The organism is Limnoraphis robusta CS-951, from assembly GCF_000972705.2.
The window spans coordinates 1-57,671 of the sequence record NZ_LATL02000101.1 but is presented as its reverse complement, the minus strand read 5'-3'; the positions used below and the strand labels follow the sequence as shown (position 1 = coordinate 57,671).

Sequence of the window (57,671 nt, the reverse complement as noted above, 5' to 3'; positions counted from 1 at the left end):
GCCCAACCAACAGCCTATTCTGCACTCCTTGAACCGCCCCAATTAGTTGTAGAAATTGTCTCAACAAATTGGGAAGATGACTATCTAGATAAACTAGAGGAGTATCAACGTTTGGGTATACCTGAATATTGGATAGTCGATTATTTAGCCGTTGCCAGTCGCAGTTATTTAGGAAACCCGAAACTCCTCACCGTTTTTGTCTGTGTACTCGATGAGAATAAAACCTATCAAATGAATCGCTATCAAGGAAGCGATACGCCTGACGGCACGCTGCGCGAACGCATTATTTCGCCAACGTTTCCAGAATTTGCTCTCACTGTTGAAGAACTGCTCACCCATTAGATTTTATAACGCGATTTTCCCTCAAACTTTACAACCAATTTCATCCAACATTTCCAAGTGTTTTTGAACCGACGTCAACGTATTTGCCGCAATCATCCCACTGGCCGCCACCGCAGGTAAACCAATCCCTGGAAACGTTGAATCTCCGCAGCATAACAGCCCCGCTAAGGGCGTTTGAGAGCCGGGAAACGTCCCCTGTCCGGCTGGAATTGCAGGGCCGTAGGAGCCTCTGTAACGGCGTAAAAAACGTTCATGGGTAAGCGGTGTCCCCACCAACGTTACCTCACAGCGCGATCGCACATCAGGAATAACCCGTTCTAAGGCTTGCCACATCGGTTCCGCCCGTTCAGCTTTCAGTTGGGCATATTCAGGGCTGCGACGATCTAAACCCTGCCAAAGATCATAAGGTTCATTCCCCGGCGTGTAAACATGAATTACGTGTTTTCCAGGCGGTGCGAGGGAGGGATCGAGAACCGTTGGAATAGACATGACAATCAAATTCAGAGGCGAAGTAATGCCTTTTTCCCAGTCATTGACGGTAATATAATGACAAGCGAGATCCTCTGGTAAACCCGTCCCGTCAATCCCCAGATGCAGGTGCATAAAACTCTCACAGTCTGGAGTTTGCGATCGCGCTTTCACAAACTCTTGCGGTAACGCCCCCAAGGGAATTAACTTCAGCGTATCCCAAACCGAAGCCGCAGAAACCACCGCTTTAGAAGCCCGAATTTCTTCACCGCCCCGCAAACCCACGCCCACCGCTCGATTATTTTCCACTAAAACCTGTTCCACATGAGCGCCCAGTTTGAGATCACCCCCATATTTTTTCAGTCCGCGTACCATTGCCTCAACTAATGCCGCACTGCCACCTACGGGATAATCTAACACCACTTCGGGTCTGTACCACTCGGCAAACATAAACGCCACTTCAGCCGCACTGGTGCCACTCGCAGGCAGTCCAGATAACAGAAAACACAACATATCCAACCAATTGCGGATAAAGGGATCTTTAATTACCTCATCCATAATAGGGCCGAATGCTCCCGTTAGTTTAGAAGCGTAGGGAAGACTTTGTAACAGAGGAAGGGCGAAGCGACCTAACGTCAACACTGCACCCAAATCATAGCGCATCGCCGCCATCGGTAAAGCGATCGCCGCATCTTTTAGCGGAGCCATCACCCGTTGAAGTTCACGCCATTCTCTTACTGCTTCTGGCCCTCGTAACCGCATCAACACGTCACAAAATTGATCCGCCCCCACAGATGTATCAAAATTACCTTCGGGTAAACGACAGCCCCAGACATCATAGGTTTTCCAAGAAATATCCTCGCCTATCGCATCAAGAACTTGTTTTAAGGGGTTCGTAGAGGGACTGGAGGACATCCCCGAATACAGCGATGGCCCAGAGTCGAAGATGTAGCCATTACGTTCAAAGCCATGCGCCGCCCCACCGGGAATAGTATGACTTTCACAAACCGTCACCGCGAAGCCATAGCGGGCAAGTATTGCTGCACAACTTAAACCGCCTATACCACTGCCGATAACGACGACTTCTGTTGCTTGAGTTGTAAGAGATGTTTGATCCGTCACGTTTCAAAAACAATTTTATATCAATTATTGATCATAAACATACATTGTGGAAGAACCCCCCCTACACAATTAACGTTCCATCGGCGTCCAATCTCCAACGGGAACAAACGCCGCCCAAAAATAGGGGTGCTGATACTGTTGAGAATTTAACATTTCCAACTGGGTTTGACGCCACGCATCCGAACGCCCTTGATTTTGCAACAACCGTTGATAATATTTAATCATTAATTCCTTCGTTCCTTCATCATTTACTTTCCATAAACTCATTAATTGACTTTCCGAACCCGCCAACGTAAACGCCCGACGTAAACCATAAACCCCTTCACCATTTTCAATCTCTCCTAACCCCGTTTCACAAGCCGATAACACCACCAATTTAGTCCCTCTTAGCTTTAAATTTGCCACTTCCAACGCAGTTAACACCCCATCATCCGAACCGCTTTCACGGGGATTAAAACCCGCCAACGCCAAGCCGGAACGAATTAACGGATTTTCTTGAATAGGGGTATTTTGTTGAGTGTTTTCTGAGATAAACCCAAAAGTATTATCCGGTTCAACTCGGGGAAGATTTGGCAGAAAAAAACCGTGAGTTGCAATATGTATAATTTTCGGTGCGTCTAACTGTTTTACCGCATTTTCTGTTGCTTGAGATTGAGTCAATAACGTCACATCAGACAATAAAGGTGCAATGATATTTGCTTCTTCCGCCGTTCCCGGTAACGCCCCAAAACTCATCTCAACCCCTCTGGAAAGTTGATTAATTCCGCGAGTATTTGAAACAGCAACCGTTGTCGGTTCGCCGGGTTTATCATAGTCCGGGTTAGCAACAATAACAGGCGGTTGTTTGTGAGAATGTTTAAGTTGTAAACGAATTAAATCTCGTCCAGTTGTTAGATAAGTAATTTTATAAGTTTCTATCAAATAGCGATTATTTTCATCAACCAACGCCGCAAAAGGGATTAAGTTTAACTGAGCATCCGGTGATATAATAATATGATTAACATCACCCAACTTTTTGCGAATTGATTGCATTAACCGTTCATCAACTTTTCGTCCGCTTTGTTTAACCTTATCCGAATTTCCAGTATCTTTTGAATCTTTCAGGTCTAAATTGAAGCGAAAGAAAGCCGCTCTGTGAATGGGTTCAGCTTCACCTAAATCAACCCATTGCGGTTCACCAGAAGATTTAAGAATATAAGCCGCATAATGAGGTTTTCCCTGTCTATTTCCGGGCGTAGCTTTAGCATCAAACGGTTGATAGAATACAAATTCAACTAACGCTGCATCTTCGGGAATTAACTGTTGTACCGCTTCAATGGTAACAGCTTGAGAAAAGGTTCTAAATTCTGCACTACGACGAGAAAGTTCAGCTTCGAGTTGTTCTGATTTCTCTCTTAAATTGGCAACCTGTTGACGGTATTGTTCATCGGGGATATTTTCAGGCTTATTATAAATCAAAGTCGCGAGTTGAGTTCTAACCGTTGCTAATTCATCTAAGAGTTGTTGATTTTCTGGAGTAATATTTTCTCGTAACAGTTGTAAGTCATTGGTCATTACATCTAGAATACGACCTTTGCGACGGAGAATAGTTGTTAAAGCTAAACGAGAGGCTTCTAAGTTATTTGGTACATCTTTAATATGCAGATAAACAGCAAAATTCGTTGCGTTATAAACTGTTTTCATCGAGTCTTGTTTCTGACGTTCCGAACCCGTTGCGAGGAGAACATTCAGGTTTTGTTCTTCTACATCTAGTCCTCGACTCAAGAAGTTAATGGCTTGGGTTGTATCGCCTTGAGATAAATAAAATGATGCCAAGTTATTGAGGCTGAGTGCGACATCGGGATGGTTTTCTCCCAAGACTTTTTCACGGATAGCTAAAGAACGTTGATAAAGAGGTTCAGCTTCATTGTAGCGTCCTTGGGAGGAGTAGAGTCCTGCCAAGTTGTTGAGGCTGGTAGCGACATCGGGATGTTCTGTCGATAGCGCTTTCTCAAGTATAGCTAAAGAACGTTGGTAGAGGGGTTCAGCTTCATTGAAGCGTCCTTGAGACTCGTAGAGTGATGCCAAGTTGTTGAGGCTGAGTGCGACATCGGGATGGTTTTCTCCCAAAGCTTTCTCACGGATAGATAAAGAACGTTTGTAAAGAGGTTCAGCATCATTGTAGCGTCCTTGGGAGTCGTAGAGTAATGCCAAGTTATTGAGGCTGGTAGCGACAAGGGGATGTTCAGTCGATAGCGCTTTTTCATAGATAGCTAAGGAACGTTGGTAGAGGGGTTCGGCATCATTGTAACGTCCTTGAGAACGGTAGAGTGATGCCAAGTTGTTGAGGCTATTGGCGACATCGGGATGTTCTTTTCCCAAGGCTTTCTCACGGATAGCTAAGGAACGTTGGTAGAGGGGTTCGGCTTGGTTGTAGCGTCCTTGAGACTCGTAGAGTGATGCCAAGTTGTTGAGGCTGGTAGCAACATTGGGGTGTTCAATTCCCAAGGCTTTCTCAAGTATAGCTAAGGAACGTTGGTAGAGGGGTTCGGCTTGGTCGTAGCGTCCTTGAGACTCGTAGAGTGATGCCAAGTTGTTGAGGCTATTGGCGACATCGGGATGTTCTAGTCCTAAGACTTTCTCACGGATAGCTAAGGAACGTTGATAAAGGGGTTCGGCTTCAGCGTAGCGTCCTTGAGAACGGTAGAGTCCTGCCAAGTTGTTGAGGCTGGTGGCGACAAGGGGATGTTCTGTCGATAGCGCTTTTTCATAGATAGCTAAGGAACGTTGATAAAGAGGTTCTGCTTCTGCGTAGCGTCCTTGGGAATGGTAAAGTTCTGCCAAGTTGTTGAGGCTGGTAGCAACATTGGGATGGTTTTCTTTCAAGGCTTTCTCAAGTATAGCTAAGGAACCTTGCAAGAGGGGTTCTGCTTCTGTGTAGCGTCCTTGGGAACGGTAAAGTTCTGCCAAGTTGTTGAGGCTGGTGGCGACATCGGGATGTTCAGTTCCCAAGACTTTCTCACGGATAGCTAAAGAACGTTGGTAGAGGGGTTCTGCTTGGTTGTAGAGTCCTTGGGAACGGTAGAGATCTGCCAAGTTGTTGAGGCTAAGTGCAACAGAGGGATGTTCGCTTCCCAAGGCTTTCTCCCAGATAGATAAAGAACGTTTGTAAAGAGGTTCCGCTTCAGCGTAGCGTCCTTGAGACTGGTAGAGTGATGCCAAGTTGTTGAGGCTGGTAGCAACAGAGGGATGTTCAGTTCCCAAGGCTTTTTCGTCGATAGCTAAGGAACGTTGGTAGAGGGGTTCGGCTTCATTGTAGCGTCCTTGGGACTCGTAGAGTAATGCCAAGTTGTTGAGGCTGGTAGCGACAAGGGGATGTTCTGTCGATAGCGCTTTTTCATAGATAGCTAAGGAACGTTGATAAAGGGGTTCGGCTTTATCGTAGCGTCCTTGAGAACGGTAGAGATATGCCAAGTTGTTGAGGCTGGTGGCGACATCGGGATGGTTTTCTCCCAAAGCTTTCTCACGGATAGCTAAGGAACGTTGGTAGAGGGGTTCAGCTTCATCGTAGCGTCCTTGGGAGGAGTAGAGTCCTGCCAAGTTGTTGAGGCTGGTAGCAACATTGGGATGGTTTTCTCCCAAGGCTTTCTCAAGTAAAGCTAAGGAACGTTGGTAGAGGGGTTCAGCTTCATCGTAGCGTCCTTGGGAACGGTAAAGTTCTGCCAAGTTGTTGAGGCTGGTGGCGACATCGGGGTTATTTTCTCCTAAAATTCTCTCTTGTATTTCTAGAACCCTTTCTGCTATGGGTATTGCTTCGTTATATTTGCCTTGTTGATAGAGTTGAATAACCTGTTGTTCGAGTCGTTTTGCTTCTTCGAGTTCATCAGACTGTTGAACGACAGCAGAATTTGTCTGTCCGATAACAGGAGGTATTGCCGTTAATAGTCCAGAACATCCAATAACAACAGTTAGCCAAAGAAAGGGTTTGAGGGGTGTTCGCTTCATCGGGTAGATAGTCACGCCAAGTTCATTATCACTTATGTCTGAGGGGTGTTGAGTTATGCAGTTTTGGGTTTGACCTCTCCCCCTAACCCCCTCTCAATGAAGGCGAGGGGGAATAATTATTCAGGGGAAAACTCACCTAAAAAAACACTAAAATTACCTCTTTGTGTCTTGGTGTCTTTGTGGTTTTTATAACTTCAACTCACCTAAAAAAACACTAAAATGACCTCTTTGTGTCTTTGTGGTTTTTATGGCTTCAACTCACCTAAAAAAACACTAAAATGACCTCTTTGTGTCTTTGTGCCTTTGTGGTTTTTATAACTTCAACTCACCTAAAAAACACTAAAATTACCTCTTTGTGTCGAGCGTCTCGAGCGTTGTTTTTATCACCTTTATTCTATTACTCCCCTCGCCAATCCCCCCTGCCCCCCTTAGAAAGGGGGGTGAGAAAGGGGTTAGGGAGAGGTCATCTTTTAAGGGGTTAAAAAAGGCAGATGTTCACCGGGTAAGGATTGTAATTTTGATAATTCTCCCTGAAGTTTGAGTTGACCTTCATCTAATAGAATAATCCAGTCTGCTTGATTAATAACTCGGGGTCTATGGCTAATTAAAATGGTTGTTTTTCCTTGTCGTTGTTGCAGGAGTCGATAGAGAATTTCGCTTTCACTCAGAGGGTCTAAACTAGCGGTTGATTCGTCTAAAATTAAGATAGAAGGATTTGTTACAATAGCCCTCGCTATGGCTAATCTTTGGCGTTGTCCGCCGGAAATACTCGCCCCAAATTCGCCTAAAACGGTTTGATATTTTTCGGGAAGTTGACTAATAAATTCATCAGCACCCGCAATTTGACAGGCTTGTACAATGGCTTCAAAAGGAATTCCGGGGTGTCCTAACTGGAAATTTTCGATAATCGAACGACTCCAAAAATGAGCATCTTGAGGAACTAAAACCACTTGTTGACGCAGACAGTCGAGGGATAAATCTTGTTGATTGTAGATGCCTAATCTAATATTACCCGATTGTAGGGGATATAAACCTGCAATCAGTTTGGCTAGGGTACTTTTTCCGCAACCTGAACGTCCTATTAAAGCAATGGTTTTACCGCCGGGAAAGACGACTGAAAATTTATCGAGTAAATTGACTTGTCCGCCGTAATGAAAGGTGATATTATGACAAGTAATGTCCGCATTTGGGGGAATATAAGCAGAGGGTTTTTTGTCGGTTTCCAGGCTTTCGGAAGGGGCATCAATCACATCCGCTAACCGTTGTGTAACCGTTTGCACCCGAGTCAGATCATCGGTAAACCGAACGATAGAGTTGACAAAAAGAGTGACGTTGCGTTGCAAGGTTAAAAAGGCTAAAAGTTGACCAATACTGAGGGTATTTGTCATCACAATACGACTTCCAAACCCCAGCAAAGCGACACCACCGACTCCACTGACGAACCCGGAAAACATCTCATTGAGAATGCCGATTTGAGTGGTGCGAAAGGCGAGGTTAGCTTGTCGTCCGAAACGAGTTTGTAACTCTTCCCAAAATTGCGCCGTGCTGTTTGTGGTTTTGAGGGTGAGAGATCCTTTAAAGGTTTCGACTAAAACGCCTTGAGTTTCGGCTTCTACTGCAAATAAATTGCGAGTTTTTTGTCGAAGCGTTGGCAGTAACACGAGAGTCGATAAAACCATTAATCCTCCGATGATCATCGCTAGAATTGTCAGAGGGACGCTATAAATTAGCATGACCATTAGAGAAATAATTGCCACTAAAAGCTGACTGGGTAAACTGACAATAAATTGGGAGATAAATTGATTGAGTTCTTGAATATCTTTGAGACGACTAACAATATCACCGCCACGATGGGTTTCGTAGTAACTGAGGGGAAGATGCAACATTTTTCGCCCAAATTCCATCACCAACCCCAGTTCTAAACGTTTAGCAAAGTGAACAATCAGGTTAGATTGTACTAAGCCCAAAGCGCTACTAAATAGGTTGATCATCACGACGGCAATTATAATAGATTGTAGAAGTTGCAGATCTTCCCTCACCAAAACTTCATCGGTAATAATTTGAATTAAAAAAGGAGAACCGAGAGAGAGTAAACCGAGAACAATATTAATCGCCAAAACTTCTGTTAAAATTTGACGATAAATCCAACTGCGTTTTATCCAGCGCCATAAATGGGTGACTTGATCGCTAGTTTGGAGAAAAAATCGTTCTTGATCCGGTTCAATTAATAAACAAACCCAGTCATTCCATCCTGCGGTTAATTCTTCTTTGGAAAGCTGAAGAATTCCCACAGCCGGATCAGCAATAATATATTTTTGGCGTTGGTAGCCGTACAAAACAACCCAATGATAGCCTTTCCAATGTATAATTAATGGCAGAGGAACTTGATCAATTTCGTCTAAAATATTAGCAGCAGCGCGGACAGGTCGAGCGTTAAACCCAACGGCAACGGCACCTTGTTGGAGTCCCAGTAGAGTGGTTCCTTGTTGGTTTGTGCCGGATGCTTCTCGTAAATGGGGAAGGGTGAATGTGCGTCCATAATATTGGGCGACAGAAGCCAGACAAGCGGCACCGCAATCTTCTTCACTGTGTTGTAAGACAACGGGATATTTCATTTTAATACTGATATCACGTAAAAAACACCCGCAACTGGACGGGTGTATTGGCAGGACTAAGTATCAAAACTAGAGTGCTACAGTATACAGCATCTCACAGGAAATTAGTAGCAATAACGGGCAGATCCGCTATGGTAAGCGGAGGCGTAGTGATAGTCGTAGGAGGCTTTTTTGTAATAGTAGCTTGATGGCTGGTAGGAATCGTAGTAACAATAGCGATTACCGCCATTGATGCTGGAAGATTCTTCTTTAGAGAGGTCAGTAAACAGTTGTTTAGTTTTGTTTTCAGCCATAATCAATGTCCTCGAAACAACGGATAGACTGTGCTTTTATTGAACTCGACTCAGACTGCAAACCCCCGGAGGTTGATCCCCAGATTGACGCAGGTCTGAGAAGTTGCGACTATGTTAACAGGTAAATTCCGAGATTTCTAGTAGGATTGCTCAAATTCGCGTTAAGATTTGTCAGAATAGTCAGCTTCTCCCGTTAAATCGAAGATTATAACGGGAGCTTGCGGAGAAACACTGGACTCCAAGCGGTAAGCAAGCTGAATAGCCCACCGAGTTCTTTGACGTTACACACTTCCTTGTACCACAGAGCGCAAGGACTCCCTGTTTGACCCAACCAGTTGTTGGGAATCGCGGCAAAGAATGGGCGAGGTGTAGTTGGGAATCCAACAAGTACAGTTAACTGGATTATCTCCAATGTTTAACAAACGTGTACCCGTTCTCAATCCCGATGGCTCACCAGTGATGCCTACCAAAGCATCTAGGGCAAGGCGTTGGGTTAGAGATGGCAAGGCAAAAGTAGTACAGAACGACTTACAGGTATTCTGCGTTCAGTTACTAGAAGAACCGACAGGGAGAGAAACCCAAGATATTAGTCTTGGTATTGACCCAGGTTCGTGTTTCACAGGTGTAGCCGTTCAGTCCAAACGAGACACATTGATTGGATTAAACTTGAACTTACCCAAAAAGCGGGTTCAAAAACGTCTAGAGGAAAGGAGAGTTTTACGAAGAACTCGACGTGGGCGACGGATTAAAAGAAGCCTGCTATTCAAAAAACGCAACCACAGACAAAAGCGGTTTGATAATCGTCGGCAATCTAAATTACCTCCCAGTATTCGAGCTAACAAGCAACTGGAACTGAGAGTTGTAGACGAATTGCGGCAATTGTATCCCATTGCCCACGCATACATAGAACGACTTAATAAGTCTGATAGTCCGGGCTTTACAGTCGCAGCACAAGGTCAAACATTCCTAATTAAAGAACTAGGAAAATATTTTCCAGTTGCATTAGTGAAGGGATGGGAGACATCAGGGACAAGGGAGTGGTTGAAACTTCCTAAGTCAAAAAACAAAGCCGAACAGACCCCCAATGCTCATGTATCGGATGCCATAGCTCTAGCATCTAGACACTTCATCCGATACACACCTAATACGACTGGTTTTCAGACCGGATACCAATGGAAGGGGGTAATTCAGGTGACGCCTTTTACCTTTGGCATCGTAGAACGTCTTCCTTCAAGACCCCGTAAAATGCACGACTTAACTGTTCAAAAAGGTGGAGTCCGTGATACTTATGGTGGGTTTGATGGAACGCATTCTTTCAAAAACGGGGACTACGTTGAATACAAAACTAAGCGTTCTACCCTCAAGGGTTATATCAGTGCCAACGATTTGTATCAGTTTTTTCCGAAGAAAAAGAGACTAAAACAAGGAGTAAGCGACAAAAATACTTGTTTACTTCGCTATTCAAGTCACCTAGTTGTAAACCTACATAAAGGACTGGCATTCCTCTCCCGTTAAATCGAAGATTATAACGGGGGTCTCCTGCCAGAGAAAAGATGAATTTTGAACAAAAGTTCACAGATGGGCAACCTCAATCTTAGGGATTGGATAAAACCCCCGCACTATGGCTTCCAACTAACACCCGATGGAACTTCAACCCTTTGATAGTGATGACTTCTTACCTCCGATTAGTCCCTGGACTCATTGGGGAGGGATAATACTATTAGGAACTTTTGGTGTTGTAGTTGTGTTGGCAGGTATTATTCGCTATACTCCCACTGTTAGAGTGCCTGTCATCGCCCAACCGGGAGGGGATATTGAACTGGTTCGATCAGCCACGAGCGGAATTGTAGAGCGCATTGTGGCGCAGGAAAATCAACCGATAGAACAGGGAGAAGTGATTGCTTATGTGGATCAGTCTCTGCTGTTAAAGCAAAAGCTGAATCTCCAAGATCGAGTCTCTCAATTTCAACGAGAACTCAATCAAGTCGAACAATATGTGAGCAACCTCGATGAACAAATTTTGACGACGTTAAAATCTAAAGTTTCTCGCGCCTCGCGTCAAAAGCTGGATGATGTGTCGGTAGAGTCGGCGGTGATTGAGTTAACCAAATCATCTCCAGAAGTCGCTCAAGGCTTCGCTCAAGAACGACGAACACTTCTCAAACAACGATGGGAGATCGAAAAACAGTTTGTTCAGTCTCAAAGACAGCTAGAACAGGTGACAAGTCTAATCGGACATGAGGCGATCCGCGCCCCGATAGCAGGGACGATTATTCAACTTGATCTCCCTAACCCTGGTCAAATTGTGGAGTCAGATGCAATTATTGCTCAGATGGTTCCGACTCGAGTTCCTCTAGTGTTTACAGCTTGGGTAGCGGAGCAGGATATTTCCCGCATCGAAATTAATCAACAGGTTAATTTGCAAATTGCTGTTTATCCTTTTCGAGAATATGGTATTCTAAAAGGAAGGGTAAAACGAATCTCCCTCAACGGCACTACCCCTCAAGCCTCTGCTCGTCAAACGTCCAAAGCGTATTACGAAGTTCTCATTCAACCCGAAGGAGCTGATTTGGTGAAAGGCGATCATCGATACAGGATCTATTCAGGAATGAAGGGAACGGCTGATATTCTGGTTACTCAAGAGACAGTCTTGAGTTGGATTTTGAAGAAAGCCCAATGGGTGAGTAACTATTAAAAACCGAGCAAGAATCCCCCCGAATCTAGAGGGGATTGGGATGAGAGCGAGGCAGAGAACTCTGTAAAGTATCGCCCGTTTTGGATGCTAGAAGTCTCAGAATTTCTAGAAAGATACGGCTCTGCCAACAGCAAAAATTCGATGCTGATGTTTTCGGAACCAGCCTTCCGAACCTGAAAGCACCGATCCAAAGGGCAAGCTAACATAGCATCCGTATAAATCTGCCTGAGACCACAGGCTGGCATTGGCGGATGAAACCAGAAGCTGAATCCCCTAAATGGGGGTTGAGTCTGTGAAAATCCTGAAGTCAAAGATAGAGTTTGATAACTTCATCTAATCCCTGACCTCAAGTGTTGAAATGATCACAGAGGAATTCTATGCTGAGATGGAATTGTTGCGGAGAAATTTAAGGAAATTTAATTTTTGTGCCGAAAATAACACAATTTGAAATGAAGTATGTTAAGGTATGAAATTAGTAGCCACCTTCCCCCAAAAATCCACGATTTATGCGTAGGTAAACTCTCAACCACTCACACTTAAGCATCGGGAAGAACAACAAAAAACCTAAGATTTAAACAACTAAAGAGGTATTATGAGCCAACAGGTTATACACCAGATGGAGAAACTACAACGTCAGGTGCATTCCCTCGTTAAGTCTGATCTAATTAAGCCCACAGATAGCCTTTGGAAGATTGCATTTCTCTATGGCGCAGAGTGGGAGTATTGGAAACGAGAACTTTTAGAGTTTGGTTTTTCCATGCAAGATCCGATTAGCGAACTCCTAGCCGTAGAAGGTTGGGACGAAGACTAAATCTAAAGCATCTCAACATCAATCAATCGCCAATTGTTAACAGGGTGTTGGGATGTCGTTAAGTCTTTTGAAATCGTCAATGATCACGAGCATTGAGACTGATTCATCCATTCAGGCAAGCTTGCAGGGCATCACAGAGGTGTTGAGCATTAGGATAGCGATCGCGAGGTCGATGTTCGGTGACTTTTTCAATCACCATCCGCAGTTGAGGGGTAATGGTGGGAACGCTTTCCAAATTAAAGCCATAGCTACTGCCTCGTTTGCCATAAAAATTTAGGGGACTTTCGGCGGTTAACAAAAAAATCAGGGTTGAACCCACTGCATAGAGATCAGAAAGCGTCAGAGGCTGTCCTCGGTCCTGTTCTGGGGCGCTATATCCCTCCGCACCGATGCGGGTTCCGGGAGGAGTTCCAATCTCTTTAACCGCCCCAAAATCAAGTACAACGATGCGCTGATCTCGACTTCGCAAAAGCAAATTCGCGGGTTTAATATCTCGGTGAATGATCGGCGGATCTTGAACATGAAGATAGCTTAACACCTCACAGGTTTGCATCATCCAATGGATCGCCTGTTGGGGTGTAACAGGCCCGCGCTGCTGTACGATCTTCTCTAAATCTTGACCATGAATCATTTCCATCGCCAAATATTTCTTCCCCCCTTCCACAAAAAAATCGTAAAACCGAGGAACTCCCCCATGATTTAACGCTTTCAGGGTTCGGGCTTCTCGTTCAAACAGTTCTTGGGCTTTGGCTATTTGTGCCATATCTGCGTTCATTTCCTTGAGAACAACCAAAGTTGGAATTTGGGTATTACTAGAACCTGTCAAGCCCAATTTCGGATTCCAAGCGATCGCCGTCGTTCCCATTCCGCCCTGTCCTAAAGTCCGCAGAACTTGGTAATTGCGGATGATTCGCTCAACATGAGTCGGTTGACCACAGTGAATACAAAATAAATTGTTCGGTGGATTTCCCGCATGAGTACAGCCGGAAGAATTGGCGATAGAAACCGGACGAATAACTTGCCAATTTAGTTGTAGCAGAGGCCCGCCCTTGGCTAACTCAATAAAAGTCCCCTCCGTGATCACAGCTTGAGAGGTTAAAACCCCATTGACAAAGGTGCCATTTGTTCCTTTATTGACTAACATCCATTTGATCGGATCATCACTCAGTTTGCGAAGTTGCAAATGATAACGAGACACCAACGGATCAACAATCACAACTTGATTGTCTGAAGCCCGTCCGATCTCAATCACAGATTGATCCTCAAATTTCCACTGCCTTTGAGGAGTTTTATACTGTGGATCAAGTAGCGTCAACGTCAGTACATCAGCCATTTTAGAAGACTCAGGCCGAACATCTGTTCACTATTGGACTCGAACTTTTGCCAAACTCGTATTGCGGTAATAGTGCATGAGAATTTGATAATAGGTGTATCCGGCTCTTGCCAAATTATAAGCCCCCCATTGACTCAAGCCTACACCATGCCCAAAACCCCTGCCAACTACGGTAAAATTTGTAGAATTGGGTTGGCGGTTGACCCGAAACCGAGTGCTTCTCAGTCCTAAAGCTTCGGCGATCGCTTCTCCCGTCATCGTTCGAGTCCCGCCCTCCCCGACGACTTTCATTGACAAAATACTTCCAAATGCCGTTGTGCGTTCCGGTGTCATTGAGACAATTTTACCCACTCCAGAAAGGCGCCCAGACAGTTCAGCTTGAGAAAACGTCTTCGTCCATTCAAACACGGGTGAACCCTTGTCATAGTCCGGTACGCCCCGCAAATAAGGCAAGGCATCATCCCAAACATCCTCCACATTTTCCGTATGTCCCCCCGAGGAGGAATGAAAGGCTGCTAAAATCATTTGACCGTTATAGGTTAAGACTTGTCCGGCTGTCGCCCTGACTGCGGCTTGAGTGCCGCCCGACTCGGTTGCTAACCCTTTATAAACCTGAGAACTTTGGTCATCCCCTAAATCATAAACCCCATTACTGCGTTCTCGCTGGTAAAGGGCGTAGGTTCGGGCGGCTACCGCTTGGGCTTTCAAGGCTTCGAGTGGCCAACCGCCATCCATTTCGGCCCCTAACACGCTGTAAAGGTATTGTTCGAGATCGACATAGTTAACTGCGGTGATCCCGCCATTTCGCGGAACTAATAACACCCGTCCCCGATACCAGCCTTCAGCGATCCAAACATGACCATTTCCGGTGGGTTCGATCCAGAGTTGACTTCCTTTCCATTGACCCAAAGAAATGTTTCCTGAGTTGGGTTTTGCAATTAACCCCCCTTGGGGAGAAATTTGTCCTAAAGTTTGACCATTGGCATTACGGACAACGGCTTGGGTTGAACTCCCGACTTTCACCTGATCGGCTTCTTGAGTGACAGCAACACGCAACAACACAGCCGCCTGGGCGGGTGCAACCATCAACAACCACAACAGCAGGGAAACCCAGCCATATTGTTTAATTCGTCGCAGGGGATAAATTACAAGACCCGTCAAAAATAATCCAGAGTTCATCATCTAAGATCTGAGAGTTGTATTCTGTGGGTACAGCAACCCCTATCTTACCGAACACTTCGCTGAAATATTCTAACCCCTTCGAGAAGAATCTCCACCTGTAGTCAAATGGTTAGAAATGACCATCTTTTTCAGTTTGAATTTTTTGCAGTCACCTTCAAGATTCTATGGCAAATCAGTCGGTTGTGAATAAAGTTCACGAAAACACTTGACAGGTTTGTGAATTCCGTTCACAATAGATTTGTGAATAAAGTTCACACCAAAATCTGCTATGAAAAATCATGCAAAATGATGATTTGATTGGACTCTATGAAATAGCTCAACTGGCAGGTGTTAGCTCTGCTGCTGTAGGAAATTGGAGAAAAAGGTATGCAGACTTTCCTGCTCCTGTGAAGCAGTTACAGTCTGGCCCAGTTTTCCAACGGACACAAATTCTGCATTGGCTTAGAAAAAAGGAAGGAAAAATGGTGAAAGTGATTGCATTATTCAATAACAAAGGTGGTGTTGGTAAAACAACCACAATTTGGAATTTAGCAACCTCGTTAGCAGAACAAGGTCAAAAGGTATTGGCAATTGATTTTGATCCTCAATGTAATCTGTCTATTGCTGCATTGGGCGATGAAGAATTCTCATCATATTTAGAAAGTTCAGAAGAACAACCCTATGGTCGAACAATTCGTGCTTTCGCTCTGCCATACATTACACAAAGCGCACCAGGAGATCCTTATATCACTCGACCTAAAAATGCTAGAAATGAAAATCTTGACATTGTACCTGGTGATTTCTGGCTTAATAGGTTTTCTGATGTTCTTAATGTAGGAACTGACGTAATTGGGGGATCAGGTTTATACCGCTTTCTCATGCCCTCAAGCTTAATTGATGCCGTGGAAAGAAAGTTTAATAAAAAATATGATTTTGCTCTGATAGATTTACCTCCATCATTTAATACTCTTGTTCGGGCTGCTCTTTATTCGTCAAACTACTTTCTTGTTCCATGTACACCTGATCTTTTCTCTGCATATTGTGTTGGCTTGATTGGTCAAGTATTGCCTAGTTTTATAGAGGATTGGGAACAAGGTAAATTACGCTATCTTCAAACCAATTCGTATGATAAAGTAATACCGACAAAAGGTCAACCAAAGTTTGGAGGTTGGATCTTTAATGGATTTGATACCCGGAAAAGGACTGGTACTGAAGAAATTGCGAAAACGGGAGCAGATCAAGCTCAATTTGAAAAAGTGAAAACCGCTATTAATGAAAAATTGATACCTATGCTTAAGAATATAGAGACATATTCTGCTGTTCCAAATTTTATAAATCAAGAACCTGTTGCAAGCATTGAAGACTTGAATGTGATGGCTCCTGATAGCATTGTTCAAAATGTTCCAATAAAATATTTACCAGAAAGAAAACCTACACGTGAGAGTGTTGGTCGTGGTACTTGGGCGCGAAACCAAACAGACTTAATGAAAAAAATGGATCATGAATATGATAGATTAGCTCAATTTATGATTGAGAAATTTTGAGCCTTGCTTGCTTCAGTGATTAAACACTACAATGAGGAAATTATAATCGTTAGTTCTAGTTTGGGGTAATAGTCAGTCAAGTAGATTAGCTGACAATAGCAGTCAGGCGATCGCTATTGAGACTAGAATAATGGAAAAGAGTAAAAAGCTGGATACTAATATTAGGATTAAAAATCATTGTCTAAAGTCATGGTTCAAACAGTTTCCGCTCAAGACATTAATCTCCGGTATTGAATCGATAATTTTCAGTTAGAACGGGTTCAAAATCAAGTTGAATTTTTTCCCGAGTGGCGATCGCAACCTCGACGAACTTAACTCAACCGAAAAACAACAGCAGAGACTAAAAAACCCGGTTTCTTCTACGGCTTTCTGAAATTGGCTTCGGTGTATTGTTAAAGAAACCGGGTTTTTGGCGGGGTACCCGATCAATCACCCATACCGCTATAAAATCTTTATATGGCGATCGCAGTTTGAGGTCTGGCATTAAAGATAAATCACTTTACGGTTACGATCGCCCGTTGTCAGTCACGGTAGAAGGTAAAATCTAAACAGGATCAACTTTCGATCTGTACTACAGTTGGCTTGATAGCGGGAGGCGCGAATTTTGCAGATTACTTTTTTAGGAACGAGTTCAGGTGTACCAACGCGATCGCGAAATGTTTCGAGTATAGCCCTACGTTTACCGCAACGGGCGGAACTCTGGCTGTTTGACTGCGGTGAAGGAACCCAACATCAATTTCTACGCAGCGATCTCAAAGTTAGCCAAATTAGCCGCATTTTCGTGACGCATATGCACGGGGATCATGTGTTTGGGTTGGCGGGACTGTTAGCCAGTTGTGGTTTAGCGGGAAATGTCAAACGCATTGACTTGTACGGGCCACCGGGACTGGAAGACTATCTGCAAGCCTGTTTGCGTTTCTCACAGACTCATATTTCTTATCCCTTTGCAGTGCATCCGGTTCAGCCTGGAGTGGTTTATGAAGATGATGAATATATTGTTAGTTGTCAGCCTTTAAAACATCGAGTCACGGCGTTTGGTTATCGCATTACTGAAAAAGATAAACCCGGACGGTTTAATGTGGAGAAAGCAACCGCGCTAGGCATTCCACCGGGGCCAATTTATGCCAAACTCAAACAGGGAGAAGTTGTCACGTTACCTGATGGTCGAAAAATTAACGGTTCTCAACTCTGTGGTGAACCGATCCCCGGACGTAAATTTGTTTATTGTACCGATACGGTTTTTTGTGACAGTGCGGTAGAATTGGCGAAAGATGCGGATGTTTTAGTTCACGAAGCAACCTTTGCTCATCAAGATGCAGAACTGGCTTTTCAACGCTTGCATTCGACCTCTACAATGGCGGCACAAGTGGCGTTGATGGGGGGAGTCAAAAAGTTGATTATGACGCATTTTAGCCCCCGTTACGCGCCGGGAAATGCGATTTTACTCGAGGATTTGTTAAAAGAAGCCAGATCGATTTTTCCGAATACAGATTTAGCTTATGATTTCTTGAGTTATGAAATTCCCAAACTTGAAGAAACGGTTGCTGCTTGATCTTCTTTAATCGAGGAGAGCGTTCAATGCAAAATCCAGAAAAATATCGCAAGATTATCAAAAAAATCCTAACTGAATATTATCAGATGACAGTTGCTCAAGTCAAGGCTCCCAAAAAATTTGAGGTCAGGGATCGCCTTGCTTTTGATGAAATTCGAGATCAATATCTTTGGTTTCGCAATGGAATGGGAGGATAAGAAGCTAGTACAACATATCATCATCTATATTTGTATTAAAGATGGCAAGGTTTGGGTTGAAGAAGATTCAACAAATTTATGTGTTGTTGATGATTTGCTGTCTGAAGGAATCCCTCAAAATCAGATTGTGTTGGGTTTCCATCATCCGAGTAAAAGGGGTTTGACAGAATTTGCTTCGACTTAATTTAAACACAATTCATCATTCATCCTTCACTCAACTTGTTCAACGAAATAGTGTAAAATCCCTAAAACTTGACCAATATTGCTGAGAAAGTATTCATTCAAATCGATTTCTATTCTCTGATCGGTGAGTTGTAGAAATTTCCAGTTTGTCCCCGTTGTCACACAACCATAAATGGTTTTAATATTCTGCTGATGACGCTGGTTAAAAAGCTGGGCGGCTAACATTTGCGCCATACATTGACCTAAGCCTGATAGGATATTGTCATTTTGTGCTTCAACAATTAAAATAATCGGAACTTCGATCATCAGTTGATCCGGAGAATAACTAATCAAAAAATCACAAAACCCACTTAACCCTTTTTCTGCATCTACTGTAAATTCTTTACCCGAAAATAAACTAATTTTATTTTTGAGTTGGCTTTTGAATTCAAATAAAATGGGAGCGACAATATATTCAGAACGCGATTTTTCTGTATCGATTTCGAGTGCTAAAGGAACATAATTTTCTAATACTTGAGTTAATAACGGACTATAATAAACCGATGAAGTCTGGGCAAAGATACCGAATTTTTCGCGAATTTCTATGCCAAAATTTAACTTTATTTGTTCGAGACTAAATTGGCTGTAAGGCATAAATCAATGACTCGCTGCAAAACTATAACCTTTTCTTCAAAAATAGAAATATTGACTTAGCTCATAAGGCTGTCACAGGCTGAATCTTTAACTCAGTTCAGGAAAACCGCATCCACCCTCAACACTAGAGATCGCCATCCTCCAACTTAATTTGATTTAATAAGATTATCTCAGATTATCCCTGAACAAAGTAGATGTAATTGGATTAAGTCCCCATCGATTGTAAAATAAACCTTAAATTGATTCAATGACCGTCAAATTTTTAGGGTATAAAACATGACAGTAGCCGCTTCAAAACCCACATCAGCTACACCGGAGTTTTGCGAAGGAGTTCAGTATTTTAGTGAGACTTTTCCTGAATTTGACACCTACGGGAAAACCCCTGTTATCGCCGAAGGCAGTGTATCCATCAGTGATCCCAGCGATACCGCCGCCGCCTATCAAACGTTATTATACGCCGACGCCCTGCGTTACCTCATCCTACAAGTGACTGCCAGTAAAGCCTCTGGACATCCAGGCGGTTTTGCTAGCCAAGCCGAAGCCTACGCCAGCTTGGTCATGTTAGGTCATAAAAATATTATGACGGAAGTGGGGCATCATGCACCCGGATTTTACAGTGCGATGTTTATCGATCGCTCTTTAGAAGACATGGACATTTTCACCGTCCAACAAATGCGCGATCGCTTCCGAGAAATGCACGGACTCCTTGGCCACCTTTCCGGCTACATTCCCGGCTTACTCAACCCCGCAGGCCCCCTCGGACAAGGACAACATTTTGCGATGGCTGCCGCGATGTTACACCGGGACACCCTGTTTCCCTTCACCTTGGGAGATGGCGGGATGGGTGAACCTTACCCCGTTAGCAGTATTGCCCACTTTAACACCGCTTACCCAGAAGTCACGAACTTCTTACCCGTATTGGTGTGGAATGGCTACAGCCAGGAGCATCATAGCATGGTCTCCACCAAAACCAGCGCCGAAATGATCGCCTACTGGAAAGGCAACGGTTTCGCCGAGGTGATTTTAGTCGATGCCAAAGACTTCGATGATCAAAACCAACCGGGGGATTATGTTGATAGTACGGCTTTTTCCTTCCAAAAACGGATCGAATTTCCCCAAGCCGTTTTAACGGGAATGGATCAAGCCGCCAAGTCGGCGCTGGGCGGTAAACTCACCATCTTTATTATCAAACAACTCAAAGGCGCGGGGGTTCACGCACGGGGTTCTAAGTCCCATAACCTCTATCCTCAAGATACCCTCGACAGTCCCCATATCATCGAAGCCTTGAAACAACGCGCCCTTCCGCCTGAAGTGTGGGAACTGGTGAGAACAAACGTAGTACGGGCGTCTGGTGGGCCAGCTTCTAAAACCGTTGTCACTGAGTTTGAATATCCTTTAGCCGACTTAGGGACTATTCCCCTGAAAGAATTTGCCGTCGCTGGAGATAAACAAGTCGCTACTACCGCAATGGGAGAGTTAGTCGGCTACGTTGGACAACATGATCCGAAATTTATCATCACCAACGCCGACGGTAACGCCGCATCCGGTATCAATAATATTAACGTTGCCCTGAAAATTGTTCACCCGACAACCGATGAAACCTACTTTCAGGGGCCTAACGGTCAGGTATACGAACCCCTGAGTGAAGACGCTTGTGCGGGGCTAGCAGCAGCCTTAGCGTTAATGGGTGTGCGTAGCCTGTGGTGTTCTTACGAGTCTTTTGCGATCAATGGTTTACCCATTTGGCAAACCGTTACCCAAGCGATGGCTGAGTTACGCCGTCTGACGCCTTCAACGATAACATTATTTACCGCAGGAGCGTTAGAACAGGGACGCAACGGTTGGACACACCAACGCCCGGAAGTTGAAGCCTATTTTGCGGCGATGCTGCGGAATGGCAATGTATACGCCCTATTCCCGACGGATGCCAATAGTATTCAGGTGTGTTATGACTGGGCGTTAACCACCAAAAATAAGGGCATTACCATTACTGCGAGTAAGTCACCCTTACCCATTCGTACAACCTTTGAACAAACTCGTCAAGCGTTAGAAAATGGGGCGGTAACATTGCAAGAAATACCCGGCGAAAAAATGGTTGTGTTTGCGGTTATTGGCGACATGACGTTAATTCCGGTTTATGAAGCGGCTGAACAATTGCAATCTCAAGGCATTGGTTCTAAGATTGTTTCAGTGGTTAATCCCCGTCGTTTGTACCGTCCGAGTGATGTCGCTTGGGAGAGTTGTTCTGAACCCGACGGAGAGTTTCTCAGCGATGAAGCGTTTGAACAAATGTTTGGCGGCGATGCGTTAATTGGAGTAACAGGCGGCGCAAGTTTGATGTTAGAACCGATTATGTTACGCAGTACCGCAAAACGAGATACTTTTGCTTGGAAACGAGGCGAAACAACCGCGAGTGCAGGTCAGTTGATGGCGTTTAATAATATTACCGCAGAGGCGTTAGTTAAACGGTCGGTTGAGTTGGTTGGCTAAGTTTTAACTCACAAATTTTGTCCGATAATCAAGCCTAAAAACCCGGTTTCGTAAGAGTTACCGGGTTTTTAATTAGATTGTCATATCATGTCCGACTAATCAATAATGATTCTGTAGGGGCGGGTTCAGTCAATATCTTTAGCACTACTCCGAGATTGAGATAAACCCGCCCCACCCCATAACAGAATTAATCAACCGGACATAATATCACCTATCCTACAGGTCTACATTGTCTCTAAAAAGTCTTTATAAGTTAAAATTTCAGTACCCTCAAAATTCCCTAAAGTTAATAAATCAGCATCTCCTGTGATCAAAAAATCAGCTTGACTATACGCTTCTAAAATAGTACGTTTCTGCTGAGTAATAAAGGTTAGCTTGGATGAAGTCAGCGTCTTGAAGGAAAAAGGTTGACAACGACAGACTAGGGTTGGTGATATTGATCAAACTCTCAACTGATTAAGTTAGACTGGTAATGCTAGGTTTGACAGTACGGTTTGCGAACAGTTGAGTAAATTCATGGTGGTTAGCCCCTCCGCACTTTTACAATGGTTGAAGCATAAAGCAGGTAATGTTTCTCTGCGAACCTTTTTGATTGTTCCGTTTATTACCCAGGTTATTACGACTTTTGGTTTAGTGGGGTATTTTTCCTATTACAACGCCCAACAAGCCGTTAATGATTTAGCGTCTCAACTGCGAAATGAACTGACTGCCCGGATTAATCAACAGCTTGGAAGTTATATTAACACACTTCATTCTATTAATCGTCTGAATGCAGATGCGATCGCCCGAGGGGAAATTGATTTTATTTCGGGTAAAGGGGTGAACCAGTTTCTTCAACAAATTAAAATTGCACCTTACGTTAATAGTGTGTATTGTGGGGAAGAACAAACCGGACATTTTATCGGTGTGAGTCGGACTTCTGATATCAATTTTTTTGAATTAACCGTTAGTAACGCTTCAACGGACTATCGTATGCGTCGGTATCGCTTAGATGTGCGGGCGGATCGAATGTATTTTATCCGGGAAGTTAACCCTTATGATCCCCGTGTTCGTCCTTGGTATCGAGCCGCTAAAGCTGAAGCTCAAGCAACTTGGAGTGAAATTTATTTAGATTTTACCAGTCAAGTTCCGACCATAACAGCAAGTTTACCTGCTTATAGCATTAATGGCAATAGTTTTGTGGGAGTTTGTGGAATTGATGTTTTATTATCAGAGGAATTACGTCAATTTCTGCAAAAATTAGAGCTAGGTCATTCTGGAGAGGCGTTTATTGTAGAACGGTCTGGTAAACTCGTTTCTAGTACAACGGATGATCCGTTAACCGGGGTTAATGGCGATCGCCTCAAAGCCACTAAAAGTCATGATATCTTAGTGAAAGAAACGGCAAAATATTTACAGCAGCGTTATGGAAATTTGCAAAAGATTCGCCAGCCCCAACAACTTGATTTTGAACTCGAAGGAAAACGTCAATTTATAGAAGTTTTACCGTTCAAAGATAGTCGTGGTTTAGATTGGTTAATTGTTTTAGTTGTACCAGAAAACGATTTTATGGCAGAAATTAATGCCAATAATCGCACGACTTTTTTACTTTGTCTTGTAGCTCTAATTCTGACAACAATTTTAGGACTAATTACCGCCCGTTTGATTAGTTTTCCAATTTATCGTCTCAGTCAAGCTAGCCAAGCCATTGCTCAGGGTGATTTTCATCAATCAGTTCAACCCGAAAATATCAAAGAGTTGCGAATATTAGCTCAATCTTTTAATACGATGACTCAACAACTTCAAGAGTCTTTTACAGCCTTAGCAAAAACCAACGAAGAACTTGAAAATCGAGTCGAAGAACGAACGTCAGAATTGCGCTTAGAAAAGGAAAATTCAGAACAATTACTCTTAAATATTCTCCCAAAAGCCATTGCGGATCAACTCAAACAAGGAGAAAGAACCATCGCTTCTGCAATGGAAGAAGTAACCATTTTGTTTGCAGATGTCGTCGGGTTTACCCCTTTATCGGCGAAAGTTCCACCGATACAATTAGTGGGTTTACTCAATAAACTCTTTTCAAGTTTTGACTACTTAGCAGAACAATATCAACTCGAAAAAATTAAAACCATTGGTGATGCTTATATGGTGGTTGGAGGTTTACCCCTTCCTCAAGAAAATCATGCAGAAGCTATTGCAGATATGGCGTTAGAAATGCAGAATATTATGACAATCTTTCAAGCCGAGACTATTTTAGGAGATTTTGAAGAATGCCAAAATTTAAAAATTAGAATAGGAATTAATACAGGTTCCGTTGTCGCAGGTGTCATTGGAATTAAAAAGTTTATTTATGATTTGTGGGGAGATGCGGTAAATATTGCATCTCGGATGGAGTCATCGGGAGAACCGGGACGAATTCAAGTCACAGAAGAAACTTATCAACGATTAAAAGACAAGTATTACTTTGAAGCCCGAGGTGAAATTTCGGTTAAGGGGCGGGGGAAAATGAAAACTTATTGGTTAATTGGAAAGAAAGATTGACAATTTTCTAGAAGAAGTCAAGCAACAGGTGATCTTAGTTCCTCACACTTGGGTTTTTAAAGATGCAATGAACAATCATTTCATAACATCTTTTACTGAGTCACCCAAATTGAGAGAAAAAGCTGATTAACCCCCAATAAAAATTAAATTTTTCTGGGGCTATTCGTGCTTCTAGAATGCTTGATATCTAAATCTTCTATTTCTGAATACAGAACGTATTCTGGCTGTTTTTTAAGCAGTTTATTGTATCGATAATAGAGTTGTTCAGAACTATTTTTTGGGTAATCGCTTTTCTCTAAAACTCGATGATCTTGATCCGGCAAATTCTCAGATCCATTCTCATTCAAGATTAAAACTAAGCCGAGAATTAAATAAACTAATATGACTTCCATGCTGACAGTTTCTCCTAGTTTTTGTTAGTCAACTCAAGTTATACCCAAAAGTCAAACTTTGAAGATGATTCACTATTTCTCATCCTACAGCTAAAAGAGGAATTAATAATGAATTCTGTTTTACAGAAATTCAAGTTAAATTGTTGTAAGGTGTTATAAACTTAAATAAAGCTTAAAAAATCTTATTTTTGTATTTTGTTCGTTATGTTGAGTCACGAACCATAAACCCGCTTTTTAAACGAAACTCAACATTTGCGTCCTGAATGACGAAGAAAAACCGGGTTTTTTAGCCAAGATGTGCCTCAGTCTTGTGTTTACTCCGGGGAGTCCTTGAAAAAACCAACTTTAATAAAGTTAAGAGAAATTTTCATATAGTTTTGTATCATTTATGCTCTAAATTTTAACTCACAGCCCGAGAAATACCTAAGTAAAATTACTGAGTTGTTATAACAAAAACTCATCCGTGTGGTTTCCTTGCGGATAATCACGATCCAAGATATCAATAAGTTAAACAGGTTTTAACCTTGAAAATTAGCGATCTTCTATTTCAAAAGATAGAATAGAAATAACGAGTAAGAATAGTTGATTAATGACTCTCGAAGCCTTATTCTCGCAAATCGTTAATTACCGCGATATTATCCTCTTTTTTATCCTGATCGCCCCTTGGTTAACGTGGTTAATTTGTTTTCTCATTCCCGGATATTGGGAAGAACCCTACGTCCTGAGTTTTAACCTATGGTTTGCATTAATTACGATGTTCTTTTGGGTCGGATATTTAGCCTATGCGACGAATACAGGCGGTTGGTCGTTAGTGGTGAAACAGGCGGATTTTTTACTGCTTGCTGCGCCCCCTTATTATCTGTTAAGCTCTCTGTGGATCTCTAAACAAAGAATCCCTTTAGACTTTATTCCCGCCTTTAGAACTTTAGAAGGTTTTATCTTCCTAGCCGGAGCTTTTCTCGTTCTTTCTTGGATGTTATCACGAATTAGAATTATTTTTTTCTCGGCTTTACCATCTTCAACTTTTCTAGTCATCTTAGCAATTGTTTTAACTCTCGGATATCTAGGCTATCGTCAGGTGTTAGGGAAATGATGAATTGTCAGAATTGTCACTGGATTAAGGGGAGAAAATCGTGTTAAACTGCTAATGGGAACTGAACGCGATAACTGAACCTGTAACAACTGATAACGCCAAGTTTGTTCAACTGCAATTCTATTTTCTAGCCAATTTAACGCTCGATTCAAATGTTCTAAGGTCGCTAAGGCTAAGACAATCGTTCCTCCTGCAATTAGCCGTAAACTACAGAGTCCTAAAATCTCCTCTAAATTTCCCCCACTTCCCCCAATAAAAATCCGATGAGGAGCGCGTAAACGATGTAAAATAGCAGGTGCTTCCCCGTGAATTGAAATCACATTATTCGTCTGAAATCTCTCTCGATTCTGCTCAATTAACGCTGTTCCTGCTGCCGTTTTTTCCACTGCATAGACCGTAGAATTAGCAAATAAACGCGCAATTTCTATCGAAACTGAACCCGTCCCCGCCCCAATATCCCAGATAATTTGCTCCGGTTGTAACGCTAATTCTCCTAAAATTAAGGTTCTCACTTCCCGCTTGGTCATCAGTCCGGGGCGATCGCTAAAACTACAAAATAGTTTATCAGGTATTCCGAAAAATGGAACTTGAGATAAATCTAAACGGGGAGAAAGACTAGATTCTCTTAACAAGATTACCACATTTAACGACGCAAATTTCTGAGTCGAAATCTGATCAATTGACCATTGTTGAACTCGCTCATCAATTCCCCCTAAATTTTCACACACCCAAAATTGATAAACTGTGGGTAAATCGAGAGAAGATAGTAGACGAGCGATCGCTTTTGGGGTATGATCAGTTGTATCGGTTAAAATGGCAATTTTTTCTGTACCTTGCTGAAGGGCTTGTGTTAACTGCTCAAAAGAACGTCCATGTGTACTAATAATCTCAGCATCCTGCCAAGGAATTTTAACCCGATTAAACGCTAATTGAATCGAACTCAAATGAGGATGAAAGGTCAATTTTTCTGGGGGAAATTTCGCTAATAATAACCGTCCCAACCCAAAAAATAACGGATCACCCGATACTAATACGACAACAATGGGATCAAGATCCGGTGTATTCGTTTCAAACGCTAATAAATAGTGCTGAATTTCAACTAAAGTTGCTGTCAAGTCTTGTAATATTATCCGAGGTGCCGGATGATCGGGAAAATAACGAAGATGGCGATCGCTTCCCACTAAAATAGTTGCTTGATCAACAATTTGTCGCACGGACTCACTGAGTCCCGCTTCCCCATCTAAACCAATTCCAACAACCTGTATTGTCAATTTATCTCACTGAATCTTGTTTACAAAAACCCCACTGGTAACGGATTAAATTGTGGTTGAGATAATTAAACCAATGCTAAGATAAAAACGGATAGATAATCTGAACCCACCCAAAGCCATCAGCTTCCAAAAGCATAAATCCAAAAAACCCACAATTAACCCATCCGTTTCCAAAAAACATAAACCTAAAAAACCCAGCATTCACCCATCCGTTACAAAACCCCACCATTAACCCATCCGTTATAACGTTCCCAGGCTAATACAATTAAAGCATTTAAAATTGCCGCAGCTACAGCCGAACCGCCTTTTCGTCCTTCTATTCTAATTTGCGGGACGGGAGTTTGAGCAAGAACCATTTTTGATTCTACAACAGAGACAAACCCCACAGGAACACCAATAATTAACGAAGGTTTAACTAAGCCTTGACTGACTTGTGAACAGAGGGATAATAAAGCAGTTGGGGCGTTACCAATGACAAAAATTCCATCGGGAAATTGTTCCGCTATTTTTAATAGTCCCGTTTCGGTGCGGGTTTTTCCGGGGAGGGGGTTTGAAGCTTGTTCAATGGCGCATATTAGGGGATTTTTAAAGGTTTTGGCGATCATTCCAGCAACCCCTTGCTTAACCATGCCCACATCTGTAATAATAGGCTTACGATTAGCTATGCTGGCGATTCCCTGCTCAATTGCATCGGGACTAAAGCGAATCAGTTGGGCGAGTTCAAAGTCTGCGGTGGCGTGAATAGCTCTACGAACGATCGCATATTCGTTAGCAGTAAAGGAATGTTCGCCAATTTCGCTATCAATTATTTCAAAGGATTTTTGAGTGATTATTCCATCGAGTGGTTCAACCATAGTTTAGTTATTTATTCGGAGGGAAAGAAGAAACACGAAGACACGAAGACACGAAGGAAGACATTTTGAGTCATCAAGATATTAAGTCAAATTTAACGAGAGTTGCTGATAGCCGTTTTCCAGTTTAGGTAATTGTAACTTTTTGTTTTCTACAGAATTAATCATACATTTTCCCACAAATTCTGCTAATTTAACGGGAACTGCATTTCCGATCATTTGTTCGAGATCGGTTTTAGATCCTTCAAAAATAAAGGTTTCGGGGAAGGTTTGAATATAGCTTCTTTCTATTGTCGTTAACGGACGAATATTCGGGGTGATTTCTACTGGATCTTGGGGATGTTTTTGATAGGTTTTGGGAATGGGACGGTTAACGCCTCTGACGGTTGGACTGGGTTCGTCGATGCTAAATATTCCTCGACGTTGATAGCTTCTGGGATGTCTATAATAATATTCGAGTCCCAGTTTATCACCTAAATAGTCTCGAACGGTTGTCGGTTTTGAGGATAATTTTAAATCAAAATAACTCAATAAACGATTATCTTTTCCGTTTAATTCTCCCACCCATAAAAACCGTTTTCTTTTTTGCGGAACTCCACATAAACTGGCATCAAACACTTTTTCATTGAGTCCGTAACCGGACTGTTTAAACAGTGTTTTGGCTTGGGTATATTGACGACTTTTTTGGAATAATGCGACATTTTCGAGGATAAACCATTGGGGTTTAATTGTGGTAATAATATCAGTAAAGGCGAGAGTTAAGTCGCCGCGTCCTAAATTTTCATCTCGTTTTCCTGCACTGGAAAAATCTTGACAAGGAGGCCCGCCAACAATGACATTAGGAGTAAAGGGTTTAATTAAATTAACCGCAGCTTTCACATCTTGCAGATCGCTCAAAAAAATGGGATGAGCGAAGTTTTTTTGATAAACTTTAACTGCGCTTTCCCAGTGATCAAAAGCAGCAACAACATTAAACCCTGCTTGTTGTAAGCCGAGTGATAAACCTCCACACCCGGCGAATAAATCAACGACTCTCATTGAATAATAATCTAGCCTTCAAAACACTAGAACAGGCCAATTGTCCTCCCGATAATAACGAGTCATATCATCAAATTTGCGAAGTTCGGCGCGTTTGATGAGTAATTCTTGAGGAGAGTCCATCCACTGATGGTTAAAATCAGATAAAACCGTGCTAATTTGATGCCGATCTAAATCTGATGGAATAGTACCAAAATACCCAAAGGTAATATGAGCCGTAAAATGATACTGTTGTTCAATTCCTAAAGCCATAAAACTGGGATTTTGATAAATAGCTCGCCGGAATTGTACAATCTCCTCATAGGAACTTTCATCTCTTGGCGCCAAACAGACACCGATCGCCCGAGTCATCAGAATAATTCCTAGAACTTGCCAACGAATTGGCTGATCACTTACATTCGCTTGAAAAGCTGAAAAAGATTCAGCGATCGCCCCAAGTAATTTGTGATCAAACGACTGATCTTGACTCGCATCCCGATAGCTACTATCCCAAATCAAATCGGCCAAAGTCAAGTGTAAGCTATCAGCAGGTACAGGTACCCACAATTGGGAATCAAATTTTTCAGCCAGTTGTTGCTGACAAGCTTGTAGATGGTCGTAAAAACCCCGATTATCTGGATCATCAGCTACAGGAGGTGTAATGATGGTATAACCCGGAAAAGGAACCGCTTGTCGTCCCCCAACCGGAAGGAGTTTGTACTTGGGAGACTCCTGGATGTGTTCTAACTGAGAGATATAGGTTTCTAGTAGCGTCATCCGCGCCACCCGATTCACGTAAACTTGGTAAGTATCGTCCAATCTTTTTCGCCTCTTGTTCGGAAACCTTCACAGATGCCAGTTTACCTCTACTGGGGAGATGATGAATTTTCTCTTGCTAAAGCCGTAGATGCTCTGCGCGAGTCCATCCTCGATCCTAGCTGGTCTACATTCAATTTTGACAAAATTCTGCCCGATTCGCCAAATGCTGTTATTTCTGGCCTAAATCAGGCCATGACCCCGCCGTTTGGCTTAGGAAGTCGTTTGGTGTGGCTGGTTAATACCCCGATCACCCAACACTGTTCCGAAGACATCCTCAAGGAATTACAACGAACCCTGGAAGTGATTCCGCAGACAACAACGCTGTTACTGACAACGCCGAATAAACCGGATGGTCGTCTCAAGTCTACAAAATTACTGCAACAGCAGGCCACCGTTCAAGAATTTTCCCGCATTCCCCCCTGGAAAACCGACCAACTCGAACAGCGCGTTAAACAAGTCGCCGCCCAACTCGGAGTCAAACTCACATCACCCGGAGTTGAACTTTTAGCCGAAGCTGTGGGAAACGATACGCAACAACTATACAACGAATTAGAAAAATTAAAACTCTATGCCGGAAATGACTCCAAAGCCCTGAAGATAGAAGCGATCGCCTCCCTCGTTCAGTCTAATACTCAAAATAGCCTGAAACTCGCCAATGCGATCAAAGCGGGAAATACCCATCAGGCTCTAGAATTAATAGCAGCTTTGATCGATCACAATGAACCAGGACTGCGAATTGTTGCCACATTAGTGGGTCAATTTCGCACTTGGTTATGGGTCAAACTAATGATAGATCGCCAAGTCAAAGATGAGCGAGAAATCGCCAAAGCAGCCGAAATTAGTAATCCTAAGCGCATTTATTTTCTGCGTCAAGAGGTGCAATCCCTTTCCGTTAACCAACTCCAACAAAGCTTACCTCTGTTGCTCGAGTTAGAAACCCAACTCAAACGCGGTTCAGATGAAATCTCAACCCTACAAACTCACGTCATTGCCTTGTGTAACCTATTTCAATCTCAATCTCGGCGGTAGAATTTAAACAGAATGCTTGTGGCTGTTTCCCGGCGGATTCGACCCCTTGAGCGTCTTGTCAAATCAGGTTACACAGCTTACAAAAACAGATAGTATCATTGAATTGCCAGTTACCCCTTATAGAGGGTGAGCCATGCCAGACGAAAACCAACGGGATCTCGCTAAACAACTCGCCAAACAAGGCGATCCAAAAGCGATCGCCAGTGCGATCAACCATTCCCTTAAACCGAAAGGCATTAATGCAGATGTCATGCGGGATAATGGCTGTCTTCATGTCATGCTTGAAGGCGAACAAGTCCCCAATAATCAAAAAGCTTTAGTGAGCTTTATTGAGAACGGGATGAAGAGGCTTGATATTGACTCCGTTTATACGGTGAAGATTTATGGGCGTCAGTTTGGGGATGACATACCCCTATGGGAAGATGAAATCATTCTCAAGATCCCTCCCGAGGAATCTTTAGATCTCGACGAAGAACCCATTCCTCCGATGCCTCAGTTTGACTTCAATGACGATGAGGAGGAGAATTTGAACGATGATCACATTCCGGAGGGAGTTCTTCCCCAGGAAGTGATCGTTTCTGATGATGACGACGAAGACAACTACGCCTTTGATGACGAAAGCGTTGACGACGAAGACTATGACGACAATCTAGAAGCCAATTACAACCCAGAAGAAGACGATGACTTGGAGGAAGAAACCGAACGAGTCCCGCCCAATAACAAAGGTAAAATACTACTGTTTGTTCTCTTGGTGACTTTGTTGGCGATCGCCGCCTTAGCTGGTTTACACTTTAGCGGGATTTATAAACTCCCCTTCCTCAGTGGCGGGAGTTCAGAATCAGAAGTTGAACCCTCAACCCCTGAAGAAACCCCACCAGAGACTTCTGGGGAAACCCCTGCTTCTCCCCCACCAACGGCGACAGAAACCCCCTCTGATCCTTGGGCGGAAGCCGTTCGTTCGGCGATTAGTGCGGCGAACTTGGCTCAAACCGCTCAATCTCGAACTGAGTGGGAAAGCGTCGCCAGTCAATGGGGACAAGCCGTTGAACTGATGAAACAAGTCCCTGAGTCGAGTCCCAACTATCAAACCGCTCAACAAAAAGCTACAGAATACGAAAGGAACCGTCAAGTCGCACTCCAAAGAGCCGCAGGTGCGTCCAACTAGAGATCAAATGAACCTCGAATCCCTACTGAAACTTAATCGTGTTATTCGGGTAATTGGTTTTGATGATGCTCCCTTTGAGCGTCACAGTGGCCAACAAGTCTCTATTGCTGGGGTGGTTTGTAGTGGAACTCGCTTTGAGGGTATGGTTTGGGGAACTGTGCAATCGGATGGCTGGGATGCGACAGATACCCTTTGTGACTTACTGATGGGGGGGTAAATCCAGTAAGTTCTTACCAAGAAAAACAGGTTTAAAGCCCCGTCGTTCACGACGGATTATTTTCTGTTACAATAACTTATCGTGGAGCGACAATGATAAACATGATTGTCTATGAAATGAAGCTACAAGGAACACAAAGCCAGTACAAAAAGTTAGACGAAGCCATTCGTACTGGTCGTTTCGTTCGCAACAGCATCATTAAAGCATGGATAGACGGTCAAGTTCAAAGTCGTAACGATGCTTATACCTACTGCAAACTGCTGTCAGACAACCCGAGTTTTCCCTGGGTAAACCAACTCAACTCTATGGCTCGACAAGCACACGCAGAAAGAGCATGGGCATCCATAGAACGATTTTATCAAAATTGTCGGCAAAAAATACCGGGAAAAAAAGGATTCCCAAAGTTTAAAAAATCTCAAGTTAGAGCATCTGTTGAATACAAAACATCGGGATGGAAACTTTCAGAAGATAGACGTTATCTAACGTTTACTGATAAGTTTCAAGCAGGTAGATTTAAACTTTGGGGAAGCCGAGATTTACACTTCTATCAACTCCAACAAATCAAACGAGTGAGAGTCATTAGAAGACACGATGGGTATTACGCTCAATTTTTAATCGACCATGAACGAGAAGAAAACAAAGAACTCACAGGAAAACAAACTGGGCTAGATGTAGGTCTTAACTATTTCTACACCGATTCTTTTGGCTCACACATAGAAAATCCTCGCTTTTTCAGAAAAGACGAACAGCGTATTAAAAAGCTGCAACGTCAGTTATCTCGAACTCAAAAAGGAAGTCAAAACCGGAAAAAAGCCAGAAATCGTTTAGGTAGAAAATATCTTAAGGTTTCACGCAGACGTAATGATTGGGTTTGTAAACAAGCTCAACACGTCATACAGTCTAACGACTTGGTAGCAATAGAAAACCTACGGATACGCAATCTAGTTAAAAATCATCATTTAGCCAAGTCAATTAATGATGCGGCTTGGTACAGATTTAGAGAATGGTTAGAATATTTTGGGAGGGTTTATAAAGTCCCAGTGATTGCTGTTGAACCTGCATACACCTCTCAAAATTGCTCAAATTGCGGTGAGAAAGTGGTCAAAACTCTCAGCACCCGGACTTCACGAATGTCCTCACTGCGGGTATGTAGCAGACCGAGACGAAAACGCCGCCAAAAACATTCTAAAATCTGCACTCAAACAGCTATCAAATCAAGAAACGGATAAGAAATAGATTAACGGATTAACTTGACTGTAAAACGCATAAATCTAGGCTTCTCACACGTAGCTTAATCCGTTTTTCCGCTTAATATCTGTTTTGAAAATACCGTCGGGCAGATGGAAATCAACGCCTCCCGAGAGACTGATCTCTGCTTAAGTGGGGAAACTCAATTGAGTAAGTCAACTCGACGAAAGAGGAAACCCAAATCGTGAGGTTTGGAATCTCCGTCGTTTAGGGCGGAGAGGATGTCAACCCAGTTGCATCTCGTTTTAATCGATGGGATTGGCTTTGGAGGGTTTAATTTGGTCGATTTACCGGAGTTGGCGAGTCGATTAGAAAGACCTTGTGTGGCGGTGATGCGCCGTCCACCGAATTTAAACAAAATCGAACAGGCGTTAGGACGTTTAAGCGATCGTGAAAAACGACTGCAAATTTTACGTCGTGCAGGTGAAATTCATGCCTATCCTCCCTTTTTTTTTCAGGTGTGCGGTGAAGAACCCTGGGCGATCGCTCACGCTTTGGATCGTTTGACTGATTGTGGTAAAGTTCCAGAAGCTCTGCGTTTGGCTCACTTAATTGGTGCGGCTGTGATCAAAGGAGAAAGCGGCAGTCAAGCTTAATTTCATTGCTTAAATCTTTTGGATGGATAGGTAATTTCGCACATATTGCCAATCTTGATCATCGCAGTTTGCTTTTAAAAGATCTCTGGCTTTTAAACCGATCACTAACTCACCTTCAGGCGTATAGTAGAAATCTTCGCCTTCTTGAATGCCATTCAAAAGACTGAGAGTGTGGGCGATATGAGCGAGGGAACGATGTTCCTGTATCCAGTCGTAGGGGTCAGGAATATCTTCGGGTTTTGAGGTTGGCTCGTAGGTGTTATTTCTGTGAGAAGATGGTAAAAACATTTCGATCATAATCCTCTAGATACAATTCAAGTCGCAATTGACAATAAGATACCTATATAAATACTGACTAAAATAGGAGGGGAGCATCTGTGATTTGAACCCCCCTCCGACATTGATTTGTTCTTAGATTTTAGGCGATCTGGATCACAATTGTTCTGGTATTTTGATTAGCTTCGACCAAAAGTAGGATTTTGCCAGTTGTAATAATTAGGAAAAACAAAATTAGTGAATGATACGGAAATACTCACATCTAATGCTCTCACATGATGCCACCAACCGACGGGAATAAAAATAACTTCTCCCGGTTGTAAAATCAGTTCAATCGGTTTAATATTGTTATAGAGAGGATATTTCTTCAAGTCAGGGTTTTCTGGATCAACTTGACTGAAAACGCCCACATGATTGTAGATAAATGGAGTTTGACGAGGCGGAATCAATAAAATCCGTTTACGACCCAACACTTGAGCTAACATTAAATTAATCGGATCGTGATGTAACGGCGTAATCGTTCCGGCTGAACCAAACCAGAAAAAGACTCGCCGTGATGTATCTTCGGGGTTGAGATATTCCGGGAAAACTTCGAGATCATTCATTAATCCTTTCATGTCTTCTCGGTCTAAATTCCCGTTATTAGCAACCATATAACAATCGTTGCTTTCTCCTTTTTCAACCACCCAATCAACATAATCTTTGAGTAAGACGTTTTGGCGGTGTTTTTCAACATTGAGTTCATATTCGGGATCACTATTGCGGTTCGCCTGAACTTCTACCGTCGCCGTGCCATAATGTTGTTTGAGATACTGGGGATTCCACTGATTTAAGGCTTTCCAATTGTTCATTATCCCTGTTAATACAACAGGTTTATTTTGGGAATAAAACCCTTCTAAAAATTCACTTCTAGAAAGATTAACCCGACGTTCAATGGTTTCAGCTTGACTGGAAAGCGCCGAAAGTTGCTGCTGAATTTGGAGAATAGACTCCAATTTTCGCAACTGTTGAACAAATTGATTTCCCGCTTTATAATAAGGATGATTCGGGGCTTGAGTCACTTCTTCTAGGGCTAACTTGACATCAACCCCCTGTTCAACCATGCGCTGAACCAAAACATCATCCGGTTGATTGAGTAACTTATTAATTGCGACCCAAGTTTTCCAAGAATCAGAAACTTGAGGTTGAGGTTGAGGCGGTAAATTCAATTGTTGTGCTAACCATTGGAGGCTTACTTGTTGTTCATCTTCCAATGTAATCTGCAAGGGAGGGAGCGTAATTCGCAGGGGTTTAGAATCTGTCATTTTGGCTGAAAAATTATAAGTTTAAAACCGATCAACTTTATTGATTCACTTCATTTAAAGTACAATAACTTATCATCTCTTTCAGGATGGATCAATTGATTGTAAGTTACTGTAGAGATCAACTCTGTTTAGATTATACTCACCGCAACCAGAGTCCACAAGTCTTCAAAAAAATTAAAACAACGAGTCCAATCATTGCATCCACTGACGAGTTCCAAAAGATTGACAAGAACAAGCGGCAATTTCAGCAGATGCCGTTAACGCATTGACAAAGGAACTTTCTAGGATAAAATGACAAAACGCCCCGTGAAACACATCCCCCGCTCCCAAGGTATCCACAGCATTAATCGGTGGAATTTCAATTTCTCCTTGACGGTTTGGGGTACAGTATTGAATGGGTTGATCACCCTGAGTCCGGGCAACAAACGGAATATCAATTTCATTAAGATAAGCAAAAACATCAGCAGATTTTTGACAATCAGGAGGATAAAAATTCGCCGAACAAATGGCATAATCGACATAGGGTAAAACCTTTTCAAGTCCCGGTTTCCAACTTCCTCCATCCATTACAACTGTGATTTCCTTTTGTCGGGCGAGTTTAGCAATCTGTTCACTCACCGTCATTTGATGGCCATCAATTAACACAATATCAACCCCATCTAAACAATTTTGGGGTATACTTTCTAGAGTGGCTTGAGACTTCACGGCGTTAATAGAAACGACTGTGCGATCACCTGTTTTCGGAGTGACAAGAATAGAAGAAACCGGGGGCGGTGAGCTGCGAGTTGGGTCTAAATCTGTTAAAATAACATGGTGTTGGCTTAAGTCGGCGCGGATTAGTTCAGTGATGGGATGAGTACCCAAAACTCCGAAGAGTTTAGCTTTGTTTTTCAGGTAACTAAACGTAACCGCCCCATTCGTTGCCGGCCCGCCTGCCGCTACGGTATAATCAGAAGCGACAACTTTTTGGTTTTTAGCGGGATATTCACTCACTCCATAGAGGAAGTCTAGCGTTACTAATCCAACAAACAGTCCGTTGTGAGTCATATCAACACCCAAAAATCTTTTCCCTATCTCAGTGTTTAGCACTTTTGCAGGAATTTAGCGGTTTATTTGTTACTTATTTTCATTGATTTAAAATTGGGGTTTGTTCTTTGCTAATGGGAAACGAATGGAAGTAAAACCGGGAACGCTTTATGTAGTTGGAACACCGATTGGGAATCTCGGTGATCTGACATTTCGAGCGGTTCAAATCTTACAAACGGTAGATTTAATCGCCGCCGAAGATACCCGACACACAGGTAAACTTTTACAACATTTTCAAATTCAAACACCACAAATTAGCTACTATGAACACAATCAACATCGTCGGATTCCTGAAGTCTTAGAAAAGTTGCGTCAGGGAAAAGCGATCGCCATTGTTACGGATGCGGGAATACCGGGGATTTCTGATCCCGGATACGAACTGGTAAAAGCCTGTATAGAAGCAGGAATTGCAGTCATTCCGATTCCGGGGGTGAGTGCTTGTTTAACGGCGTTGAGTGTTTCTGGGTTAGCCACAGATCGGTTTGTATTTGAGGGATTTTTACCGACAAAAACCAAACTTCGACAGCAACGTTTGGAAGAATTGCGATCGCAGTCTCACACGATGATTTTATATGAATCGCCTCATCGGTTGCGGCAAACGTTACAAGATTTAGCAGAAACATTAGGATGCGATCGCGAAATTGTATTAGGCAGAGAGTTAACAAAACTCCATGAAGAATTTTGGCGAGGAACGGTAGGAGAAGCAGTTGAATATTATGAAAATATTCAACCCAAGGGCGAATTTACCCTCGTTGTGGCAGGTAAAATTGAAAAAACGCCGGATCTGTCAGAAACCGCAATTAAAGCCGAATTAGAGGCATTACTCCGTCAAGGTTTAACGCGATCGCAAGCCAGCCGTCAACTCGCTGAAAACACCTCCCTTCCCCGTCGCCAAATTTATCAACTCGCACTCACGTTAGAAGAACAAGATGTTGAGGTGTAGGCGAGGTTAAACTTGGGAAACTCAACTCTTGCAAGGTTTTAAGAGCTTCAATCAACAAAGGGTTAGGTGAGGTTTAACGGGTAAACCCAATCCCTGACTGTGCCAGATTTTCACGGATTTTAATCCTCAACTAAAAATAGCAGATTTTTAAAAATAACTGGATGATAATTTAAAAATCGTAATATCCCTAGTAATTTGAGAAAATTGAGTTTATAATAATGTACAAACTGCACAATTTCGACCTTTATTTTTAGCTTTATAAAGAGCTTCATCAGCGACTCGAATCAGAGTCACCCTAGAAAGTTCTGGATGAGGAATGGTACTGGAAACCCCTAAACTGACGGTAACAAAAGGTTGTACAATAGACCTTTCGTGAAGGATTTTCAGTTGTTCAACTTCTTGGCGAATTGAGTTAGCAACTTTTAAAGCGCCTGTGAGTGTAGTATTGGGTAAAATAATCACAAATTCTTCGCCCCCATAACGTGCGACTAAATCCGCCGGACGCCTTGCTGATCGAGAAATCGCTTGAGCAATTTCTTTTAAACAGCGATCGCCTGCTGGATGTCCATATAAATCGTTATAGAGTTTGAAACAATCGACATCACATAAAATTAGAGATAAAGGTTGTGCTTCACGAGCGAGTCGTTTCCATTCTCGTTCTAAATATTCATCAAAATAGCGACGATTAGCAACTTCAGTGAGACTATCAATTTTAGCCAAACGTTCTAATTCAACATAGGCTGCTCTTAGTGCTTCTTCGGCCTTTTTATGGGGCATTAAAGCTCCCAGTTGTGTTGCCACTCCACTCACCAATTCGACCAGATGATCATCGGGTGACATTGCCACTTTTTTAAAGAAAACTAACACGGCTAAAACGCGATCGCCAAAAATCATCGGCACCGCCAAAGCTGTTTTTAATCCAGCCTGACGAGCCAGTTGAGAACGAACAAATTTCGGCGGAGATTCTAAGGAAATATCCTCAATCCATTCTAACTTTTGAGATGACCAAACTCGCCCCACTAATCCCTGATTAGGAGCGAACGTTAACTTCAGACTAGAATGGTAAAATTGTTGAAGCAAGGGGTCTACACTACACTGAATTTGACTCGCTTTGTGAACTAACACTTGATCATTGGGAATCCAGGCTTCTCCGTAATCCCAATCTATCGCTTGACAAACTTCACACAGCGTCACTTCTAAAGCTGTTTCAAAATCCCAGGCTTCACTGATCGCTTGAGTCATTTTTAATAATAATCGAATTTCTGCTTCGGCTCGTTGACGATCGCGAATCTCTTGTTGAAGCTGTTTATTTTGCTCGAGTAAAAGTTTTTTTTGTCGCTGAATTGTCAGTTGATTTTCCACTCGCACGAGTACCTCATCCATTTCAAAAGGTTTGGTAATATAGTCACATCCTCCCACTTGAAAACCTTTGACTTTATCAAATGTGCTTTCTAGCGCACTGAGGAAAATGACGGGAATTTCTCGGGTTTCTAGGGCGGTTTTTAGGTGCTGACAAACCTCATAACCGCTCATATCGGGCATTTTAATATCGAGAAGAATCAAATCGGGTAAATTGACTTTAACGGTTTCTAATGCCATATACCCGCTACGTGCCTTTCTGACTTGATATCCTCTCTGAGAGAGTAAAGCAGATAGCACTCGCAGGTTATCAAGCTGATCATCAATGAGCAGAATATTTGCTGAAAATTCAGACATATCTTTGTTTGAGTTTAGTGGAATGCCCCTCTGATTAATATTTTCTCAAACAATCTCGTTTTCTTAACAGGGACAAAAACGTGAACGGCTTGATTGCCAGAGGGGATGGATTTTGCTGATTTTGGCGTTGACGGATGATCATTGATGCCTTTTTCTTTAAAATGTTAAGTAAGGTTAAGATATCATTCAAACACTGAGTTAAAACTTATGGGACTATTTGGATTCAATAAAAAGGCGGCGATGCCGAAGGCGGAAGATGCTCTACCGGGACGTTCGCAACCGATGCCAGTACCGGAGCATCATTTTGTCAATGGTAACTCCCTCCAGCCTCCCTATCCCGAAAACATGGAAATGGCAATGTTTGGGATGGGCTGCTTCTGGGGTGCTGAACGCAAATTTTGGCAGCAAAACGGCGTTTATATCACGGCAGTTGGTTATGCGGCAGGATATACCCCAAACCCGACTTACCAAGAGGTTTGTACAGGTTTAACGGGTCATAATGAAGTCGTTTTTGTGGTTTATGATCCGAAAGTGATCAGTTATGAACAGTTGCTCAAAGTATTCTGGGAAAGTCATGATCCGACTCAAGGAATGCGTCAAGGTAATGATGTGGGAACTCAGTATCGCTCGGGAATTTATCTCTATTCTGACTCACAACGAGACTTAGCTGAAGCCTCACGGGATGCCTATCAGCAGGAGCTTTCTAAGGCGGGATACGGACAAATTACCACTGAGATTATCAATGCGCCTGAGTTTTATTTTGCTGAAAGTTATCATCAGCAATATTTGGCAAAAAATCCCAATGGATATTGTGGTTTAGGCGGAACAAAGGTTCAATTACCGGAATCAACTGCTGCTTGTTAAGTAACTGATTTGTAGGGTGGGTGACAGCAATAAGTTTGTGATTTCAGTTCAGTTATCGGTTGTCACCCATCCGAAAAAAATGTTCAGTTAGCGTCGCAGATAAATCAAGTTATCATTCTTGAAATCATCACCGGAATTGTCATCATCAGGAATATCAACGGCTCGTAAAAATTCTGCACTTTCTTCGGGTAAAGCGGTATTAATATACATTCCACTACCTAATTCAAAACCAGCAGAAAGAGAAATTCGCGGCACCACAGCCATATACCAATGAAAATAGTCAGCATATTTATCAGAAGTCGGAATTGAGCGAATGGTATAGTTATAATCAGGATTTTGTAAGCCATAATAAAGTTTAGCTAAAACAATTTTGAGGGTTTTAGCTAAATCGGTTATTTCTCCATTGGTAATCTCATCAAAAGAGGAAGAATGACGACGCGGAAAAATCCAAATATGAAAGGGAGAAAGAGCCGCATAGGGAATAAAAGCGACAAAATGTTTACTCTCGAAAATGATGCGTTCTTCGGCGTTCAGTTCCTCTTTTAAGGTATGACAAAAAATACATTCTCCCGTATCATCATAATAGCGAATGGCTTCTTGAGTGCGATCGCGCCATTGATAGGGTACGATGGGTAAAGCGGCAATTTGAGAGTGCGGATGTTCGAGAGATGTACCTGCACCTTTCCCATGATTTTTAAAAATTACAATCGTTTCAATTCGGGTATCTTGACGTAAATCTGAGTATCTTTTGCGGTAAACTCGGAGAATACTGGAAATGTCTTCAATAGTCATTAAAGCGGTGGTTAAATCATGGCGAGAATGTTCAATGACAACTTCGTGAAATCCCACGCCAGATAAAGAGCGAAAAATGCCGTCAATGTTTCTAATTCGTTCTCCAGTTTGTGATAAAGCGGGATATTTATTACCAACAACTCGCACTTTCCAATCACTTCCGATTCCTTCACAAAGTCGTAGAGATTCAGGAGTTCCGGTTAGATGTTCGTTACCCAGACAAAAGGGACAATCAGATCGATAGGCGGGAATTTTAACGGTTGAGATGTCATGTTGAGCAAATTCATGGGGACGTTTTGCCCGTTCTGTTGCAATAATTACCCAATCCCTCGTGATCAGATTTTGTCTTAACTCAGTCATAAAATTAAATTCTGAAATAAAAGTTATACAATCAAAATTTTCCGAACAATATTGACTTTGATAATCCTTTTTAAAAATCAAGAATTTTACCGGGTTAATCCTCGTTTTGTCATCAGGTAAACAGCAAAACTTCCCAGCCAATGACTGCCGCTATAGTCAATTGCAGAGACTAAATTTAAACCCGTTTGTTGATGGACTTGGGCGACAGCTTGTAGGGCAGAAATCCGCGAATCATCAGGGGGTAATCCCGAAATGATACCTTCTAACATCCAAGCCCGACTCAAGTTTAAACCATCAAAATGAGACTGAGCATAATCTTCTGGATTTTCTACAGAAACAGGCTGTAACCAATCTATTTGTTTTTCAAGGGGAAGTTTAGGCAAAAACTGACTGAGCCAACTGGCAAAGCTATTAGGAGAAAGAAGGCGTCGCATTAAATCAGCTTCGGCTAATGTGGGTGAAAGAAAATCATAGCCCCAAGGTTCTAAATGCAGGGGATGGTTGCAATCATTGAGATAAAATTGATGGATTTTTTGTTCAATTTCTGGGGTGTAAGTCGGATAATGATTCTTTGCCCAATCCCAAATTAAACCGAAAGCAAATGCGGTTTGAGAATGGCTACCGGTACGGTTAGCATAGGATAAATTTTTCATCCATTTTTGCAGATTTTGGACAGCCATTTCTTCTAAGGGTTGAAGAATTTCGAGCCATTTTTGACCTTGAATATCTTCCCATTCTCTGAGTTCAGCCGTGAGTTGTAATAGCCATGCTAAACCGTAGGGACATTCAAACCGAGGTTGAGATTGCAAATGGGCAACTTCGGCGCTAATATTTTCAAAGGTGATGTTTTGGGCGATCGCTTCTCGGGCGATGTCAGTAAATGGAGCATCAGGAAACCAACGAATTAAACGAACCAGCATCCAGTGATTGTGAACGGCTGAATGCCAATCTAAACAGCCATAAAAAGCAGGCGTTAACTGACGAGGTGGGATGAAATCTTCGTGACTTTCCAGCCAGTATAACTGAACGTGTGGATATTCTCGCAAGACACATCCCAGAGCTAACTGGGCAAATTGACTCGCCATTTTGAGGTCAAGTTGAGCGGGTTTCACAGCAGAAAATTGGGTAATTAGAACTGGGAAACAAAAGATGAGAGGAGTTCAGTTTAAATCCTAACCTAAAATTTCAAAATCACAAGCAATTGTCACACTTCTTTTCAAACAAACCTTAATTTAAAGGACTCGTTGCTTTCGCGGCTTTCGCTTGTTCGACGTCAACATAAGCAAGAATGACTAAACCCAGGATAAAGAAAACAATTAAGGAGAGAATAGAAGCTCTAGCTGTTCCGGTGAATTGACGAATTAAAGCAAACGCTAACGGCCCAATAATTGCTGATCCTTTGTTAAAAACTGAGTAAAATCCATAAAATTCAGCCGCAGCATGAACCGGAATAATAGAACCATAAAAAGAACGACTGAGGGATTGAGATCCCCCCTGAACTAATCCCACAATTCCTCCTAAGATAAAGTATTCGGTTGGGGTTTGCATAAAATAGGCATAGATCACGACAAATGACCAACCTAATAAGCTAACCATTAAGGCTTTTTTTGCTGAAATTTTCTCGGCTAATTTACTAAAGGCTAAGGCACCAACAACGCTAACAAACTGAATCACTAGCAATGTAATCATCAAAACATTCGTCGAGAATTTTAATTCTTCAGCCCCATAAATGGTTGCCATTGTGATGACGGTTTGAATGCCGTTGTTGTAAATCATATAGGCAATCAAAAAGTAGAGTAAATGTTTAAAGGCTTGCAATTTTCGCAGGGTGATCACTGTGCGAATAATTCCCACTTTTAAATAAGCAAGTCCGACTGGAAGCTGACGATATTCTACGGGTAATGTCTCAGTAGTTGGGGCTTCTTTCAGGTATAAAAAGGTAATAATCGAAAAGCCTCCCCACCATAAGCCAGCCATTAATATGGCTAATCTTGCTGCAAGTTCGGCGGAAATTCCTAATGCTTGATGCCCAGCTATTAAGCCCAGTGAGAGGGCAAATTGTAAGCCGCCCCCAATATAACCATAAGCAAACCCTTTCCCCGAAATCCAGTCAATATTATCTTCAGAAGCAATACTCGGAAGAAAAGCATCATAAAAAATATTAGCGCTGACAAAACCAATTTGAGCAATCAAAAATAAAATAATCGTCTGAACTAAATCACCTGCTTGGCAGAAGAATAATAAACAGGCGGCTAAACTCCCACTCCAGCAAAACGCCATGAGAAATTTCTTTTTAGAAGCAGAGAAGTCTGAAACCGCCCCCATCACCGGAGCAATCAAAAAAACAATAAAAGCTGATAAACTAATGAGAAATCCCCAAATTGCGGTTGCACTGTAGAGGGTTCCGCCAAAGGAAACACCCCCTTGAGGAACGATAACAGAGGCAAAATAGGCGGGTAATACTGCGACAACGACGGTGGTAATATAGGCAGAATTCGCCCAGTCGTACATCAGCCAGCCGAAAATTTGCTTTTGATTGTTAGACATCATTAAATTTGTTATGAATCGCTAAAATAGACGTTTTAGTAGAAGATTTACACCGTTAACCGATAACAACAAGATTTATGTCTCGCACTCCCATTCTATCCTTTGATCGTGGTACTCTGATTTTACATCCTCCCCCAAAAGGTAAGGCTTGGATTGACTTTGCCACTTGGGATGATCGCATCGAAAAGTTTAGAATTCCGGCAATTTATTATCGTTCTTTAATCAAATCATTACAAGCTGAGAATGTCAACTTTATTAATCATGCTGATGAATTTCAATCCCTAGAATTTGTTCCGAGTGTTGAGATGGAACCCTATCCCCATCAACAAGAAGCATTGACAGCATGGCGACAAGCCCAAAGTCAAGGAGTAGTGGTTTTACCGACGGCTTCGGGAAAAACTTATCTCGCACAAATGGCGATGCAAGCGACATCAAACCGAACGTTAATTGTTGTTCCGACATTGGATTTGATGCACCAATGGTATGCTCATTTAAAGGCAGCATTTCCAGATTTAGATGTCGGTTTATTGGGGGGAGGTTCACGGGATAAAACACCGATTTTAGTGGCAACTTATGATAGTGCGACGATTCATGCTGAGACGATAGGGAATAAATATGCCTTGTTAGTTTTTGATGAATGTCATCACTTACCGACGGATTTTTATCGGGTAATTGCTGAATATTCGATAGCGCCTTATCGCTTAGGTTTAACAGCAACTCCAGATCGTTCGGATGGTAAACATAGCGATTTACAGGATTTAATAGGGCCGACTGTTTATCACAAAACACCTGAACAACTCGCCGGAATTGCCTTGGCTGAACATAAAAATGTTCAAATATTTGTACGGCTTTCCCAACAAGAACAAAAATGCTATCAGGAAAAAATTAAGACTAGAAATGATTTTCTCAAAGACAATAAAATTAGTTTGTCAAGTTTGGAAGGATGGAAAAACTTTGTGATAGTTAGTTCCCGAACACCTGTCGGAAGACGTGCGATGTTAGCCCATCGCCAAGCGAAAGAAATTGCTCTGTGTACCGATGGCAAACTGCGGGTATTAACCCATTTACTCGCCCAACATGATCAGGAAAAGACTTTGATTTTTACCGGAGATAATGCTACAGTTTATCGCATTTCTCAAGAGTTTTTAATTCCGGCTATTACCCATCAAACGCCTGTTAAAGAACGTCATCAAATTTTATCTAAATTTCGTCAAGGGGAATATAAAACCTTAGTGGCTTCTCATGTATTAAATGAAGGGGTTGATGTTCCTGATGCTCGAATTGCTATTATTTTATCAGGAACCGCTTCCGAACGAGAATATATTCAACGCTTAGGGCGAGTATTAAGAAAAGGCAGTCAGATGAATAAACAAGCGATATTGTATGAAGTTGTGACTGAAAATACAGCCGAAGAACGAACCTCAAAACGGCGAAAAGGAGAAGGAAAACAGACTGTATCTCAACCGAAACCTCAACAGTTAGAACTGCTGAAATATGGAACGAAATCACAACCGACAAAACGAGCGGCTGAACCTTCTAGGAAGTGGGGAGAAGACTCAGTAAAACCCTCAGCGAATGAAGAAGAATAAATTCTAAATAATGCTTGTGTTTTGTCGATAAATGAGATAATATAAGTTTAGCTTTTAAATCTCAATCACAAGTCAGAGTGTAACCGCAAACTTAGAGCCTATGTCGATCTCAAAAACAGAAGCAAAACAACAACTTGAACGTTTAATTTTTTATGATGAGTCTTCCTCAGAATGGGTTCAAGATGTTTGGGATATGAGTCCAACATTAGGAGAAAGTGCAGCAAAATTAGTCGAAGCTTTTGATGCCTTAATTGAATATTGTCCTCAAGCTCAACTTGAAAAGATGTTACAAACTTTGTACAAAGACTATTTAGAGTAATTGCCGATTGATGTCATTCGAGAGAGTCGTCACCCCACCGCCAGCGTTTACAGTGTCTAAGTACAATTGTCACCTCTGCTAGACTTTTAGCTGTTCTTGGCGTTGAGGGTAGCTTGGGGGAGCAAAATCCAGTCCATCTCCTCAACCCCCTCAGCAAGCGACGAGAGGGGATGATATTGGACTCATCCAGAGAATTGATGAATGTTTGTGATAAACTCCTTACCTGTACGGAAATAATCAGTCGAACAAATAGGAAGAATGAATTCTGAAGGTTTAGGATTTGAGGTATCAGAGGCGGCAAAAGAGCTACTTTCTCCTGAGAAATTAGAACTACTCAAACAATCCTTTGCTCAAATTGATAGCAATCACGATGGTCAAATTGTGCTAGAGGAATATTTGCAATATCTGCTAGAGCAAGAAAAAGAAAAGTTAACTAAGCAGTTTAAACGTCTTGATGCGAATCAAGATGGCTGTATTGAGTTTGAAGAATTTTTGATGGCGACAGAGCCAGATTATAACATTCTTAAAAAATTTCGAGAATTTGATACAGATGGTAACGGTTTACTTTCATTTCAGGAAGCTTTGAGAATTGTTGAACAGTTATATCTCCCCGTAGATACAGACGAACTCAAAACAATTTTACAGCAAGCTGACAATAATGGTGATCAACAAATCACCTTTTATGAGTTTTTGGGAGCTATTACCCGTTTTGGTTTCCAATAGCCTTGTCTGGGTTCAATAGAGTTTTTTCTGGGAATACAAATCGCCAAATCCCTACAGCCAACTCAATATACTGCTCAAATGTTCACTTGGGTTGGCTGATATAAAATCGAACAAAATTAGCAAAAAACTTCAAAAATTTCGAGAAAGTGAATTAACTTTTTTGTGAAAGCAATTGAGATAATTCAGCGTGCATAAACGCAATATCGGGGTCACGTTGAATGGCTTCAAAATAGCGTTTTTCTCGAACGTTTCCATTTTCAGAAGGGCGAAGTAAAATTTGGGTTTCCTCTAATAAATGGTTAACTTGTTGTAGAGTGACAGGCTCATCTTTCGCCGCCATGACTTCATCAATTTGAGCGATTAACTGAGAAAAGGGACGCAACCAACTAAACATTCCGTCTCCGATAACCAGTTGAAAAAATTCTCCCCGAGAACGAATCGGGCCATTAAATTTTTCGTACTCGACTTTTTCAGACTCTAACAGTGCTTTATGAAGGCGTAGCAGCTTAGTTCGGACATCACGCAAACGCCTAAAGGGAAAATCAAGAGAAGTAGGATTTGAAGACATTGATTGAAATTGCGATCGCGACTTTATCTATTTTCTCACATTGATCTGCACTTTTGAAGACCACCTCGTTACTCATTGAGAACAAGAGACTGAACTAGGCGGAATTCAGGGTTTTTTAAGAAAATAATTTTCTATTCTAACAACCAATCAAACACTTGACCTAACGTCAGTTGCAGTTCACTGGCAAATTCAGGAACCGGAAGCTGTTGAGAGGGTTCATCAAAGACTGCGGGGGCTGCTGTGGGAAGATAAACAAATATTGTCTTTTCTTCAGGGTCAATTAACCAGCCCATTTGTGTTTCAAATTTAAAGCAGTTTAGTATTTTTTTTGTCACTTTTGTTTGACTTTGATCGGGTGATAATATTTCAATAATCCAATCGGGAGACGATAAAAATATATTAGCGATTTCACCCGTGTCATCACGAGAAATTCGACTCCAAACAAACACAGAAACATCGGGAACTATTGAGCGTTCACTAAAGGTACATCGTAATTCTGAAAACGCTCTGGCAATTTTTTTTTGTCTCAATACAGCATTGATTGCCGTCGATAATTCGGTTTGAATTGAGCTATGTTTTCCCTGTGGCATTGGTTTTTGAATAATCTCCCCATCAATATACTCGCTGGCTGGTTCAGTTTCTTCTAACTGTAGAAATTCGTCTAACGTTATGGATTTTGTCGGTGCTTGTATCATCGGTTTGATTCTGGAGTAAAAAACATCAACCCGGTTTTAGATTCGCCATGATAAACCGGGTTTTTTCAGGGGGGCAATGCCCCACCCTATTTTAACACTAAACTTTGAACTTCTCCGTAATCCGTTTCATGGCTTCGTTAACATTTTCTCGAGTATTAAAAGCAGAAATACGGAAATATCCTTCTCCCGCAGCACCAAACCCAGAACCTGGTGTTCCCACAACATTACAAGTTTGCAGCAGCTTATCAAAGAAATCCCAACTCGATAAACCATGAGGTGTTTTCACCCAAACGTAGGGCGCATTTACACCCCCATAAACCGATAATCCTGCGGCTTTTAACTGTTCACAAATAATTGAAGCATTTTCCATGTAAAAGTCAATTAAAGCCCGGACTTGTGCTTGTCCTTCTTCGCTATAAACGGCTTCAGCACCCCGTTGAACGATATAAGAAACGCCGTTAAACTTAGTAGACTGACGACGGTTCCATAACTTCCAAAGTTCAACATCCGAACCATCAGATGCTTTCGCTTTTAACGTTTTGGGAACCACTGTTAAGGCACAACGAGTTCCGGTAAATCCTGCATTTTTAGAAAAAGATCGAAACTCAATTGCACAATCTCGCGCCCCTTCTATTTCATAGATAGAATGGGGTAAATTAGAATCAGTGATGAAGGCTTCGTAAGCGGCATCAAACAGAATAATTGCATCATTAGCTTTGGCATAATCAACCCAAGCTTTGAGATGATCTTTAGTGGCCGTTGCACCTGTGGGATTATTGGGAAAACACAAGTAAATTAAATCAACTTTTTGACTGGGAATTTCAGCCGTAAAGTGATTTTCTGCGGTGATCGGCAGATAAACTAAACCATCAAATTCACCTCGATCATTCGCCGAACCCGTGTTACCCGCCATGACATTTGTATCGACATAAACGGGATATACAGGGTCAGTCACCGCAATGGTATTATTATGACCAAAAATCTCTAGAATGTTGCCTGTATCGCATTTTGAACCATCAGAAATGAAGATTTCCGACGCATCAATATCGCATCCTCTGGCTTGAAAATCCTGCTGGGCGATTTTTTCGCGTAACCACCCATAACCCTGTTCGGGGCCATAACCTTTGAAGGTGTTGCGATCGCCCATTTCTTCAACCGCTTTGATCATCGCCGTGCGACAGGCTTCCGGTAGCGGTTCTGTCACGTCGCCAATCCCGAGTTTAATGATTTTGGCGTCAGGATTGGCTTCTGCAAAACTGTTCACCCGTCGGGCGATTTCAGGAAAGAGGTAGCCTGCTTTGAGTTTGAGGTAGTTGTCGTTAATCGATGCCATGTTGAATCCTTAGAAATGCTGTCAAACAGCGTACTGTCAACCTTTCTATTGTGCCATGACCCGCTACCTCTAGATTGAAGCGATCGCCCATTTCTGTTTAAAATGTGTCAAAAAAACAGCGATCGCTTCATCTCAAAAACTCAATAATTTAGGCAAAATCCCGTAACATTTTTTTGATTTCTAAGCCATGCAATTCTTCTTGACCTATCAGAGTTCGAGCATATTCTTCGATATAAATGCTGGCATCTTCTACGACATGAAGTAGGTCTTTGTAAAGTGCGAGCGCTGTTTTTTCATGGTTGAGGCTTTCCTGTAAAATATCTTTGACGGTGTGCTGAAATGTTTCTTCAATGGGAGCAATTTTTTGGCTCGGATGTCCTTCTAAACCTGTAAGAATTTCTCCGGCTTGTTGAGCATGAAGTAGAGATTCTGTAGCTTGCGCTTGGAAAAATTGTACAATGGACAAACGATTTGGCCCTGTTACCATCAACGAATAATGGGTGTAGCGGACAACTCCTGCTAGTTCAAATTCCATGATGGCATTGAGCAGGCTGATTGTTTTTTGGGTGTCAAGTTCTCTCATCAGTCGTGTTTGGTGTTGGTGTACTGCAAAGCATTATTGCAAATCTTTTTCAAGTTTAGGCTGAATTTTCCCTCGCAAGCAGTTATCTATGATACGAGCAGAAAATACTAGCAGTCTAGACTCAACCTGTACAAAAGGTTTATCACACTTTTAGCTAAGTCTCTCAGAATATAATAAAATCTTAAGAGAATACCGAACTTCTTAACTTTTTTCTAACCAATAAGTTGTCATTTCTCCCCGAGCTTTAACTGTAACTTGTCCCCGTTTCTCAAAGGAATATTCAGCTTTATTCAACTTCAACCGTTTGCGGAAATGAAATCAATCACAGTCGGATTTTGGATTGAGTTAACACAAGAATTTTGTCGAATTGATAGGTTTCCACTAACTTAGTCAATGCTGCAATCTTCGCTGATTGATCAGCAGGAATTTGATCAATGAGTTGCAGACAAAGAACATCACTACCTTGAGCCGCAGCATTGTAAAGTTGAGTGTTCCATTCAGAAGACATCATCGCTAAATCGGTAGCCTCTAACTTGTAATCAGATGGCTCTGGTGTTGAATCTATGATCTCGTTTTCAGTTGGCTGATAACAGTATTCAACCCCTAGATATTGCCTGAAAACTTCTAGAACTTCTTCTTTAATGTATCGTTGATGATTAGAATTCCCAGAAAAATCTCGCTGCATCAGTTGAGTAAAACCCAGAATGGCATTGAGAGGAGTACGAAGTTCATGGCTCATATTCGCTAAAAACTCACTTTGGGCTTTATTAGCAGCATCAGGCGCTTCCTTTGACTGTTGAAGTTCTTCGGCTTGGCGTTGAGTTTGAGCAAACAATGAGGCTTGTTGTACCGCCACGCCGAGCTGATTACTAATTTGCGAAATAATCCTGACTTCTTCTTCTAACCACGCTCGCGGATTACTATTTTGATAAACGCCTAATAATCCCCACAGTTGATTTCCACAAAAGATCGGTGTAATCGTATAAGCTCGGGCTTGTAATCTTTCTAAAAATTCTAGATAACAAGAGTCAAAACCCGCTTGATAAATATCGGGAACCCAACAATACCCGCTTTTTAGACGATTAATTCCGCCTTCATTTTCTTGCAGATAGGTATCTTGAATGAGTCTATCGGAACTGCTAAATTGAGCCGCAACACAATTTGCTTGATTGACTGTCACTTTAGTCAGTTCGGGGGTATTCGCCAGTTGCGGAAACAGCAGATCCCAACCCGGTGCGACGGATTCCGAAACAATACCACCACCCCAATCACAATTAAAACGATAAATCAACACGCGATCGCAAGCGATTGCCTCTCGCAATTCCGCCGTAGTTGCATGAAAAATGGTTTCTAAATCTAAAGTTTGACGCATTTTTAAAATAATCCGAGTCGTTGTCTTCTCTCGTTGTAGCATTAATCGCATCGTTGCTTCTATAGCAATTCTTTCTTTAATTTCGCTTTCGAGCGCCCGATTCGCCGCCACCAGTTCTGCGGTACGTTCTTCTACTCTAAATTATAACTGTTCATAAGCGCGGCGTTTTTCTTCCTCTACCCATTTGCGTTGCAGTTCAGTAGCCGCCCGATCTGCAAAAATTGATACAATTGCTAGGGTTCACTTATCTGTCTGTAGGGGTTTGACATCGACAATCGATAGATTACCAATCACGTTTTGATCAACATCAAACAGAGGCGCACCGATGTAGCTTTCAGCATCCAATTGTTCGAGTAAGGGATTATTCGGGAAATATTGTTGCAGATCTTGAGGATAATAACAAAGCTGTTGACTCTCTAGGACAGTATTGTAAGGTGTATTTTCTCAATCGGCTTCAAAATTGTTGACGAAACGATCAGTTGACCAAAACGCCAAGCTACGCAACCGAGGGATCGGATCATTAATTTTTTCCCACACGAACACATAGGGAACATCCAACGCTTTTGCTAAATTTTTGGCTAATGCTGGAAAAAAATTTTCTCCCGTCGCTGAAGCGGTTCCTGATAAAATCGTTTGCAAGATTTCTTCAGTTCGTTTCCGTTCGGCAATTTCCTATTCTAACTGTTGATTAATGGCTTCGAGTTGTTCTGGCGATCGCATTGCCAAAAATTTAGGTAAGAGTTCTATTAATTGTAAAATTGATAAACCTGATATATCCTTAGTTAACGCTGACGTTATCAAATCCTAATTCTTCCTATCAAGTTGGGGGAAGTCTCCCTCAACCCTCTAACCTGCCCCCTAAGATTGCCTCTTGCTATACCTTCGGCAGACTTCGTGAGACAATAGGAACGGAGAAGACTGGGAACTGTTCAAATGTTCAAACGAATTACAGCTATACTGTTTGTGATTGTGAGTCTGACCCTCGGCGGTTGTGTTTCAATCGGTGCGGCGGGGTTGAACTCTTTTGTGGATACGGGGGATGGCTACGAATTTCTTTACCCCAACGGTTGGGTTCAGGTGAATGTCTCTGACGGGCCGGATGTCGTTTTTCACGATATGATCGAGCAAACTGAAAATGTCAGCGTTGTTATTAGTCCGATCCCTGATAACAAAACCCTTGATCAAATAGGCACTCCGACGGATGTTGGATACAAACTCAGCAAAAATGCGATCGCCCCTCCCGGATCAGGACGGGAAGCAGAATTAGTCAATGCAGAATCTCGTCAAAGAGGCGATAAAACTTACTATTTGCTAGAATATGCGGTGACACTTCCCAATCAAAAACGCCATGATTTTGCAAGTGTTACAGTCAGTCGAGGTCAACTGTTTACGTTGAATATTTCAACCCCTGAAAAACGTTGGGAAAAAACCCATGAACAACTTGAACAAGTTGCAAGATCCTTTAATGTCTATTAATGGGGACGTTTTGTGAATCATCAGACGTTCCTTGTGAACGTCTAAACTCTTTATAAAATTTAGAATCAAAAATTTTTCGGCAGATGGCAACTGAACATTCTATCCCCTTTATTTTAGCCTCTGCTTCCCCTGCCCGTCGCCGTTTATTACAAAATCTTGGCATTCCGGCGAGAGTTTGTCCGAGTGGTTTTGATGAATCACAAATTCAGTTCAATGATCCGGCTGAATTAGTCAAAACTCTCGCCCGTTGTAAGGCAGAAGCGGTAGCAAATCTACTGACAACAACCTTATCTGATTCAATCCCAAATTCAAAATCTGCTTTGATTTTAGGCTGTGATTCGGTTTTAGAAGTCGATGGGGAAATCTACGGGAAACCTGAAAATAAAACCGAAGCCATTGAACGTTGGAAAGTCATGCGATCGCACTATGGTAGACTGTTTACAGGTCATGCGTTAATTGATATTGGAAAACAAAAAACCATCGTTTATTCTCAGATGACAACGGTTTATTTCGCCTCAGTTAGTGATGCAGAAATAGAGGCTTACGTCGCGACAGGTGAACCCCTAAATTGTGCCGGATGTTTTGCCATTGAAGGAAAAGGAGGAGTGTTTATAGAGAAAATAGAAGGCTGTCATACCAATGTAATTGGCTTGAGTTTGCCTTTACTGCGAAAAATGTTGCAGGAATTAAACCATGATATTACTGAATTTTGGCAAGCAGAAAACCAAGAGAAATTCTACACTTCTAACGGTGATCCCAAGTTTGATTAATGGGAACAATTACCACAAAGACACAAAGACTCAAAGGTGAAAAATCTTCGTGACTTTGTTTCTTTGTGGTTTTTCTTTTTTCTGAGAAACTATCCCAACAAACAAGCCAGAGGAAACAGCAAATACTCTAAGAAAAACAGCTTCCAAATAAATTGATAAAAATCAGCAATTGATTCTTTTTTCTCTAAGTTAATCTTTGTACTCCGCCACCACAATAAAGCTAAGATAACAACATGGCTACTGACTAAAAAGATCGGGTTTAGCCAAGCTTGTAAAAAGAAAGCAGAGAAGATCATTCCCAGATAGCATCCTGTGAGTACCCAACGGGCTAATTTAAAAACTGAAACCGTTCCTAACCGGATGGTAAAGGTGCTAATATTGTATTTGCGATCGCCTTCTAGATCAGGAATGTCTTTGAAAATCGCGATCGCAAAGGTGAAGACTAAAATAAACAGCGTCAGTGCTAAAATAGAAGGGGTTAAACTGGGAATGTATTCCGGGAGTTTTCCTGAGAAAACCCAACTCAGATGTAGATAAATCCCTAAATTGACAATTACACCTCGTACTGTGAAAATACACAAGGCCGCCCAAAAGGGAAACCGTTTGAGGCGAATGGGGGGTAAAGAGTAGGCAGTTCCCATTGCCAGACTAATTCCCACCGTTGCTAAGAGAAATTTGCCTTGTAACGTGGCTAAAATAAGGGCAAGTATTCCTGTGGTGATAATGATGGCTTTGGCTTGAGACGGGGAATATTCGCCAGATGCGAGGGGTAAATGAGGCTTATTAATTCGGTCTATTTCTACATCTTCGAGTTGGTTGAGTCCCACAATATAAACATTGCCACACAGACAAGCCAACCAACTGACGAGGATAGCTGTTAGGGCAGTAGGCACGAAATCCCCATCTTGCCATGTGGCATTAATTTTATCACTCAAGGCAACGAAAGTCAATCCCCACACACTAAAAGTTGTTCCAAAAATCGTATGAGGGCGGGAAAATTTCCAGAAGGAATAAAGCCAAGGGGTGTATTTTTGGACGAGATTAACGTTAGAAATTGTTAAAGTTTGCTTAGAACTCTCCGCCATGATTGAGGTATGATTTTAAGAACTGAACTTAGATACTATACCTCATGTTCTACTGGGTGTATAGTCAAGGTTAGACGAATTATCAAGAATAAAAAACACCAAGACACAGAAACACAAAGAGATTAAAGATTATACTGTTTTTCCTGAATTTTGCAACCAAGTTCCCCTCTTTTTTAGGTGGGCTAGGGGGGATTAAGTGGTGAATCTCCTCATTTATAAAATATTCTAATACACTTTTATTCCGCCATCGCCCCTAAAAACATTTCAATCACTTGATTATTTTTAAACTCAAAAATCAATCCCCCATAAACTGAACCTGCCACGAAATAATCAGAAGAAATGGGGGCGGCTTCATCTTCTTCTTCGGCGTAGGCTTGTTTGACTTTTGCTGAAGAATCACCGATGCCAATTCCTCGTTTTGTTTTCAGTTGAGAAGGGGCTTGAACTCGAATAGAACTAATCATAGTAGACCCTTTTTCGTTTTCCCCTGCCATATCTAAAATAATTCCTTGTTGGGGATAGTTCCATTTTTGATGATACAAACCATCCGCCCCCCAAAATTGTTGTTCTTCTTTGCTTTGAGGTTCTCCTAATATTCGCACAACTTCGGCTGCGGTTAAACTGATTTTTAACTCTCCAAACCCGTCTGAGGTGAGTAAATCAAAATTATGAGCAATTTGACTATTGAAGTTAACGGCTTCGGAGGCAGCTGTATAAATTCCCCCAGAAAAACTCAAAGGAGTTAATAAAATTATAGCCAAGAACGTTAGAACTTTTTTCATACTATTTTCGTTCAAATAAAACACGATAAACCGGTTCGCCGCGAGATAAGGTTGAACGTTCTCGTTCAGAAGGGAGGGGAAGGGGATTTTCCGCTAGCCAATCTTTTCCTAAACGTTGAAAGCCGGGATGAGATGAAAATAGATCACACATTTGTTCGACGACTTCTTTCACATCTGACTGAATAAATACTTCGCCGCCAATAGTCAGATAATCGGCTATTTCTGTCACTAACTCTGGTTGAACAATGCGGCGGCGTTGATGGCGTCGTTTGAACCAAGGATCAGGGAATTGAATGCTAACTCGTTTTAAAGTTCCCGTTGGTAAGGTTTCTAGGATGGGTTTTAAAGAATTATTGGCATTACAAAATAAATACTGTAAATTCGTTAATCCTTGTTCATCCCGCCATTGATTAGCTTCCTCAACTAACGGTTCTCGTATTTCTAAACCGAGATAATTCCAACTGGGTTCAACTTGAGCTAAATTCCAAAGTAACCGCCCCCGACCACAACCGAGATCCAGATGCAAAGGTTGATGAAGATTCGCATAAATTTTCGTCCAGTCGGGAGGAGCAATGGGGACTTGATATTTTTGCGCTAAGGGGTTAACGTGTTCACGAACTCTCACTCTTGCCAAGGGTTACACCTCCAAATAAATAATAAAATAAAAGGCAATAGGCAATCATACAAGATAAAAGCGGTTTTAAGGCTTCAGTTTTTTAATCAGTGCAGAAATCATCCGAGTTTATTCTTGAAGCCAATCAAGGATTAGTTCAATATCTTTTGCATTGAATAAGCCTACCCTTTGACAGAGTATCAGATGGGTTTGCAGTTCATTAATTGAACCTTGAGAGATATTGAGAAATCTAACATAATCTCCAGAGCTTCGTCTGCCATAACCTTCAGCAATATTAGCAGGTATCGATGCTGATGAGCGTCTCACCTGTTGAACCATACCATAGAGTTCTTCTTTCGGGAAAGATTGAGTCAGATAATAACACTTTTCAGCAATATCCATGCCTTTTTGCCAAATAATCAAGTCTTGAAAATCTTTAATTTCAGACATTATTATTACTCTTACCTCTTACAAGATTGCCTCTTGCCTCTTACAAGATTGCCTCTTACAAGATTGCCTTTTGCCTCTTAGCTTTTGCCTTTTGCCTTTTGCCTTTTGCCTTTTGCCTTTTACAAGATTGCCTTTTGCCTCTTGCCTCTTGCCTACATAAAAACAGAATGCAATACCTCTTGATGAATTTGCGATCGCTCCACTAGAAATTCTATTTTAGCAGTGGAGAGCGCGTCACCGTTTGCATAACATTCTAGCCAGCTTTTACTGATTACATTCGCATCAGTTGGCAGTTGAGAAAGTTCCCATCCGGGAAGTTCTAATTCTTCCATTAACTGCGTGACTTTCGGATCATAACTGAGGGCGAAACATCGACATTCTTCTGTTGCTGCCATAATTAAACTATGAAACCGCATTCCAATCACCATTTCTACCCCTCGAAAAACCCCTTTGAGTTGACGAGGATCTTCAAGGGTGAGAATTTGACTTTGATCAGGAATCGCCCGATGAAGTAATTGAGCGATCGCTAAATCTTGACTCAGTTGAAAGGGAAGGAGTAAAATAAACGCTTGAGTGGCTTTTTGGAAAGAGACTAAAGCTTGCGTTAAAACACTTAAACGTTCAGGGGTTAATTGTGGATGAGGACGCAAGGTTAAAGCCACACGCGGGGCAGGTAAATCCCACAAACCGGGAACAGGGTTAGAGTCGAGCGCCCAAACAGGATCAGGCGCCAAAATAAACGGAATTTGCCAGTCCGATAATAACTGCGCCGAAGCGCGATCGCGAACACTAATCGTGGTACAATTTAAAAAAGAACGTTGTGCTAATCGGCGAGTCATCCCCCGATTTAAAGGGCCTATTCCTTGCGCCCAAGCTATCGTTTTCAAACCGATTTGTTGCGCTAAACCCATTAATCCGGCATAATAAAAAGGACTGATTGCACTGCTAACATCTTGAATTAAACTGCCACCGCCCCAGATGAACGCATCCGCCCGTCGCAAAACGTTGAACACTTCCAAAGCATTCATCCGATCATAGCTAGCTACTTGATAACGGTCTTGAGTTTGGGTAGGGTTTCCCGAAAGCACAATCGGTTCGACGGATGGAGGTAACATCTGTAACAACGAGGCGAGAAGGGCTTCATCTCCACCGTTTCCTTTACCATAATATCCACTACAAACGACCCTTTCCATATTTGAATTGATGACTTGACATACTCCCCATTTCTAAAGAAAGGGGATTCTTAGCTATTGCTAATTCTTGGTTCATCAACACCACTTATTAAGTCGGATGTCTCCTGATTAACAGAGGTGGAAGTCTCCCCAAGCGTTTCCTCGAACGAGGCAGTTTCCGAATGCCCTTCGGTACTATTATACTCAGCCCCTAAAATGCTCATGCCCTTCTTGAAAATATTCAGTGCCGCATTAGTATCCCGACAAATTTCTGTCTGACATTTAGGGCATTTGTGAGTCCGGGTGCTGAGTGATTTCTTCACCCGAAAACCACAGTTAGAACAATCGGCAGAGGTGAAGTTTGGACTAACAGAAATCACCGCTTTATCCCAAACTTTTCCAAAATAGTCTAACCATTGGGTGAATTGATACCAACCTGCATCGGAAATCGACTTAGCCAAATGATGGTTTTTGACCATGTTTTGAATCTTGAGGTCTTCATATACCACAACATCGTTAGATGTCACTACGCACCGAGCCAGTTTTACAGCCCAGTCTTTGCGTTGGCGTTGAACCTTCAAATGTGCTTTTCCAAGTCTAATTCTTGCTTTC

At 42.1% G+C, this 57,671-nt stretch carries 55 protein-coding genes and 1 pseudogene (1 of these 56 running past the window's edge); 23 read left to right on the top strand and 33 right to left on the bottom strand.

The annotated features are described in order from the left end of the window. On the top strand, window positions 1-342 hold the 3' portion of the coding sequence (locus tag WN50_RS09325; RefSeq protein ID WP_046282085.1) for a Uma2 family endonuclease. The gene continues 291 nt to the left of window position 1, outside the view; only the last 342 of its 633 coding nucleotides appear in the window; the start codon falls outside the window, past its left edge; the stop codon is at window positions 340-342. Window positions 343-363: 21 nt separating this feature from the next. Here WN50_RS09325 and WN50_RS09320 read toward each other — a convergent pair whose 3' ends face one another. From WN50_RS09320 to WN50_RS33890, 4 genes are all read right to left on the bottom strand, one after another. After that, complete coding sequence (locus WN50_RS09320; protein ID WP_046282084.1) at window positions 364-1,932, bottom strand: phytoene desaturase family protein; 1,569 nt, start codon at window positions 1,930-1,932, stop codon at window positions 364-366. A gap of 69 nt (window positions 1,933-2,001) precedes the next feature. Further along, entirely contained in the window at window positions 2,002-5,916 is a 3,915-nt protein-coding gene (locus WN50_RS09315; RefSeq protein WP_082172392.1) for a tetratricopeptide repeat protein, read from the bottom strand. Between the two features lie 470 nt (window positions 5,917-6,386). Then, entirely contained in the window at window positions 6,387-8,531 is a 2,145-nt protein-coding gene (locus WN50_RS09310) for a peptidase domain-containing ABC transporter (protein ID WP_046278268.1), read from the bottom strand. Window positions 8,532-8,635: 104 nt separating this feature from the next. Then, window positions 8,636-8,824, bottom strand: coding sequence for a hypothetical protein (locus WN50_RS33890; protein WP_152964755.1), 189 nt, complete (start codon window positions 8,822-8,824; stop codon window positions 8,636-8,638). 411 nt (window positions 8,825-9,235) lie between these two features. Here WN50_RS33890 and WN50_RS09305 point away from each other — a divergent pair, with 411 nt between their 5' ends. The 3 genes from WN50_RS09305 (at window position 9,236) to WN50_RS09295 (ending at window position 12,330) form a co-directional block, all read left to right on the top strand. After that, window positions 9,236-10,339, top strand: a complete 1,104-nt coding sequence (locus WN50_RS09305) for an RRXRR domain-containing protein (RefSeq protein WP_046278269.1) — start codon at window positions 9,236-9,238, stop codon at window positions 10,337-10,339. Between the two features lie 127 nt (window positions 10,340-10,466). Continuing rightward, on the top strand, window positions 10,467-11,519 hold the full coding sequence (locus WN50_RS09300; protein WP_049558856.1) for an HlyD family secretion protein: 1,053 nt from the start codon (window positions 10,467-10,469) through the stop codon (window positions 11,517-11,519). Between the two features lie 592 nt (window positions 11,520-12,111). Next, window positions 12,112-12,330 carry a DUF4327 family protein gene (locus WN50_RS09295; protein WP_046278270.1) on the top strand — a complete coding sequence of 73 codons (219 nt, stop codon included), beginning with the start codon at window positions 12,112-12,114 and terminating at the stop codon, window positions 12,328-12,330. A 103-nt stretch (window positions 12,331-12,433) separates the two neighbouring features. Here the strand turns inward: WN50_RS09295 and WN50_RS09290 are convergent, their stop codons facing one another. Further along, complete coding sequence (locus WN50_RS09290) at window positions 12,434-13,663, bottom strand: protein kinase domain-containing protein (RefSeq protein WP_046278271.1); 1,230 nt, start codon at window positions 13,661-13,663, stop codon at window positions 12,434-12,436. 30 nt (window positions 13,664-13,693) lie between these two features. Then, entirely contained in the window at window positions 13,694-14,842 is a 1,149-nt protein-coding gene (locus WN50_RS09285; protein WP_046278272.1) for a SpoIID/LytB domain-containing protein, read from the bottom strand. Between the two features lie 281 nt (window positions 14,843-15,123). Between WN50_RS09285 and WN50_RS09280 the strand changes: the two genes are divergently transcribed. The 4 genes from WN50_RS09280 to WN50_RS35935 all read left to right on the top strand — a co-directional run bounded on the left by WN50_RS09280 (window position 15,124) and on the right by WN50_RS35935 (window position 18,301). Then, complete coding sequence (locus tag WN50_RS09280; protein WP_082172391.1) at window positions 15,124-16,368, top strand: AAA family ATPase; 1,245 nt, start codon at window positions 15,124-15,126, stop codon at window positions 16,366-16,368. Between the two features lie 604 nt (window positions 16,369-16,972). Continuing rightward, the gene (locus WN50_RS09275; RefSeq protein WP_046278273.1) at window positions 16,973-17,920 is read left to right on the top strand and encodes a ribonuclease Z; all 948 of its coding nucleotides are present in this window, start codon (window positions 16,973-16,975) and stop codon (window positions 17,918-17,920) included. 26 nt (window positions 17,921-17,946) lie between these two features. Further along, window positions 17,947-18,117, top strand: a complete 171-nt coding sequence (locus WN50_RS35940; RefSeq protein WP_235440890.1) for an element excision factor XisI family protein — start codon at window positions 17,947-17,949, stop codon at window positions 18,115-18,117. Beyond that, a complete protein-coding gene (locus WN50_RS35935) occupies window positions 18,101-18,301 on the top strand; it encodes an element excision factor XisI family protein (RefSeq protein ID WP_235440889.1) in 201 nt (66 codons plus the stop codon). The genes WN50_RS35940 and WN50_RS35935 overlap by 17 nt, the downstream gene beginning before the upstream one ends. 26 nt (window positions 18,302-18,327) lie before the next feature. On the opposite strand, the gene WN50_RS09265 is transcribed toward WN50_RS35935, so the two are convergent. Further along, window positions 18,328-18,933 carry a hypothetical protein gene (locus tag WN50_RS09265; RefSeq protein WP_046278274.1) on the bottom strand — a complete coding sequence of 202 codons (606 nt, stop codon included), beginning with the start codon at window positions 18,931-18,933 and terminating at the stop codon, window positions 18,328-18,330. Between the two features lie 276 nt (window positions 18,934-19,209). On the opposite strand from WN50_RS09265, the gene WN50_RS09260 reads away from it, so the two are divergent. Continuing rightward, window positions 19,210-21,423: a phosphoketolase family protein gene (locus WN50_RS09260; RefSeq protein ID WP_049558853.1), complete on the top strand. Its 2,214-nt coding sequence runs from the start codon at window positions 19,210-19,212 to the stop codon at window positions 21,421-21,423. Window positions 21,424-21,939: 516 nt separating this feature from the next. After that, window positions 21,940-23,943 carry an adenylate/guanylate cyclase domain-containing protein gene (locus tag WN50_RS09255; protein ID WP_046281088.1) on the top strand — a complete coding sequence of 668 codons (2,004 nt, stop codon included), beginning with the start codon at window positions 21,940-21,942 and terminating at the stop codon, window positions 23,941-23,943. Window positions 23,944-24,086: 143 nt separating this feature from the next. Here WN50_RS09255 and WN50_RS09250 read toward each other — a convergent pair whose 3' ends face one another. After that, window positions 24,087-24,335: a hypothetical protein gene (locus WN50_RS09250; RefSeq protein WP_046281089.1), complete on the bottom strand. Its 249-nt coding sequence runs from the start codon at window positions 24,333-24,335 to the stop codon at window positions 24,087-24,089. 589 nt (window positions 24,336-24,924) lie between these two features. On the opposite strand from WN50_RS09250, the gene WN50_RS09245 reads away from it, so the two are divergent. After that, window positions 24,925-25,428 carry a hypothetical protein gene (locus WN50_RS09245; RefSeq protein WP_046281090.1) on the top strand — a complete coding sequence of 168 codons (504 nt, stop codon included), beginning with the start codon at window positions 24,925-24,927 and terminating at the stop codon, window positions 25,426-25,428. On the opposite strand, the gene WN50_RS09240 is transcribed toward WN50_RS09245, so the two are convergent. The 4 genes from WN50_RS09240 to WN50_RS09225 all read right to left on the bottom strand — a co-directional run bounded on the left by WN50_RS09240 (window position 25,410) and on the right by WN50_RS09225 (window position 29,386). Next, window positions 25,410-26,699 (bottom strand): bifunctional cobalt-precorrin-7 (C(5))-methyltransferase/cobalt-precorrin-6B (C(15))-methyltransferase, encoded by a 1,290-nt coding sequence (locus WN50_RS09240; RefSeq protein WP_046281091.1) that lies wholly within the window; start codon window positions 26,697-26,699, stop codon window positions 25,410-25,412. The two genes, WN50_RS09245 and WN50_RS09240, sit on opposite strands and share 19 nt — an antisense overlap. Before the next feature lie 212 nt (window positions 26,700-26,911). Beyond that, window positions 26,912-27,553 carry a cobalt-precorrin-8X methylmutase gene (locus WN50_RS09235; RefSeq protein WP_046281092.1) on the bottom strand — a complete coding sequence of 214 codons (642 nt, stop codon included), beginning with the start codon at window positions 27,551-27,553 and terminating at the stop codon, window positions 26,912-26,914. 81 nt (window positions 27,554-27,634) lie between these two features. After that, the gene (locus WN50_RS09230; protein WP_046281093.1) at window positions 27,635-28,588 is read right to left on the bottom strand and encodes a DNA cytosine methyltransferase; all 954 of its coding nucleotides are present in this window, start codon (window positions 28,586-28,588) and stop codon (window positions 27,635-27,637) included. 18 nt (window positions 28,589-28,606) lie between these two features. Further along, window positions 28,607-29,386, bottom strand: a complete 780-nt coding sequence (locus tag WN50_RS09225) for a DUF1868 domain-containing protein (protein ID WP_046281094.1) — start codon at window positions 29,384-29,386, stop codon at window positions 28,607-28,609. A gap of 33 nt (window positions 29,387-29,419) precedes the next feature. Between WN50_RS09225 and holA the strand changes: the two genes are divergently transcribed. The 5 genes and pseudogenes from holA to WN50_RS09200 all read left to right on the top strand — a co-directional run bounded on the left by holA (window position 29,420) and on the right by WN50_RS09200 (window position 33,641). Beyond that, a complete protein-coding gene (holA, locus tag WN50_RS09220) occupies window positions 29,420-30,415 on the top strand; it encodes a DNA polymerase III subunit delta (protein ID WP_046281095.1) in 996 nt (331 codons plus the stop codon). Window positions 30,416-30,548: 133 nt separating this feature from the next. Further along, entirely contained in the window at window positions 30,549-31,580 is a 1,032-nt protein-coding gene (locus tag WN50_RS09215; protein WP_046281096.1) for a hypothetical protein, read from the top strand. Further along, the gene (locus WN50_RS09210; RefSeq protein WP_235440888.1) at window positions 31,567-31,797 is read left to right on the top strand and encodes an endonuclease dU; all 231 of its coding nucleotides are present in this window, start codon (window positions 31,567-31,569) and stop codon (window positions 31,795-31,797) included. The genes WN50_RS09215 and WN50_RS09210 overlap by 14 nt, the downstream gene beginning before the upstream one ends. A gap of 101 nt (window positions 31,798-31,898) precedes the next feature. Further along, window positions 31,899-33,033, top strand: a pseudogene (locus WN50_RS09205) (RNA-guided endonuclease InsQ/TnpB family protein). Between the two features lie 233 nt (window positions 33,034-33,266). After that, window positions 33,267-33,641 carry an endonuclease dU gene (locus WN50_RS09200; protein ID WP_342586746.1) on the top strand — a complete coding sequence of 125 codons (375 nt, stop codon included), beginning with the start codon at window positions 33,267-33,269 and terminating at the stop codon, window positions 33,639-33,641. Window positions 33,642-33,650: 9 nt separating this feature from the next. On the opposite strand, the gene WN50_RS09195 is transcribed toward WN50_RS09200, so the two are convergent. The 3 genes from WN50_RS09195 to WN50_RS09185 all read right to left on the bottom strand — a co-directional run bounded on the left by WN50_RS09195 (window position 33,651) and on the right by WN50_RS09185 (window position 36,268). After that, window positions 33,651-33,929: a hypothetical protein gene (locus WN50_RS09195; protein ID WP_152964754.1), complete on the bottom strand. Its 279-nt coding sequence runs from the start codon at window positions 33,927-33,929 to the stop codon at window positions 33,651-33,653. A gap of 167 nt (window positions 33,930-34,096) precedes the next feature. After that, window positions 34,097-35,221 (bottom strand): cupin-like domain-containing protein, encoded by a 1,125-nt coding sequence (locus WN50_RS09190; RefSeq protein WP_046281982.1) that lies wholly within the window; start codon window positions 35,219-35,221, stop codon window positions 34,097-34,099. 192 nt (window positions 35,222-35,413) lie between these two features. Continuing rightward, window positions 35,414-36,268 (bottom strand): sugar kinase, encoded by an 855-nt coding sequence (locus WN50_RS09185; protein ID WP_046281981.1) that lies wholly within the window; start codon window positions 36,266-36,268, stop codon window positions 35,414-35,416. A gap of 124 nt (window positions 36,269-36,392) precedes the next feature. Here WN50_RS09185 and rsmI point away from each other — a divergent pair, with 124 nt between their 5' ends. After that, entirely contained in the window at window positions 36,393-37,250 is an 858-nt protein-coding gene (gene rsmI, locus WN50_RS09180) for a 16S rRNA (cytidine(1402)-2'-O)-methyltransferase (RefSeq protein ID WP_046281980.1), read from the top strand. Window positions 37,251-37,460: 210 nt separating this feature from the next. Here the strand turns inward: rsmI and WN50_RS09175 are convergent, their stop codons facing one another. After that, window positions 37,461-38,966, bottom strand: a complete 1,506-nt coding sequence (locus tag WN50_RS09175; RefSeq protein WP_046281979.1) for a diguanylate cyclase domain-containing protein — start codon at window positions 38,964-38,966, stop codon at window positions 37,461-37,463. Window positions 38,967-39,173: 207 nt separating this feature from the next. Between WN50_RS09175 and msrA the strand changes: the two genes are divergently transcribed. Beyond that, the gene (gene msrA / locus WN50_RS09170; protein ID WP_046281978.1) at window positions 39,174-39,830 is read left to right on the top strand and encodes a peptide-methionine (S)-S-oxide reductase MsrA; all 657 of its coding nucleotides are present in this window, start codon (window positions 39,174-39,176) and stop codon (window positions 39,828-39,830) included. A gap of 87 nt (window positions 39,831-39,917) precedes the next feature. On the opposite strand, the gene galT is transcribed toward msrA, so the two are convergent. The 3 genes from galT to WN50_RS09155 all read right to left on the bottom strand — a co-directional run bounded on the left by galT (window position 39,918) and on the right by WN50_RS09155 (window position 43,532). Continuing rightward, a complete protein-coding gene (gene galT / locus WN50_RS09165) occupies window positions 39,918-40,982 on the bottom strand; it encodes a galactose-1-phosphate uridylyltransferase (RefSeq protein ID WP_046281977.1) in 1,065 nt (354 codons plus the stop codon). An 86-nt stretch (window positions 40,983-41,068) separates the two neighbouring features. Beyond that, window positions 41,069-42,094 (bottom strand): DUF2891 domain-containing protein, encoded by a 1,026-nt coding sequence (locus WN50_RS09160; protein ID WP_082172390.1) that lies wholly within the window; start codon window positions 42,092-42,094, stop codon window positions 41,069-41,071. A 115-nt stretch (window positions 42,095-42,209) separates the two neighbouring features. Beyond that, complete coding sequence (locus WN50_RS09155) at window positions 42,210-43,532, bottom strand: MFS transporter (RefSeq protein WP_235440887.1); 1,323 nt, start codon at window positions 43,530-43,532, stop codon at window positions 42,210-42,212. Window positions 43,533-43,606: 74 nt separating this feature from the next. Between WN50_RS09155 and WN50_RS09150 the strand changes: the two genes are divergently transcribed. The 3 genes from WN50_RS09150 to WN50_RS09140 all read left to right on the top strand — a co-directional run bounded on the left by WN50_RS09150 (window position 43,607) and on the right by WN50_RS09140 (window position 46,160). Then, window positions 43,607-45,118 carry a DEAD/DEAH box helicase gene (locus WN50_RS09150; protein WP_046281974.1) on the top strand — a complete coding sequence of 504 codons (1,512 nt, stop codon included), beginning with the start codon at window positions 43,607-43,609 and terminating at the stop codon, window positions 45,116-45,118. A gap of 100 nt (window positions 45,119-45,218) precedes the next feature. Continuing rightward, window positions 45,219-45,437, top strand: coding sequence for a hypothetical protein (locus WN50_RS09145; RefSeq protein WP_046281973.1), 219 nt, complete (start codon window positions 45,219-45,221; stop codon window positions 45,435-45,437). 258 nt (window positions 45,438-45,695) lie between these two features. Beyond that, entirely contained in the window at window positions 45,696-46,160 is a 465-nt protein-coding gene (locus WN50_RS09140) for an EF-hand domain-containing protein (protein ID WP_046281972.1), read from the top strand. 151 nt (window positions 46,161-46,311) lie between these two features. On the opposite strand, the gene WN50_RS09135 is transcribed toward WN50_RS09140, so the two are convergent. The 8 genes from WN50_RS09135 to WN50_RS36875 all read right to left on the bottom strand — a co-directional run bounded on the left by WN50_RS09135 (window position 46,312) and on the right by WN50_RS36875 (window position 51,512). Next, a complete protein-coding gene (locus WN50_RS09135) occupies window positions 46,312-46,728 on the bottom strand; it encodes a hypothetical protein (protein ID WP_046281971.1) in 417 nt (138 codons plus the stop codon). Between the two features lie 131 nt (window positions 46,729-46,859). Beyond that, entirely contained in the window at window positions 46,860-47,423 is a 564-nt protein-coding gene (locus tag WN50_RS09130) for a Uma2 family endonuclease (RefSeq protein WP_046281970.1), read from the bottom strand. A gap of 97 nt (window positions 47,424-47,520) precedes the next feature. After that, window positions 47,521-48,756, bottom strand: a complete 1,236-nt coding sequence (locus WN50_RS09125; protein ID WP_046281969.1) for an LL-diaminopimelate aminotransferase — start codon at window positions 48,754-48,756, stop codon at window positions 47,521-47,523. Window positions 48,757-48,904: 148 nt separating this feature from the next. Then, on the bottom strand, window positions 48,905-49,339 hold the full coding sequence (locus WN50_RS09120; protein ID WP_046281968.1) for a ferritin-like domain-containing protein: 435 nt from the start codon (window positions 49,337-49,339) through the stop codon (window positions 48,905-48,907). A gap of 201 nt (window positions 49,340-49,540) precedes the next feature. Beyond that, window positions 49,541-49,633, bottom strand: a complete 93-nt coding sequence (locus WN50_RS37440; protein ID WP_407659691.1) for a hypothetical protein — start codon at window positions 49,631-49,633, stop codon at window positions 49,541-49,543. A gap of 28 nt (window positions 49,634-49,661) precedes the next feature. Continuing rightward, complete coding sequence (locus WN50_RS36880; RefSeq protein ID WP_053221470.1) at window positions 49,662-50,822, bottom strand: GAF domain-containing protein; 1,161 nt, start codon at window positions 50,820-50,822, stop codon at window positions 49,662-49,664. 333 nt (window positions 50,823-51,155) lie between these two features. Then, window positions 51,156-51,350, bottom strand: coding sequence for a hypothetical protein (locus WN50_RS33875; protein ID WP_053221469.1), 195 nt, complete (start codon window positions 51,348-51,350; stop codon window positions 51,156-51,158). 33 nt (window positions 51,351-51,383) lie between these two features. Further along, entirely contained in the window at window positions 51,384-51,512 is a 129-nt protein-coding gene (locus WN50_RS36875) for a hypothetical protein (RefSeq protein WP_281062872.1), read from the bottom strand. A gap of 132 nt (window positions 51,513-51,644) precedes the next feature. On the opposite strand from WN50_RS36875, the gene psbP reads away from it, so the two are divergent. Next, window positions 51,645-52,187 carry a photosystem II reaction center PsbP gene (gene psbP / locus WN50_RS09110; RefSeq protein ID WP_046281967.1) on the top strand — a complete coding sequence of 181 codons (543 nt, stop codon included), beginning with the start codon at window positions 51,645-51,647 and terminating at the stop codon, window positions 52,185-52,187. An 83-nt stretch (window positions 52,188-52,270) separates the two neighbouring features. Next, complete coding sequence (locus WN50_RS09105; RefSeq protein ID WP_046281966.1) at window positions 52,271-52,957, top strand: nucleoside triphosphate pyrophosphatase; 687 nt, start codon at window positions 52,271-52,273, stop codon at window positions 52,955-52,957. A gap of 89 nt (window positions 52,958-53,046) precedes the next feature. On the opposite strand, the gene WN50_RS09100 is transcribed toward WN50_RS09105, so the two are convergent. The 6 genes from WN50_RS09100 to WN50_RS09075 form a co-directional block, all read right to left on the bottom strand. After that, window positions 53,047-54,042 carry a homogentisate phytyltransferase gene (locus WN50_RS09100; RefSeq protein WP_046281965.1) on the bottom strand — a complete coding sequence of 332 codons (996 nt, stop codon included), beginning with the start codon at window positions 54,040-54,042 and terminating at the stop codon, window positions 53,047-53,049. A 236-nt stretch (window positions 54,043-54,278) separates the two neighbouring features. Beyond that, complete coding sequence (locus WN50_RS09095; protein ID WP_049558844.1) at window positions 54,279-54,824, bottom strand: hypothetical protein; 546 nt, start codon at window positions 54,822-54,824, stop codon at window positions 54,279-54,281. A gap of 1 nt (window position 54,825) precedes the next feature. Next, window positions 54,826-55,458, bottom strand: coding sequence for a tRNA (guanosine(46)-N7)-methyltransferase TrmB (trmB, locus tag WN50_RS09090; protein ID WP_046281963.1), 633 nt, complete (start codon window positions 55,456-55,458; stop codon window positions 54,826-54,828). 108 nt (window positions 55,459-55,566) lie between these two features. Further along, window positions 55,567-55,887, bottom strand: coding sequence for a four helix bundle protein (locus WN50_RS09085; RefSeq protein ID WP_046281962.1), 321 nt, complete (start codon window positions 55,885-55,887; stop codon window positions 55,567-55,569). A 152-nt stretch (window positions 55,888-56,039) separates the two neighbouring features. Continuing rightward, on the bottom strand, window positions 56,040-57,080 hold the full coding sequence (gene csaB, locus WN50_RS09080) for a polysaccharide pyruvyl transferase CsaB (RefSeq protein WP_049558840.1): 1,041 nt from the start codon (window positions 57,078-57,080) through the stop codon (window positions 56,040-56,042). Between the two features lie 50 nt (window positions 57,081-57,130). Continuing rightward, a partial coding sequence (locus WN50_RS09075) for an RNA-guided endonuclease InsQ/TnpB family protein (RefSeq protein WP_049558838.1) occupies window positions 57,131-57,671 on the bottom strand: 541 nt, incomplete at its 5' end.

Bases quoted from the DNA above. Each gene is read 5' to 3' on its own strand.
- WN50_RS09315 (WP_082172392.1), bottom strand. From the start codon at position 5,916: ATGAAGCGAACACCCCTCAAACCCTTTCTTTGGCTAACTGTTGTTATT.
- WN50_RS09310 (WP_046278268.1), bottom strand. From the start codon at position 8,531: ATGAAATATCCCGTTGTCTTACAACACAGTGAAGAAGATTGCGGTGCC.
- WN50_RS33890 (WP_152964755.1), bottom strand. From the start codon at position 8,824: ATGGCTGAAAACAAAACTAAACAACTGTTTACTGACCTCTCTAAAGAA.
- WN50_RS09305 (WP_046278269.1), top strand. From the start codon at position 9,236: ATGTTTAACAAACGTGTACCCGTTCTCAATCCCGATGGCTCACCAGTG.
- WN50_RS09300 (WP_049558856.1), top strand. From the start codon at position 10,467: ATGGAACTTCAACCCTTTGATAGTGATGACTTCTTACCTCCGATTAGT.
- WN50_RS09295 (WP_046278270.1), top strand. From the start codon at position 12,112: ATGAGCCAACAGGTTATACACCAGATGGAGAAACTACAACGTCAGGTG.
- WN50_RS09290 (WP_046278271.1), bottom strand. From the start codon at position 13,663: ATGGCTGATGTACTGACGTTGACGCTACTTGATCCACAGTATAAAACT.
- WN50_RS09285 (WP_046278272.1), bottom strand. From the start codon at position 14,842: ATGAACTCTGGATTATTTTTGACGGGTCTTGTAATTTATCCCCTGCGA.
- WN50_RS09280 (WP_082172391.1), top strand. From the start codon at position 15,124: ATGCAAAATGATGATTTGATTGGACTCTATGAAATAGCTCAACTGGCA.
- WN50_RS35940 (WP_235440890.1), top strand. From the start codon at position 17,947: ATGCAAAATCCAGAAAAATATCGCAAGATTATCAAAAAAATCCTAACT.
- WN50_RS35935 (WP_235440889.1), top strand. From the start codon at position 18,101: ATGGAATGGGAGGATAAGAAGCTAGTACAACATATCATCATCTATATT.
- WN50_RS09265 (WP_046278274.1), bottom strand. From the start codon at position 18,933: ATGCCTTACAGCCAATTTAGTCTCGAACAAATAAAGTTAAATTTTGGC.
- WN50_RS09260 (WP_049558853.1), top strand. From the start codon at position 19,210: ATGACAGTAGCCGCTTCAAAACCCACATCAGCTACACCGGAGTTTTGC.
- WN50_RS09255 (WP_046281088.1), top strand. From the start codon at position 21,940: ATGGTGGTTAGCCCCTCCGCACTTTTACAATGGTTGAAGCATAAAGCA.
- WN50_RS09250 (WP_046281089.1), bottom strand. From the start codon at position 24,335: ATGGAAGTCATATTAGTTTATTTAATTCTCGGCTTAGTTTTAATCTTG.
- WN50_RS09245 (WP_046281090.1), top strand. From the start codon at position 24,925: ATGACTCTCGAAGCCTTATTCTCGCAAATCGTTAATTACCGCGATATT.
- WN50_RS09235 (WP_046281092.1), bottom strand. From the start codon at position 27,553: ATGGTTGAACCACTCGATGGAATAATCACTCAAAAATCCTTTGAAATA.
- WN50_RS09230 (WP_046281093.1), bottom strand. From the start codon at position 28,588: ATGAGAGTCGTTGATTTATTCGCCGGGTGTGGAGGTTTATCACTCGGC.
- holA (WP_046281095.1), top strand. From the start codon at position 29,420: ATGCCAGTTTACCTCTACTGGGGAGATGATGAATTTTCTCTTGCTAAA.
- WN50_RS09215 (WP_046281096.1), top strand. From the start codon at position 30,549: ATGCCAGACGAAAACCAACGGGATCTCGCTAAACAACTCGCCAAACAA.
- WN50_RS09200 (WP_342586746.1), top strand. From the start codon at position 33,267: ATGTCAACCCAGTTGCATCTCGTTTTAATCGATGGGATTGGCTTTGGA.
- WN50_RS09195 (WP_152964754.1), bottom strand. From the start codon at position 33,929: ATGTTTTTACCATCTTCTCACAGAAATAACACCTACGAGCCAACCTCA.
- WN50_RS09190 (WP_046281982.1), bottom strand. From the start codon at position 35,221: ATGACAGATTCTAAACCCCTGCGAATTACGCTCCCTCCCTTGCAGATT.
- WN50_RS09185 (WP_046281981.1), bottom strand. From the start codon at position 36,268: ATGACTCACAACGGACTGTTTGTTGGATTAGTAACGCTAGACTTCCTC.
- rsmI (WP_046281980.1), top strand. From the start codon at position 36,393: ATGGAAGTAAAACCGGGAACGCTTTATGTAGTTGGAACACCGATTGGG.
- WN50_RS09175 (WP_046281979.1), bottom strand. From the start codon at position 38,966: ATGTCTGAATTTTCAGCAAATATTCTGCTCATTGATGATCAGCTTGAT.
- msrA (WP_046281978.1), top strand. From the start codon at position 39,174: ATGGGACTATTTGGATTCAATAAAAAGGCGGCGATGCCGAAGGCGGAA.
- galT (WP_046281977.1), bottom strand. From the start codon at position 40,982: ATGACTGAGTTAAGACAAAATCTGATCACGAGGGATTGGGTAATTATT.
- WN50_RS09155 (WP_235440887.1), bottom strand. From the start codon at position 43,532: ATGATGTCTAACAATCAAAAGCAAATTTTCGGCTGGCTGATGTACGAC.
- WN50_RS09150 (WP_046281974.1), top strand. From the start codon at position 43,607: ATGTCTCGCACTCCCATTCTATCCTTTGATCGTGGTACTCTGATTTTA.
- WN50_RS09145 (WP_046281973.1), top strand. From the start codon at position 45,219: ATGTCGATCTCAAAAACAGAAGCAAAACAACAACTTGAACGTTTAATT.
- WN50_RS09140 (WP_046281972.1), top strand. From the start codon at position 45,696: ATGAATTCTGAAGGTTTAGGATTTGAGGTATCAGAGGCGGCAAAAGAG.
- WN50_RS09135 (WP_046281971.1), bottom strand. From the start codon at position 46,728: ATGTCTTCAAATCCTACTTCTCTTGATTTTCCCTTTAGGCGTTTGCGT.
- WN50_RS09130 (WP_046281970.1), bottom strand. From the start codon at position 47,423: ATGATACAAGCACCGACAAAATCCATAACGTTAGACGAATTTCTACAG.
- WN50_RS09125 (WP_046281969.1), bottom strand. From the start codon at position 48,756: ATGGCATCGATTAACGACAACTACCTCAAACTCAAAGCAGGCTACCTC.
- WN50_RS09120 (WP_046281968.1), bottom strand. From the start codon at position 49,339: ATGAGAGAACTTGACACCCAAAAAACAATCAGCCTGCTCAATGCCATC.
- psbP (WP_046281967.1), top strand. From the start codon at position 51,645: ATGTTCAAACGAATTACAGCTATACTGTTTGTGATTGTGAGTCTGACC.
- WN50_RS09105 (WP_046281966.1), top strand. From the start codon at position 52,271: ATGGCAACTGAACATTCTATCCCCTTTATTTTAGCCTCTGCTTCCCCT.
- WN50_RS09100 (WP_046281965.1), bottom strand. From the start codon at position 54,042: ATGGCGGAGAGTTCTAAGCAAACTTTAACAATTTCTAACGTTAATCTC.
- WN50_RS09095 (WP_049558844.1), bottom strand. From the start codon at position 54,824: ATGAAAAAAGTTCTAACGTTCTTGGCTATAATTTTATTAACTCCTTTG.
- WN50_RS09085 (WP_046281962.1), bottom strand. From the start codon at position 55,887: ATGTCTGAAATTAAAGATTTTCAAGACTTGATTATTTGGCAAAAAGGC.
- csaB (WP_049558840.1), bottom strand. From the start codon at position 57,080: ATGGAAAGGGTCGTTTGTAGTGGATATTATGGTAAAGGAAACGGTGGA.